A 56,829-nucleotide genomic window follows, 5' to 3' on the forward strand; every position below is an offset into this window, starting at 1 on the left:
CCACCCGACCGCGGTGCCGTCCATGGGCCTCGTCGTGACACCCCGCCCGGGGCTGGCGACCATCCCCGTGTACGGCAGGGCCTACCCGGAGCGGGAGGCCTACCCCGCGGGCATCCCGTACCAGGCGGTGACGCCGCTGCAGTACACGTTCTCGGCGGGACAGAAGTACACGCTGGGCGGTCCGGCGGCCACCGAGTACTACCGGGCGGTCACCTACGACCCGGCCCCGCACACGGTGGTGAAGGGCACGACGCGGTACCTGGAGATCCAGTTCGGACACCGGGTGATGTTCGTCAAGGCCGACGACGTCCAGATCTCGTTCCAGTAATCCGGCGGTCGTTCGGGACCTCGCCCGCTCGGGCGGGGTCCCGTTCGTCTTCCCGCGCGCCTTTCCTGAGCTTCCCGCGCGCCTTCCCGGAGCGTCAGCGCTTGCGGGTGAAGCCCGAGACCGCGCGCCTGGTGCTCTGCAACGCCTCCTGGGAGGTGTCGAACGTGCGCTGCGCCACCCCCACGAACACGCAGTCCACGACGAGCAGCTGGCTGATCCTGCTGGCCAGCGCGCCAGGGCGGAACTCCGTCTCCCGTCCCGCCGAGATCAGCACGTGCTCGGCCAGCCCGGCCAGCGTCGAGCGCGGGTTGTTGGTGATGGCGACGGTCGTGGCCCCCGCCTCACCCGCCGTCCGCAGCGGCTCCAGCACGTCGGGCGTCTCCCCCGAGGTGCTGATCCCGATCGCGACGTCGCCGCGCTTGAGCAGGACCGCGCTGGTCAGGGCGAGGTGGGCGTCCTGGAAGGCGTGGCTGGACAGGCCGATGCGCATGAGCTTCTGCGCCATGTCCTGGGCGACCAGGCCGGACGCGCCCACGCCGTACGAGTCGATCCTGCGGGCGCCCGCGATGGCCTCGACGACCAGGCCGAGCCGTTCGGAGGTGAGCTGGGCGACGGTGTCGTTGATCGCCTCGGACTCCGCGCGGGACACCTTGAGGATGACCTCCGACAGCGGGTCGTCGGGGGCGAGGTCGCCGGGGACCAGGCGGTCCGGCTGCGCGGCGGCGGCCGCGAGGGCGAGCCTGAGCTGCGGATATCCGGCGAACCCCAGCAGCCGCGCGGTGCGGACGATCGTCGCCTCGCTGGTGCCCGAGGCGGCCGAGAGCTCGGTGATGGTGCTGCGCGCGACGGTGGCGGGATCCTCGAGGATCAGCCTGGCCACGGTCTGGGCGGCCGGGGTCAGCGACGGAAGGACGCCGCGGACGGTGGCCACGAGTGTGTCGGCCCTGAGACCGTTCCGGGTGTCTTCCACATACCGATTATGGGGCCTGGAGGGATGCAACGATCGCTGTCGGGCGCCCTTCCCACAAACCGTCAAACCAGGACTTACCTGCGACGTGTTCCGGAAGGCCGTCGGCGGCCCCATCGCGGGGCCCGGGCTCGTCCCCGGGCCCCGCGGTCGTCAGCGGAGCGTGCCGTTGGTCATGCCGACCGGCTCCTCGGGCAGGGCGATGAGGCCCAGCTCCGCAGGCGCGGCCATCAGCGGCTGGCAGGGGACGGCCCTGACCGTGTACCCGAACGCTCCCGTGCTGTCGAGCGGCACCTTCCCCGCGTAGTGGGCCTTGCCGTCGTCGTTCGCCCCCTCCAGCGTCATGGTGAGGTAGCTCGGGTTCAGCAGCTCGTCGTGCGGCCCCACCTTGCCGTACGCCGCCTGGACCAGCAGGTCGGACGGCTCGAGCTCGCCGAGCGCGATCGTCGCCCGCAGGTCGAGGGCCGCGCCGACCTCGGGTGTGTCGCCGACGCCCGAGGACTCCACGTGCTCCACCCTGACCCCCGGCCACGCCTTGGCGACGCGCAGCCGCCAGGCCGCGAACGCCTTGGCGGGCGCGAAGGAGTCGCCCGACAGCGCGCGGGCGGAGGCGGCGGCCGGCGTGTAGAGGTCGACGACGTAGTCACGCAGCATCCGCCCCGCCAGCACCTTGGGCCCGAGCGAGGTGAGCGTGTGGCGCACCATCTCCAGCCACCTGCGGGGCAGGCCGTCGGGCGCCCTGTCGTAGAAGCGGTCGGAGACCTCGTGCTCGATGAGGTCGTAGAGCGCGGCCGCCTCGAGCTCGTCGCGCCTGTCGGGGTCGGCGACGCCGTCGGCGGTGGGGATGGCCCAGCCGTTGGTGCCGTCGTACCACTCGTCCCACCAGCCGTCGCGGATCGACAGGTTGAGCCCGCCGTTCAGCGCCGACTTCATGCCCGAGGTGCCCGAGGCCTCCAGCGGACGCAGCGGGTTGTTCAGCCAGACGTCGCAGCCCTGGACGAGCAGCTGGCCGAGGGCCATGTCGTAGTCGGGCAGGAAGACGATGCGGTGCCGCACGTCCTCCTCGTCGGCGAACCTGACGATCTGCTGGATGAGCTTCTTGCCGCCTTCGTCGGCCGGGTGGGCCTTGCCCGCGATGAGGATCTGCACGGGCTTGTCGGGGTCGAGCAGGAGCTCGCGCAGCCGGACCGGGTCACGCAGCATGAGCGTGAGCCGCTTGTAGGAGGGCACGCGGCGGGCGAACCCGATGGTCAGCACGTCGGGGTCGAGTGCGTCGTCGACCCAGGTCAGCTCGGCGTCCGAGGCGCCGCGATCGCGCCACGAACGGCGCAGCCGCACCCTCGCCGCCTCGACCAGCCGCTCGCGCAGGTGCCCGCGGATCGACCAGATGTCGGAGTCGGAGATCTTCTGGACGCCCTCCCAGCCCTGCGCCTTGTCGATCAGGGACGGCAGCTCCCGGCCGGCCAGCTCCATGATCTCGCGGCCGACCCACGTCGGCGCGTGGACGCCGTTGGTGATCGACCCGATCGGCACCTCGTGCAGGTCGAATCCCGGCCAGAGTTCCTTGAACATCTCCCGGCTGACCTCGCCGTGCAGCTCGGAGACGCCGTTGACGCGCTGGGCCAGGCGCATACCCATGATCGCCATGTTGAAGCGGCCGGGCTCCTGCTCGGCGCCCAGCGCGAGGATGCGCTCGACGGGCACGGTCGGCCATGCGTTGTCGCCGCCGAACTGCCTCTCGATCATGTCGGAGGGGAAGCGGTCGATGCCGGCGGGGACGGGAGTGTGGGTGGTGAAGACCGTGCCGGCGCGGACGGCTTCCAGCGCCTCGTCGAAGGTCAGGCGGGACTCGGTCAGCTCGCGGATGCGCTCCAGTCCGAGGAAGCCCGCGTGGCCCTCGTTGGTGTGGAAGACCTCGGGCTCGGGGTGTCCGGTGATCTGGCAGTAGGCGCGGATCGCCCTGACGCCGCCCACGCCGAGCAGCAGCTCCTGCATGAGCCTGTGGTCGGTGCCGCCGCCGTACAGGCGGTCGGTGACGTCGCGTGCGGCGGCGTCGTTGTCGGCCACGTCGGAGTCGAGCAGCAGCAGCGGCACCCTGCCGACCTGCGCCACCCACACCTGCGCGTGCAGGGCCCGGTGGTCCGGCAGGCCGATCCTGATGTGGACGGCGGTGCCCTCCTCGTCCTTCAGCAGACTGAGGGGCAGGCCGCCGGGGTCGAGGCTGGGATAGTGCTCCAGCTGCCAGCCTTCGGGCGACAGCGACTGGGTGAAGTAGCCGTGGCGGTAGAGCAGCCCCACCGCCAGGATCGGCACGCCCAGGTCGCTGGCCGCCTTCAGATGGTCTCCCGCCAGGATGCCGAGGCCGCCCGAGTACTGCGGGAGGGCCGCGGCGATGCCGTACTCCGGCGAGAAGTAGGCGATCGCGTCGGCGGCCTCGTTCAGCGTCTGGTACCAGCGCGGCGCGGTCATGTACTCGCGCAGGTCGTCGGCGGCGTCGGCGAGGCGGCGAAGGAAACGGCGGTCGCCGGCAAGCTGGCGCAACCTGGCGGGGTCGACGGCGCCGAGCAGCGCGACGGGGTCGTGCCCAACACGTTCCCAGACGGCCGGATCGACCTCGGAGAACAGGTCCGTGGTCTCTGGATGCCACGACCATCTGAGGTTGTGCACGAGCTCGCCGAGGGCGGCCAACTCCGTAGGGAGAACGGTGCGGACGGTGAACCTGCGGATAGCTCTCACGATTCCGACCCTAGGTGGTGAGCGGTGGTGGACAAGGCGTAGTCACGTAGATCGATCACTTCCCTCTCACAACCCTTCCATGAAGAGGCATTAATGGGGACTATTGGGGCACTCCCCACTTTGAGCCCGAAGCACCGTCCCGGGATGGCGTCCTCGGCTTCACGCGTGAAGATGCGAGGATCGTCACAGCGACAGTCGGCCACTCGACCATGAGAACAGGACGCGATGATCGGTCGAATTCCCATCACGGACATCTTCCCAGTTGTCGACTGCGGGCAGTGGCCCGCTAAGGCGGTCGCTGGCGAGACCTTTGACATCGCCGCGACCGTGTTCCGCGAAGGACACGACGCGGTGGGCGCGGGGGTGGTGATCACGTCTCCCGAAGGGAAGCGTGGCCACCTGAAACATATGCGAGAGATCGCCAAGGGCACCGACAGGTGGAGCGTGCGCGTGTCGCTGCCCGACGAGGGCGACTGGCTTTTCAGGGTCGAGGCGTGGAGCGACCCGATCGGCACGTGGCTGCACGACGCGGAGATCAAGATTCCCCGCGGCATGGACGTCGACCTCATGTGCGAGGAGGGGGCGCGGCTGTTCGAGCGCGCCGCTCGTGCCGTACGGCCGTCGGACTGCCCCGCCCCGCACGCGGGCAACGGGACCGCGCGCAACGGCAACGGCACGCTCAAGACGGGCGCCGTCAGGACCACCGCGCTGAAGACGGGCACGGTGAAGGCCGCCGCGCTCAAGGAGGGCGCGGAGCTGAAGCCCGCCGAGGTCTGCGGGCACAGGGCGGCGCTGCTTTCCGTGGCGGCGACGCTGCGTGACGAGGCGCTCGACCCGAGGGCGCGCCTGTCGATCGCCCAGCTGCCCGAGACCGCCGCGCTGCTGGAGGCCCATCCGCTGCGCGACCTGCTGACCAGGAGCAAGCAGCACAAGGTCAGGGTGGAGCGGCGCAGGGCGCTGTTCGGCTCGTGGTACGAGTTCTTCCCCAGGTCGGAGGGGGCGATCCTCCAGGAGGGCGGCGTCTCCAAGTCGGGGAACTTCCAGACCGCCGCCAAGAGGCTGCCCGCCATCGCCCGCATGGGCTTCGACGTGGTCTACCTGCCGCCGATCCATCCGATCGGCACGACGTTCCGCAAGGGGCGCAACAACACGCTCACCCCGAGCCCCGACGACCCCGGCTCACCGTGGGCGATCGGGTCGGAGGACGGCGGGCACGACGCCGTCCATCCCGACCTGGGCACGATCGACGACTTCGACGACTTCGTCGGCAGGACCCGCGAGCTGGGCATGGAGGTGGCGCTCGACTTCGCGCTGCAGTGCTCGCCCGATCACCCGTGGGTCAAGGAGCATCCCGAGTGGTTCACGATCCGCGCGGACGGGACGATCGCCTACGCGGAGAACCCGCCCAAGAAGTACCAGGACATCTACCCGCTCAACTTCGACAAGGACCCCGAGGGGATCTACGCCGAGGTCAAGCGGGTGGTCAGGCACTGGATGGACCACGGGGTGCGGATCTTCAGGGTCGACAACCCGCACACCAAGCCCGTGGGCTTCTGGGAGCGGCTCCTGGCCGACATCAGGACGACCGATCCCGATGTGATCTTCCTGGCGGAGGCGTTCACGCGTCCGGCGATGCTGCAGACGCTCGCCAAAATCGGATTCCACCAGTCATACACGTACTTCACTTGGAAGAACTCAAAATATGACGTGGAGACGTATTTTTCGGAACTGTCGCATGAAACGTCGCACTTCCTGAGGCCGAACCTCTTCGTCAACACGCCCGACATCCTGCACGAGTACCTGCAGCACGGCGGCGTGCCCGCTTTCAAGATCCGGGCTGTGCTGGCCGCGCTCGTGTCCCCCACGTGGGGCGTCTACTCTGGGTATGAACTCTCCGAGAACCTCCCAGTACGTCCGGGTAGCGAGGAATATCTCGACAGCGAGAAATATCAGTACAGACCGCGCGATTGGGCGGATGCGGAGCGTGAGGGCCGTACACTTGCCCCGTTCATCACGCATCTGAATTTGTTCCGAAGAGCGCACCCGGCACTTCAGGAATTGCGTAATCTGACGTTCCACAGGGTCGACCACCCAGACCTGGTCTGCTTCTCCAAGCGGCTTCCCGGCGCCTACGACACGGCCACACGACGGCACGGACTCGGCGACGTGGTCCTGGCGGTCGTGAACCTGGACCCGCACAATACTCATGAGGCGACAGTCGATCTCGACCTGCCGGCCCTCGGTCTCGACTGGAACGCCGAGTTCGTCGTGGACGACGAGATGTCAGGCGAGTCGTACCGGTGGCGGCAGAACAACTACGTACGCCTCGACCCTCACATCAATCCGGCGCACGTCTTCACCGTGCGAGCGGCTCATCGGTAATCAGCGATCGGGGAGTCCAACTTTGTCCGACACCGTGAACTCCGCTGCCATCCCGAACACCTTCGACGAGGACAAGCCCCGCGATCCCCAGTGGTACAAGCGGGCCGTCTTCTACGAGGTGCTCATCAGGGGCTTCGCCGACTCCAACGGCGACGGCACAGGCGACATCAAGGGGCTCACCAGCAGGCTCGACTACCTGCAGTGGCTGGGCGTCGACTGTCTCTGGCTGCTGCCGCTGTACGAGTCACCGCTGCGTGACGGCGGCTACGACATCGCCGACTTCATGAAGATCCTGCCGGACTTCGGCGATCTCGGCGACTTCGTCAAGCTGGTCGACGAGGCGCACAAGCGCGGCATGCGGGTGATCGCGGACCTGGTGATGAACCACACCAGCGACGCTCACCCCTGGTTCCAGGCGTCACGGCACGATCCCGAGGGCCCGTTCGGCGACTTCTACGTCTGGTCCGACAGCGACGAGAAGTACAGGGACGCCCGGATCATCTTCATCGACACCGAGACCTCCAACTGGACCTACGACCCGGTCCGCGGGCAGTACTACTGGCACCGCTTCTTCCACCACCAGCCCGACCTCAACTACGAGAACCCCGCGGTTCAGGAGGCCATGCTGGAGGTGCTGAGGTTCTGGCTCGACCTGGGCATCGACGGGTTCCGCATGGACGCCATCCCCTACCTGTTCGAGGATGACAGCACCAACTGCGAGAACCTGCCCAGGACGCACGCCTACCTCAAGCGGGTCAGGGCGGAGGTCGACAGGCTCTACCCCGACCGCGTGCTGCTCGCCGAGGCCAACCAGTGGCCGTCCGACGTGGTCGAGTACTTCGGCGACCCGGTCAACGGCGGCGACGAGTGCCACATGGCCTTCCACTTCCCGCTCATGCCGCGCATCTTCATGGCCGTGCGCAGGGAGTCCCGCTACCCGATCTCCGAGATCATGGCCCAGACGCCCAAGATCCCCGAGAACTGCCAGTGGGGCATCTTCCTGCGCAACCACGACGAGCTGACGCTTGAGATGGTCACCGACGAAGAGCGCGACTACATGTACTCCGAGTACGCCAAGGACCCGCGCATGCGGGCCAACGTCGGCATCCGCCGCCGCCTGGCCCCGCTGCTGGAGAACGACCGCAACCAGATCGAGCTGTTCACCGCGCTGCTGCTGTCGCTGCCCGGCTCGCCCGTGCTCTACTACGGCGACGAGATCGGCATGGGCGACAACATCTGGCTCGGCGACCGCGACGGCGTCCGCACCCCCATGCAGTGGACCCCCGACCGCAACGCGGGCTTCTCCGACTGCGACCCCGGCCGGCTCTACCTGCCGGTCATCATGGACCCGATCTACGGCTACCAGGCGATCAACGTCGAGGCGCAGCAGAAGAACGCCGGCTCGCTGCTCCACTGGACCAAACGGATGATCGACATCCGAAAGCGGCACCCGGTCTTCGGCCTGGGCGAATTCATCGAACTCAACTCATCCAACCCCAGCGTGCTGGCATTCGTGCGCGAGCTGGGCGATGATCGCATTCTGTGCGTGAACAATCTCTCGCGGTTCCCGCAGCCCGTAGAGCTGGACCTGCGTAGGTTCGTCGGCGTCTCGCCCGTAGAGACGATGGGCGGAGTTCCTTTTCCACCGATTGGCGAACTTCCGTATCTTTTGACGCTCCCTGGGCATGGGTTCTACTGGTTCACCCTTCCGCCCGCCGTACCCCAGGAGGAGTAAGTCGTGCTTGAGGACCTCCTTGCCCGCTGGATCACCCATCAACGCTGGTTCGCGGGCAAGGGGCGCCCTCTGGACGACCTCCGCATCGACTCGCGGACCAGCCTCGGCGCCCTCCAGGAGGCGGAGCTGTGGCACCTGGTCCTGTCAGTACGGCAGGCCGACGCGCTGGACCGCTACCAGCTCCTGCTCGGCCTGCGCGCCGAGTTGCCCGACCGCCTCAAGCACGTCCTGATCGGCATCACGCACGACGGCGTCCACGTCTACGACGCCGCGCACGACTCCTCGCTGACCTGCCTGCTGCTCGAAGGCATGGCCCAGGGACAGGACCACGGGCCCGTCAGGTTCCGCCACGTGCGCGGGGTCGAGATCGACACCACGCAGCGCAGCCTGGTCCTCGGCGCCGAGCAGTCCAACACCTCGCTCGTGTACGGCGACGCCTACATCTGCAAGCTCTTCCGCCGCCTCATCCCAGGGATCAACCCCGAGCTCGAGGTGGTCACCGCGCTGGCCGAGCGCGGCGCGCCGCACATCGCCAGGCCGTACGGGTGGATCGAGACCGACCTCGACGGCAATCCGACCACGCTGGCCTTCACCCAGGAGTACCTGTCCACCAGCAACGACGGCTGGGACCTTGCGCTGGCCAGCGTCCGCGACTTCTACGGGCAGCTCGACGACATCTGCGCGGCCGACGCGGGCGGGGACTTCGCCGCCGAGTCCTTCCGCCTCGGCGCCGCGACCGCCGAGATCCACCGGCAGCTTGCCGCCGCCTTCCCCACCGACGTCGTCGAACCGCACGACGTCAAGCGGATGGTCGAGGGCTTCCGCCGCCGCCTGGCGTGGGCGATCGCCGAAGTGCCCGAGCTGGCCGAGCACGCCGAGATCGTCGAGCGGGCCTTCCACGAGGTGGAGGAACTGACGGCCGAGGTGCGCGTGCAGCGCGTCCACGGCGACTACCACCTGGGCCAGGTCATGCGCACGCCCGCCGGGTGGTTCATCCTCGACTTCGAGGGCGAGCCGGGCCAGCCCCTCGACGAGCGCAGGGCGCTGGCCTCCCCGCTGCGTGACGTGGCCGGGATGCTCCGCTCGTTCGACTACGCCGCCGGGCACCTGCTCGCCGACCATCCCGACGCCGCAGCGCTGCGCGCCAAGGCCGGCGAGTGGGCCGCCCGCAACAGGTCGGCGTTCCTGGAGGGGTACGCCGACGTCGACGACGGGGACGCGGCGCTGCTGCGGGCCCTGGAGTACGACAAGGCGGTCTACGAGGTCGTCTACGAGGCCCGCAACCGCCCTTCCTGGCTGCCGATCCCGCTCGCCGCCTTCCGCTGAGGCAACTCAGGCGTTTTCCCCTCCGGAGCGCATCGAGCGCACTACTCTTCGCATGCATACATAAGCGAAGAGTAAGGGGGCGGCATGCGGCGAGGTCTTGTGTTCGCGGCCGCGGGGCTCGGCACGGCCCTCCTGAGCGGATCGCTCCTGCTGGCCACGGGGGGGAAGGGGCCGGAGGCGGCGCAGGCCGTCCAGGAGTCCCCCGCGCCGGGGGACCCGCTCACGCCTGAGGAGATCGCCCGCGCAGGGGAGATCGCCACGGCGACCACGCACCAGAAGGCGGGGCAGACCGAGCTGCTCTACGTCGAGCGCGACGATGACAAGGACGCCGAGCAGGCGCGGCGGGCGGAGGCCTACCTCTACGACTACGCCGACGACACCGTGATCGTCAGGACCGTCGACCTCGGCGCGAGCAAGGTGGTCGAGGAGACCAAGGGCAAGGGGGTGCAGCCCCCGCCGTCCAAACGGGAGGAACTGCGCGCCGCCGAGCTGCTCCTCGCCCACCCGAGGCTGGGCAGTGGGGTGCGCCAGTCGTTCAGGAAGGCGGCGGGCAGGGAGCTCGCCTCGCCCTCCGACCTGGCGCTGCGGGGGCTGATCTACTCGCCCGAGCGGGGGGCGTGCGCGACGCACCGGTGCCTGCGGCTGTTCGTGCGGCTGCCCAACGGCACGTTCCTGGACACCAGCCGCATCGTCATCGATCTGTCCGCCAAGAAGGTCCACACCCTGGAGTGGTGAGTTGATCCTCCGTCTCATGCTCGCCGGCCTGCTCGTCGCGCCGCTCGCGGCCCTCGGGCCCGCCTCCCTCGCGGACCCCGCCGCCCAGCCGTGCGGCTCGCCGTACCTGGTCGACAAGACGCTGCCGAACGGCGCGCGCTGGCGGCTGTGCTGGGAGATGCGCACGATCGAGGGCCTGACCGTCACCAAGGTCGTCTACACGCCCAAGGGCAACAGGTCCATCAGCGTGCTGCGCAGCGGAGCGCTGGCCCAGATCCACGTGCCGTACGACAGCGGGGAGCCGCGCTACCACGACATCGGCTCGCTCGGCTCGGCCGCGATGACGCTCACGGCGGCCGACTGCCCCGGCGGCCAGCTCGTCAAGAGCAAGGTGTGCGTGACGACCCGCCCGCGCGGCCACGCCTACCTCAAGGACGGCTGGGGCGACGAGACGCAGCGCGAGTCGGCGCAGGGCCAGGAGCTGGTGGTGCTGGCCGCCTACCAGGTCGGCTGGTACACCTACGTCTCCGAGTGGGTCTTCGGCGACGACGGCTCGATCACGCCGCGCGTGGGCGCGACGGGTTCGCTGGCGGGCACGACGACCGCGCCGAAGCACGGCTGGCCGCTCGGGGTGGGGCGTAAGCACTTCGAGGAGTCCCACAGCCACAACGTCTTCTGGCGGATGGACTTCGACATCGAGGGCAAGGCGCGCGACGTCGTCGAGCAGTACGACTTCGCGGGCGAACGCACCGGCAAGCGGTCGATGGTGCGCACCGTGCTCGGCCGCGAGACCAAGGCGCTCAACAGGAGGGCGCGCTGGTGGCGGGTGGTGGATCCGCGGGTGCGCAACGCCGACAGGCATCCGGTGTCCTGGGAGATCAACAACTCCGACAGCGCGGAGTATCGCGGGCCCGGCGACGAGGCGTTCACGCACGCGGACCTGTACGTCACGCAGTACCGCGCCTGCGAGCGGCTGGCGACCGAGAACGTGTCGCCGCGGTGCGGCAAGTCGGTCGACCGGTACGCCAACGGGGAGCGGGTGACCGATCCGGTGCTGTGGGTGAACGTGGGCTTCCACCACGTCGCCAGGGACGAGGACGCGGACCCGATGCCCATCCACTGGCAGGGCTTCCGCATCACCCCGCGCGACGTCACCGCCGCCAACCCCTACTGACACTGCCCGTACGACACGCCCGCGTACCCGGAGCCCAGCCGGTGCGCGGGCGTCGGCATGATGTCCTCCGGGTCGCCGCGGGAGTTCGGAACTTCTGAGGGGTCATGGGTGTGGCGGCGGTCCGATCGGGGAAGCGGTGGTTAGCATGGCCACGACGGCGATCATTGACGTCCGCACGGAGGTGCGGCGCGCGGCGCCCGTCGAGCCGCGCACGTTTCAAGCGATGATCACCGCGGTTAATCCGATTTTTCTGAAATGCCCGACTCCAGATTTCGCATGGTGATGGCGGGCAAGGGCATGGGTTGGAAGGTCGCTGTAGGGCAGGGTAAGGGGCATGCCGATGAGGACAGAGCTCGACCGTCTCGCGGGCGGGGCGCACCACGACCCGCATTCGATTCTCGGAGCGCACCTGGGCCAGGACGGGGTCACGTTCAGGACGCTGCGTCCGCTGGCCGAACAGGTCGAGGTGGTCTTCGACGACGAGGCACGGCCCATGAAGCATGTCGCTCACGGCGTGTTCGAGACGACGGTGACCGGGCTGGACAAGATCCCCGACTACCGGCTGCGAGTGCGCTACAGCGGCGGCGAGCCGTACGAGATGCGCGACCCCTACCGGCACTGGCCCACCCTGGGCGAGGTCGACCTGCACCTGGTCGGCGAGGGCAGGCACGAGCGGCTGTGGGAGGCGCTCGGCGCGCGGCCGATGCGCCACGAGGACGTCGACGGCACCGCGTTCGCCGTCTGGGCGCCCAACGCGCGCGGCATCAGGGTCGTCGGCGACTTCAACCACTGGGACGGCGTGGCCCACCCGATGCGCTCGCTCGGCAGATCCGGCGTATGGGAGCTGTTCGTGCCAGGCGTGGCCGCCGGCGAGCGCTACAAGTTCCAGATCCTCGGCGCCGACGGGCTCTGGCGCGACAAGGCCGACCCGATGGCGCGCAGGACCGAGGTGCCGCCGCAGACCGCGTCGGTCGTCGACCAGTCCGACTACGTGTGGGGCGACTCCGACTGGATGACCGAGCGCGAGACCAAGGCCGCCCAGAAGCAGCCGATGAGCACCTACGAGGTCCACCTCGGCTCGTGGCGGCCGGGACTCGGCTACACCGAGCTGGCGACGCAGCTGGCCGACTACGTGCAGGACATGGGTTTCACGCACGTGGAGTTCCTGCCGGTGGCCGAGCACCCGTTCGGCGGCTCGTGGGGCTACCAGGTGACCTCCTACTACGCGCCGACCGCCCGCTTCGGCACCCCTGACGAGTTCCGCCACCTGGTCGACACGCTGCACCAGCGCGGCATCGGCGTCCTGCTCGACTGGGTGCCCGCGCACTTCCCGATGGACGACTGGGCGCTGGCCCGCTTCGACGGCACCCCGCTCTACGAGCACGCCGACCCCGCTCGCGGCGAGCACCCCGACTGGGGCACCTACGTCTTCGACTTCGGCCGCAACGAGGTGCGCAACTTCCTCGTGGCCAACGCGCTCTACTGGCTGAAGGAGTTCCACATCGACGGGCTGCGGGTGGACGCGGTCGCCTCGATGCTCTACCTCGACTACTCCAGGCGCGACGGCGAGTGGACGCCCAACATCTACGGCGGGCGCGAGAACCTCGACGCCGTGGAGTTCCTGAAGGAGATGAACACCGTCTGCTACAGGGAGGCGCCCGGCATCACGACGATCGCCGAGGAGTCGACCGCGTGGCCCGGCGTCTCGCGCCCCGTGCACCTCGGCGGGCTCGGATTCGGCTTCAAGTGGAACATGGGCTGGATGCACGACACCCTCGCCTACCTGCGCCACGAGCCGATCTTCCGGCAGTACCACCACCATCAGATGACGTTCTCGCTGATGTACGCCTACAGCGAGAACTTCGTCCTCCCGCTCTCCCACGACGAGGTCGTCCACGGGAAGGGCTCGCTGCTGGGCAAGATGCCGGGCGACGAGTGGCAGCGGTTCGCGCAGCTGCGGGCGCTGTTCGCGTTCATGTGGGCGCATCCGGGCAAGCAGCTGCTGTTCATGGGCGGCGAGTTCGGCCAGGGCTCGGAATGGTCGGAGGAGCGCGGGCTCGACTGGTGGGTCCTCGACTTCGACGGGCATCGCGGGGTGCAGAAGCTGGTCCGTGACCTCAACACGATCTACAGGGACACCCCTGCCCTCTGGGAGCAGGACACCACGCCCGACGGTTTCCGGTGGATCGACGCCGACGACGCGCCCGGCAACGTCTTCTCCTTCCTCCGGCTGGGGAGGGACGGGTCCGCGGTGGCCTGCGTGGTCAACTTCAGCGGCAGTCCGCACGAGGAGTTCAGGCTCGGCCTGCCGTACGGCGGGCAGTGGGAGGAGCTGGTCAACACCGACGCGTTCGACTACTGGGGCAGCGGGGTGGGCAACCTCGGTTCGGTGGAGGCGTTCGAGGAGTCGCACCACGGCCAGCCGTACTCGACGACGCTGCGCGTGCCGCCACTGGGCGCGATCTGGCTGAAGTACACGCCGTCCGACCGCTCGGAGCTCGCGTGACGATGAACGTTTTCTGAGAAACCCCTGCACCCTCTGGGCTAAGCGGACAAAGCTCTCTACACTCCGAGATCACCACCCCTCGGAGGACGTGTGCGATTTCGACGCCTGATCGTGTGCTCGGTCCTGCTGGCCTTACTTCCCGCCGCACCCGCCGTCGCCGGTGAACCGCCCGCCACCCCTGCGCCGTCGCCGTCCCCCACGGTCGCCGAGGAGAAGCTCGAAGAGGGCTTAGCCGTCACCGAGGGCACGGCCAGGGTCATCGTCGAGCTCACCGACGCCGCGCAGACCGCGCCCGTCGCCGCGCAGGCCGCGGCCGAGGACGCCCAGGTGGTGCTCCAGCCGTCCACCCAGCCGTTCATCGTCGTCGAGGGCACCGCGCAGGAACTGGCCGCGCTGGCCGAGGACCCGCGCGTCGCCTCCATCCACCGCGACCGTGCCTACCCGCCGGCCGCCATCTCCAGCCTCCCCGTGATCGGCGCGGACAAGGTCCACGCCACCGGCGCGACGGGCGCGGGACAGGCCGTCGCGATCCTCGACACCGGTATCGACCGCGACCACCCCTTCTTCGGCGGCCGGATCGTGGCCGAGGCGTGCTTCTCCTCCACCGAGTACGACGGCGTCGAGTCGCTGTGCCCCAACGGCCAGAGCCAGATGATCGGCACGGGCGCCGCCGACGCCGAATACGCCAAGTGCCTGCTGGGGAGCGAGAACCTCTGCGAGCACGGCACCCATGTCGCGGGCATCGCGGCGGGTGGCGGCGGCGTCGCCCCCGGGGCCGGCATCGTCGCGATCCAGGTGTTCAGCAGGGTCAACGACGAGGACGTGTGCGGCGCGGCGGCCTGCCTGATGGCCTTCGAGTCGTCGCTGCGCCTGGCCATGGACCATGTCGCCTCGCTCGCCCCCGCCACGCCCGTCGCGGCGCTGAACCTCAGCCTCGGCGGGCAGCTGTCCGACACCGCGTGCGACAGCAGCGAGGAGGGCCAGGTCTTCAAGCCGAAGATCGACGACCTGCTGTCCAAGGGTGTCGCGACCGTCGTCGCCGCCGGCAACGAGTACTTCACGGGGACGTCGTTCCCCGCGTGCGTCTCCTCCGCCGTCGCCGTGGGGGCGAGCAACAACAACGACGAGATCGCCGACTTCTCCAACACCGGGCCGCTGCTCGACCTGTTCGCGCCGGGCGTGGACATCGAGTCGTCGGTGCCCGACGACGTCATGGCGACCCACAGCGGCACCTCGATGGCCGCCCCGCACGTGGCGGGGGCGCTGGCCGTGCTGAAGGCGGCCTTCCCCGACCAGGCGATCGGCGCGCTGGTCGACAAGCTGAAGGCGACCGGCAGGCCGTTCTCCTACCGGGTCGACGGCGCCGAGGTGATCACCCCGCGCCTGGATCTCGCCGCCGCCATGACGGGTGCCGCGCCGCAGCCCACCGCCAGCCAGAGCGCCCCCGCTCCCGCTCCCGCTCCCGCTCCCTCGGCGAGCGGCCCCACGCCCGCGCCCTCGGACGAGGACCCGCAGGCCGGCGACTCCGACGATCCCGCCGACACGCCCGATCCGACGCCCATCCCGCTGCCGACCATCACGGTCACGGTGACCGTCACCGTGACGCCTTCGGCCGCGCCGGCCGCCGTGTGCACCCGTGGCACGGCAGGCACCGCGATGACCGCCAAGCAGTGGGCGGTGGAGCTCTACCGGGGGACGGGGCAGCTCTCCGACGAGACCCTGACCTGCTACCTGAAGCTGGCCCACAAGACGAGCAAGGTCTTCCCCGAGCTGACCAAGGCCTCGTCGCTCGGCAAGGCCTACAGGGTGCTGAAGCCGGCCAAGGGCGCCCGTGCCGCTCTCGACCGAGCGCTGCTGACGGCTTGGCTCAACTGGGCGCACGGCGCCACCTCGACGCTGGAGAAGGTCAACGCGGCGGAGAAGGTCAGGCTCGGCTCCACGTCGAGCGCCGCGCTGAAGAAGGCCGCCGCCTCCCTGGGCAAGTAACGGCACGTCATTCGTCAAGGCCGGTCCCGTACGGCGGGCCGGCCTTGCCACGTTACTCAAACGACATATCTACTCTCTTCTGACAACAAATGTCACATCTGTACACTCAGGCCTCACAAATTGGATCACCCCCTCGGAGGCACAGTGAGACTGCGGTCTCTCCTGGCTGCTGCGGCCACCCTCGCCGCCGTTTCTGCCGGGCTCATCCAAGCCCCCGCGCACGCCGCCGCGGACGACCCCATCAAGAAGATCGACCCTGCGGTCCGGATCAGTGGGACGCACCGCGCGATCGTCCAGGTGCAGAGCCCCGCGCAGGCCAAGTCGCTCGCCGCCACCGCCGAGGCGGTCACTCCCCGCGTCGACAACGTCGCCCCGACCCCCGACGCGCTCGCCGGCCGGCTCGACTTCTTCGTCTACGAAGGCACCGTCGACGAGTTCAAGAAGATCGCCGGCCAGGCGGACGTGGTCGCCATCCGCGAGGACCACCTCAACTCGCCGAACCTGGTCAGGAGCACCGCCATCATCGGCGCCGACAAGGCCCACGCCGGCGGCGTGACCGGCGCGGGCAAGGCGGTCGCCGTCCTCGACACCGGCATCGACGGCGACCATCCGTTCTTCGGCGGCCGCATCACCGCCGAGGCGTGCTTCTCCGCCGAGAACGCCGCCGACACCGCCACCTCCCTGTGCCCGAGCGGCGCCCCCTTCCAGATCGGAGCGGGCGCCGCCAACGCCACCACCGACGCGTGCATGAAGGACGTCCCGCCCGCCGACGCGGCCTTCGGGATCTGCGCGCACGGCTCCCACGTCGCCGGCATCGTCGCGGGCAAGTCGCACCCCACGCAGCGGGAGCCCTCCGACGGCGTCGCCCCGGGCGCCACCATCGTGCCCGTGCAGGTGTTCAGCAGGTTCGCCAACACCGAGTACTGCGGCGGCGCCGAGAACACCCCGTGCGTGCTGGCCTACGACTCCTCCATCCTCACCGGGATGGCCTACGTCAACACGATCGCCAAGCAGTACAACATCGTCTCGGTGAACCTCAGCCTCGGCGGCGGCAAGTACGACACCGCCTGCGACACCGGTGACGGCGCCGACTTCAAGGCCCGCGCCGACGAGCTGCTCGCCCAGGGCGTCGCCACCGTCGTCGCGGCGGGCAACGAGGGGCACGAGGCCTCGGTCTCCTGGCCCGCCTGCGTCTCCAACGTCGTGACCGTCGGCTCCACCGACGTCGAGTACCCGCAGGTCGGCACCCACACCGACGACATCTCCTCCTTCAGCAACCGCGGCGAGATGCTCGACCTCTTCGCGCCCGGCTGGCCGATCTTCTCCTCCGTGCCCGACAACAAGTACGCGGGCTTCGGCGGTACCTCGATGGCCGCCCCGCACGTCGCCGGCGCCTTCGCCCTGATGAGGGAGAAGCTGCCCACCGCTTCGGTCGACGAGATCGTCGCCAAGCTCAGGGCGGCGGGCAAGCCCATCACCTACACCAGCGCGGGCAAGCAGGTCACCACTCCGCGCCTGGACGTCTGGAAGGCCCTGCCGCACGTCGAGTGCACCGCCACCTACGCCAACCGCGCCACCTGGCCCGGCGGGTTCCAGGCGAACGTCACCGTCAAGAACACCGGCAGCCTGCCCGCCAAGAGCTGGAAGGTGAGCTGGACCTTCCCCGACGGCCAGAAGGTGCAGACCCTCTGGGAGGGCAAGTACACCCAGAGCGGGGCCGACGTCACCGTCACCAACACGCGGTGGAACGGCAATCTCGCCGTGAACGCGACCACCCGGTTCGGGTTCAACGGGAAGCTGCCGCGCGGCGGGGCCAACAACCCGCCCGCCACGCTGACCTGCACCGCTGCCTGACCCAGCGCACCCGACCCCGGCCACGCCCGCACCCGCGGGCGTGGCCGTTCTGTCGTCGTTCGTCGCCCGTGCGCCGGCGTCCGTACGGCAGGCAGCGGCGCGCCCGTACGCCGGTGTCCGTACGGCAGGCCGGGTCATGCGCCACCGTGGGTGCGGAGCGGGTGTCCGGGACCGCGAGCTGCCGCACTCCAGTCCCGCAGAACCCTGACCGCCGGACCGCGGGAGCGGCGGCTGTCCGAGATGGGTGGGATGGGGGCGCTCGCGGGTGGAGGGTCGTCGCTTAGTGTGACATTTATGGACGCGACCAAGGTGATCGTTGACAGCGTTGACCGGTTCAGGCAGCGGCGCACCGCGCCGCTCGTTCTCGAACTGGACCTCACCGAGGGGCTGAACGAGGGCCCACCCACGGACCCGCTCGCCGCGATCCTCACCATGCGCAAGCCGCGCCTGGCCGACGTGCTGTCCGGCCTCAAGCGCGCCAGGGACGACTCCCGCGTCAAGGCGCTCATCGTCAAGATCGGCGGTGCTCCGCTCGGCCTCGCGATGGTTCAGGAACTGCGCCAGGCCGTCGTCCACTTCCGCTCGTCGGGCAAGCTGACCGTCGCCTTCGGCGAGACGTTCGGCGAGTTCGGACAGGGCACGATCCCCTACTACCTGGCCAGCGGCTTCGAACGCGTCTACCTCCAGCCGAGCGGCGATGTCGGGCTGACCGGCATCGCGCTCGAGCAGCGCTTCCTCAAGGGCACGCTGGACAAGCTCGGCATCGGCTACGAGGTCGGCAAGCGGCACGAGTACAAGACCGCGGCCAACACCTTCACCGAAGACCACATGACCGACGCCCACAAGGAGTCGTACGGCAGGCTCGCCGAGTCGATCATCGAGCAGGTCGTCGCGGGTGTGGCCGAAGGGCGCAGGCTCGACCCCGACAAGGTGCGGGAGCTGATCGACAGGGGCCCGTTCATCGGGAACGAGGCGGTCGAGGCGGGGCTCGTGGACAGGCTCGCCTACCGCGACGAGGTGTACGAGGAGGTCAAGCAGGCCGCGGGAGCCGACGCACACCTGCAGTACGTCGCCAAGTACGCCCGCGCGCTCGCCATGCGCAAGCTGCCGCACCCGACCGCCGACAGTGTCGCGCTCGTCCACGGCCACGGCATGATCAAGCTCGGCCGCAGCGGGCGCAGCCCGCTCGGCGGTGGCGGCGCCATGGGCTCCGACACCGTCAGCGCGGCGATCAGGTCGGCGCGCAGGGACGACCACGTCAAGGCCGTGGTGTTCAGGGTCGACAGCCCCGGCGGCTCCTACGTGGCCTCCGACGCGGTGTGGCGGGAGATCGTGCTCACGCGCAAGGTCAAACCGGTGATCGTGTCGATGGGGGACGTGGCGGCGTCGGGCGGCTACTTCGTCTCGATGGCGGCCGACGTCATCGTCGCCCAGCCCGGCACGCTGACCGGGTCCATCGGCGTGTTCGGCGGCAAGGCGGTCCTCAACGGGCTCCTGCAGAAGGTCGGCGTGACCACCGACCTGATCCAGGAGGGCGCCAAGGCGGCGATGTTCTCCACCGTCCGGCCGTTCTCGCCAGAGGAGTGGGACAGGGTCAACGCCTGGCTCGACCGCATCTACGACGACTTCGTGGGCAAGGTGGCCGAGGGCCGCCACCTGACCAGGGAGCGGGCCCACGAGCTGGCCCGCGGACGGGTGTGGACGGGTGCCGACGCGCGCGAGCACGGCCTCGTGGACGAGCTCGGCGGGCTCGAGGACGCGCTGGGGATGGCGCGCAAGCGCGCGGGCCTGGCGTCGGACGCGCCGGTGCGAACCTACCCCCGCCTGCACCCGCTGGAGCGGCTGCGCGGTCCCGAGTCCAGCGAGGACAAGGCGGCGGCGCTGGCCAGGGTGCGGCTGGAGGCGTGGGGTCCGTTCGCCCGGCTCGCGGGCGAGCTGGGGCTTCCCGCGTACGGCCCGCTGCTGCTGCCGGGGGAGTTCGTCATCCGTTAGCGGCGCGTCCGGTCTACTCCCCCGTGGCGCCGTCGATGCGCTCGCGCAGGAGGTCGGCGTGGCCGTTGTGGCGGGCGTACTCCTCGATCATGTGGATGAGGATGTAGCGGTGCGAGTGGTGGTCGCCTCGGCGGTCGCGCTTGGCGAGGGCCTCGATCGGGGTGCCGGCCGAGACCTTGCGGCACTCCTCCACCTCCGCCCGCCACACGGCCAACGCCTCGTCCGCGGAGGCGCCGGCCACGTCGAACTCCACGTCGTCGACGTCGCTCCAGTAGACGGCGGGCAGGTCGGCGCCCTCCAGGACGCGGCGGAACCAGTAGCGTTCGACGTCCGTCATGTGGCGGACCAGGCCGAGCAGCGACATCGTCGACGGGGAGACCGATCGCTCGCGCAGCTGTTCCTGAGTCAGTCCTGCGCACTTGACGGCCAGGGTCTCCCGCTGCCAGTCGAGGAAGGTGGTCAGCAGCTCACGCTCGTCACCGGCCGCGGGGGGATCGATTCTCGGGTCAGTCATGCGGACATTCTGGTGCACCCCGGCCCGCCGGCCGGTTCAGTCGCCCGAACTGACCGCGAATCCGGTCAGCAGGGCCTCCACGGCGAAGGCGAACCGCTTCTCGTCGTCGGCGCCTTCGCCGGTACGGGCCGCGCGGACCAGCAGCGGATACTCCTGCTCGTCCAGCTCCGCCAGCCAGGCCGCCGACCCTGCCTCCCGCTCCCCTGCCTTCATCCCTGCCTCGGCCGCGGTGTGCCCGAGAACGAACACCGTCAGGGCGTTGACCGCGTCCACCGCCCGCCCGAGCGGGAACCCCGCCGAGACCAGGGCGGCCAGCCCGCGCTCCACCGCCGCGAGCGTGGCAGGAGTCACCGCCGGACGGGCCTGCAGCAACGGCAGTACACAGCAGGGTGGCGCAGCAGAGTGGCCCGCAGCGGGCGTCCTCGGCACGCCGGCTTCCTTCCTCAGCGGGCGTCCACGGCACGCCGGCTGCTCCGCGCCAGGGGTGGCGGCGCTCGGTCGAAGGGGGCGCTTGCGCCGTAGGGCAGAATCGAGGGCGTGAGCGACATTCCTTCGCGGACCGCGGAGACGGCAGCGGGGGGTGCCGTGGACGGCGACCTGGCCCGGGCGCGGGACGGGGACGACATCGCCTTCACCCGCCTCGTCGAGCCGTTGCGCCGGGAGCTGCACGCCCACTGCTACCGCATGCTCGGCTCCACCCACGACGCCGACGACGCCCTGCAGGACGCCCTGCTGAGGGCGTGGAGGGGGCTGGCGCGGTTCGAGGGCCGCAGCTCGTTGCGCTCGTGGCTCTACACCGTGGCCACCCGTACCTGCCTGGACGTCATCGAAGCCCGGGGCAGGCGGGCCCTGCCCATGGATCTCGGCCCGTCCAGCGACCGGGTCGTGGTCGGGGACGTCCCGCTCACCGACGTCGCCTGGCTCGGCCCCTATCCCGACGCCGGGATCGCCGACGGCCCCGCCGGCCCTGACGCGCGCTACGAGCAGCGCGAGGCCGTCGAGCTCGCCTTCGTCGCCGCCCTTCAGCACCTGCCGGGCAACCAGCGGGCGGCGCTGCTGCTCTTCGAGGTGCTGGGCTTCGCCGCCGCCGAGATCGCCACCATGATGGAGACCTCGACCGCGTCGGTGAACAGCGCCCTGCAGCGTGCCCGCTCGATCGTGGCCGAGAAGATCCCCTCCCCCACGCAGCAGCGGACGTTGCGGGAGATCGGCGACGCGCGCCTGCGGGAGATCGTCGCCGAGTACTCCACCGCGCTGGAGCGCGGCGACGCCGACGCGCTGGTCGCGCTGCTCACCGAGGACGTCACCTGGTCGATGCCGCCACTGCCGCACTGGTACCGCGGCCTCGAGGCGGTCACCGACTTCGCCGTACGGGTCCCGCTGACCACGTGCGGCTCCTGGCGGCACCTTCCGACCGCCGCGAACGGCCAGGCCGCGGTGGCCTGCTACCGGTGGAACGACGACGCCGGCGCGCACCTCGGCTGGTCGATCAACGTGTTCGGCCTACGCGGCAGGCGGATCCGCGAGATCACCTCGTTCATCGGGCTCGACCACTTCGCGGCCTTCGGGCTGCCCGCCTCGCTGCCCTGAGCCCGGCGGCCCCGGCCGGTCGAGCCGGAGTCCCGCCGGTCGTGGTCGTCGGCTCCGGGCGCCCGGAGACCACTGACCGCGGGAAGGCGGTCAGGCGGTGGCCCGCGGGGTGAGGAAGAAGGACTTGGCCCTGGTCAGCGCGTCATGGTCGGCCGCGATCTCGCCGGGACGGTTCGCGAATCCCAGCAGGGCGCCGCCCCAGCGCCCCCCGAAGTACTCGGCGCACAACCGCAGCGTCCCCACCATCGGGTCGGCCACCACCATGTCGTCATCGCTGACGGCGCTGATCGCCCACGTCGTCTTGTCGGCCATGCGGCGCCTGAAGTCGACCCCGGGCACGCGCAGCCACCCCGACCAGTAGTCGAGGTAGAGCTTGGTGGTCGCCGAAACGGTGTACCAGTAGAGCGGCGAGGCGATCACCAGGTCCGTGGCGTCGAGCGTGGCATCGAGCAGCACCCGCTCGTTCCCCTCGGGAACGGGGTACACGCCCTCCCCCGCGTGCCTGATGTCGTGGAACGGCGTCAGCGGCAGGTCGTCCAGGTGCAGCCAGCGCTGCTCGGCTCCCTCAGGGAGATGTTCGGCCGCCGCCCTGGCCAGGGTCTCGGTGTTGCCACCCGGCCGCGCACTGCCCATCACGAAGAGGAATCTACGCTCGGTCATCCGCGCCTCCATTCCGAAATCTATGCACGTGCATATTACACGTCCACTTTTCTCGGGACATAGGCATCTACACCGGGCGGTATCGCCCGCGGAGCCGTACGAGAGGAAGCGGGGTGGAGTCGACGTAGTCGACGGCGAGCACCCTGGCCACGAACAGCGTGTGATCACCTGCGGGCACCACCTGCGACGTCTCCACCTCCAGCGCGGCCACCCCGCCGTCGACGATGAGCGCCTCGCTGTGGGGGCCGCGGTGATGCGGAGTCCCGGCGACCAGATGGCGGGCGCTCGGACGGCCCGACGTGGCGAACCTGCTGGCGATGGCCGCCTGGTCCGCCGACAGCAGCGCGGCGGCCCAGCGGTCCTGCCTGAGGAGCACCTCGGTGAGGTAGCCGCGGCTGCCCAGGCTGGCGAGCACGAGCGGCGGGTCGACGGAGACGGACATCAGAGCTGACACGGTGACACCGACGTCGTCCCTGCCATCCCGTACGGTTATCACGGCGACCCCCGCCGCGAGCTGCGCCATCGCCTCGGTGAACTCGCCCACCGGACCACCTTCGCACACATCGATCACGAACCCGGACGCCTCCGGCCAGATCGGCCGGAGGCGTCCATCGGCGTCCGTCTCCCGGTGTCCCGCCAGCCTCCAACGACCGGCCGGCGCCTCCGCCGCGCGCCCTCGGTGAAGGACCGTGCCTTCACCAGGGCTCACGAGGGTTACAGGAGGCCGTTGGTCGTCAGCCAGTCCTTCGCGACCGTCGCGGGGTCGTCCTTGTCCACCGAGATCTTCTGCATCATCTGCGTCAGGTTCTCCGTGGTCAGCTTGGCCGACACCGCGTTCAGCGTGGTCTTGATCGTGTCGTTCGCCGCCGCCTTGTTCACCAGCGGCGTCACGTTCTGGGCGCTGAAGACGTTCTTGGGGTCCTGCAGCGACACCATGCTGTTGATGATGATCTTCGGGTCGGTCGTGAAGACGTTGCCCGCCTGCACGGTCCCGTCCTTGATCGCGTCGGCCGTGGTGTCGCCGGTCGGCTTCCACTCCTTGAACTCCAGGCCGTAGACGTCCTTGAACTGCTGCTCACGACGCTTCTTGAACTCCGGGGGACCGCCGACGGCCATGTCCTTGGACACCTTGGCGAGGTCCTCGATGGTGGTCAGCTTGTACTGGTCGGCCGTCGCCTTGGTGACCGTCAGCGAGTCGTTGTCCTGCGCCGGAGAGGAGTCGAGGATCTCGAGCTCGGCGGGCAGCTTGCTCTTGAGCTCGCCGTTGACCTGCTCCGTCGACGCCGCGGTCGACTTGGGGTCGACGAAGAACAGCAGCGCGCCGTTGTACTCGGGCAGGACCGTCAGCCCGCCGCTCTGGACCTGGCTGTAGATGACCTCGCGGCTGCCGATGTTCGGCTTCTCCGTGACGTTCACGCCCTTGGCCTTGAGCGCCTGGGCGTAGATGGAGCCCAGCAGGACGCTCTCGGGGAAGTTGAACGAGCCCACGACCGCCGTGCCCCCGCCCGCCGCGGGCGCGGACCCCGACGGGGCCGCGCTGGCGGAGGTGGTGTCCAGCGGGTTTCCGCCGCTGCCGCCGCCACCACAGGCGGACAGGGTGAGCATCGCCGAGAGCAGCACCGCCGCGGTGCCGAATATGCGCCTCATGCTTAATTCCCTTCTAAACGGGGGGTATTGGAGAGATTATCGAACCCGCAGTCGCTGGCTCACCCCCGGGGACACCGTCACCCTCTGCGCGAGGGTGAACAGCCCCTGCACTGCCAGGGCGAAGGCGACGATCAGTACCGAACCGCCGACCACGCTCTCGTAGTCCTGTGTCGCCAATCCGTCGATGATGTAACGTCCGAGCCCGCCGAGACCGACGTAAGCGGCCACCGCGGCCGTCGCCACGACCTGGACCGCCGCCAACCGGAGGCCGAGCATGACGAGCGGCAGCGCGACCGGCACGAGCACCTTGAACAGCACCTGCGGGCCGCGCAGCCCCATCCCGTAGGCGGCGTCGCGCAACTCGGGGTCGACGCCCCTGATGCCCTCGAAGGTGTTGACCAGGATCGGCGGTACGGCCAGCGCCACCAGCGGGATCAGCACCGGCCAGATGGAGGCGGTGCCGAGCAGCAGGACGATCAGCACGAGCAGGCCGAGTGTGGGCAGCGCCCTGGCCAGGTTCGCGCTGACGACCACGATCAGCGAGCCGCGTCCCGTGTGCCCGACCAGCAGGCCGAGCGGGATCCCGATGAGGGCGGCGAGGACGAGGGCGGCGACGGAGAAGCCCAGGTGCTCCAGCAGCCGCACGGGGATCGCGCCGGACCCCGACCAGTTGGCCGGGTCGGTGAAGAAGTCGATGATCCAGTTCACGACGCCCTCCTGGCCCGCACCCATGGCGTGAGCAGGCGTTGCGCGGTCAGCACGATCCCGTCGCCGACCAGGGCGAGCAGCACGATGAGCACGATGCCGGCGATGGCGGGAGTGTAGAAGTCACGCTGGAAGGCGTCGGTGAACAGGTTGCCCAGCCCGCCCTGCCCGATGAGCGCGCCGACGCTGACCAGGCTGATGCTGGAGACGGTGACCACGCGCAGGCCTGCGAGCACGACCGGCACCGCGATCGGCAGCTCGACCTGCACCAGGCGGCGGAGCGGCGTGAATCCCATGGCCACCGCCGACTGCCTGACGTGGTCGGGCACCGATCCCATGCCGTCGACGACGGCGGGGACCAGGACGGCGAGCGCGTAGAAGGTCAGCGGGATGATCACGGTCAGCTGGGTGAGCCCCGTCTCGGGGATCAGCAGCATGAACAGCGGTAGCGAGGGCAGCGCGTAGATCACGTTCATGACGCCCGCGGTGGGCTGGTAGAGGAAGCGCCAGCGCACGCACGCGAGCCCGAGCGGTACCGCGACGAGCAGCCCGAGCAGAACGGGCACCAGGGACATCACGACGTGCGCCTGGAGGAGGTTGACGATGCTGTTCGGCGAGTCCGAGTTCCAGTTGCTCTCGACCCAGCTCCACCTGAACAGCGGCTGGCCGTCGTCATCCATCGGCGGCCTCCGCCAGCGCCGCGTCGAGCGCCTCCCTCGTCGCGATGCCCACGACCTTGCCCTCGGGATCGATGGCCACCGCCTGCCCCGACGGCGAGAGCAGGGCGGCGTCGAGCGCCGCGCGCAGGGAGTCCTTGCCGTGGACGTAGGTGCCGAACGGCTCGTCGCTTCCCTGCCAGCCGACCGGCCTGCCGTCCTCGGAGACGACCATCAGCAGGCCGTCGGACGCGGCGGCCGACCCGGACGCGGCGGAGGAGGAGACGACCAGGTCCGTGCGCAGCCGCAGGTGCTCGGTGGAGATGAACGACAGCCGCCTGATGCCGCGGTCCCTGCCGAGGAACTCCCGCACGAAGTCGTCGGCGGGCTCCGACAGCAGCGTCTTGGGCGCGGCGAACTGCGCGAGCTTGCCGCCGACGCGCAGCACGGCCACCTTGTCGCCGAGCTTGATCGCCTCGTCGATGTCGTGGGTGACGAAGACGATGGTCTTGTTCAGCTCCGACTGCAGCCTGAGCAGTTCCTCCTGCAGCGAGGTGCGGACGATGGGGTCCACCGCGCTGAACGGCTCGTCCATCAGCAGCACGGGAGGGTCGGCCGCCAGCGCTCGGGCGACGCCGACACGCTGCTGCTGGCCGCCGGAGAGCTGGAAGGGGTAGCGCTGGGCCATCTTGGGATCGAGCCCGACCCGTTCCAGCAGCTCCATGGCCCGGTCACGGGCCTTCTTCTTGTCCCAGCCCAGCAGGTAAGGCACGGTCGCCACGTTGTCGACGATCTTGCGATGCGGGAACAGGCCCGCCTGCTGGATGACGTAGCCGATGCCGCGCCGCAACGTCGGGGGATCGATCTTCTTGACATCGGCGCCGTCGAGCAGGATCTGCCCCTCGGTGGCGTCGATCATCCGATTGATCATCCGTAGCGTCGTCGTCTTGCCGCATCCGGAGGGGCCGACCAGGACGGTGATCCGCCCTGTCTCCGCTTCGATGGACAGATCGTCGACGGCCACGAAGCCATCGGGGTATCGCTTGGTGACGGAGTCAAATGTGATCATGCGCGACCTCTCGCTCGACCGGCGGGGCCGCGGCCCGCCCCATGATCTCTGGTCGACAGACTACGGCGAGCGATCCTCTTGTGTCCCGTTGCCCCCAAGCTGAAACGCTTCACTGGGCTATCAAATGGGCATCCAAGGGTGCATTCCGCCTCGGCAACCGGCATGATTGCCTGCAACACTCCGACGCCGCCCCCTCATCCCCAGCGTCCACTTTTCTTTCAGAGGAATTCGGCCCCGTGACCCACCCGCTCACCGATCAGCGATCTCGCGAGGATCTGATCGCCGAGCTCTACGACCGTCACGCCGCCGGGCTGTTCGCTTACTGCGCGGACCAGCTCGGCGACCCGGGCTCCGCCTCCGACGCGCTGGATGCCGTCCTTTCCAGCGTGCCTTCCGTGGAGCCGCCGCGTGCCGCGCTGTACGCGCTCGCGCGGCGGGAGATCTTCCGCCGCGACATCGTCTACGCGCCGCCTGTCATCGATCCCCTCATCGACCCGGCCACCGCACTGGTCGAGCGCGTCCTGCGCGATCTTCGCCCGCACCAGCGCGAAGTACTCGTCCTGTCCATCGTCATCGGGTTGACCGACGCCGAGCTGGCCTGGGTGCTCGACGTGGCCAAGGACACCGCCGTCGAGCTGATCCAGAACGCCGCGCTCCGCTTCCGCCAGTCGCTGCTGTCCGCGCTGGCCGCCGCCGGCCCTCGACCGGCTCAGCAGGTGGCCGAGGTGTACGGCGCGCTGGGCGTGGCGCCGCTGCGCGACGTGCTCGGCCGCCTTCCGTGGCGCCCGCCGCCCGCCGCCGTCAGGGAGCGACTGCTCGGCCCGCGCCCTGCCCCGGCGAGCACGGTTCCCGTGCCCAGGACCGGTTCGCTGTTCGTCAAGCCGATGTGGCCGACGACCCCCGTCTGGCCCGTCCCGCTCGGCGACACCGATCCCGCGACCAGCACGGGGCTGTTCCCGACCGAGCTGCTCACGCCGCCGGACTCGTCGCGCGTCCCGCCCCACGAGGCGGCGACGGCGCCGATGCCGAAGCTGCGCGACACGCTCACCGCACGCCCGCCCCTGCTGTCGGCCCCCACTCCGGCCGACGTGCTCGAGGCGCCGCCGACGTGGGACGCCTTCAGCAAGCCAACCCCGGCACCGGACCCCTCACCCGCCGCGGCGCCCAGGGCCCTGGCGGGCGGCGACATCCTGGACGACACGTGGACCGCGGCGCCGCCCCTCGTGGAGGTGGCCGACGACCCTACGGACGTGCCGATGCGCGCCCGCGACCGGTCGGCCCTCGCCGACCTGCTCGTACACAAGGGCGAACCACGCAAGGACGCCACCGACCGGCTCGCGCCCAGGAGCGAGACGGAGAAGAAGCCCGCGGACCTGCTCGTGCACCAGGCGGAGCCGAAGGAGCCCGCGGACCTGTTCGTGCCGCGCAAGCCGGCGAAGGAGCCCGTCTACGTCCTGCCTCCCGCGCCGGAGGAGATCGCTCCCCTCCCTGTGGAGGAGGAGGCGTCGACCGCGGCCGCCGAGCCGGTACGGCCCGCCGTACCGCAGGCCCCGGACAAGCCCGCGGCCAAGAAGCCCGCGAGCACGAAACCCGCGAGCGGCAGGCCCACGAGCAAGAAGCCCGCGAACGGCAAGCCCGAGGCCAAGAAGCCCGCGAGCAAGAAGCCCGCGAGCACGAAGGCCGCCCCGAAGAAGGCGGCTGCGAAGAAGGCCGCGAGCAAGAAGAAGGGCAGGCGGCGCACCCGGCACCACGACTGGGCCTTCGAGCTGATCGGCTTCGTGGTGTGCTTGGCGATCGCGATGCTGGTGTTCTTCTGGATCCCGATGTAGGTCCGTGGCGGCGGCCCGGAGGGGCCGCCGCCGCAGGGCTCAGGTCTCGCCGGTGAGGATCAGCCCGCTGGTCGGCACGCCCGTGCCCGCGGTCACCAGCACGTTCGTCGCGCCCGGCACCTGGTTCACGGAGGTGCCTCTGATCTGGCGGACGGCCTCGGCGATGCCGTTCATCCCGTGGATGTAGGCCTCGCCGAGCTGACCGCCGTGCGGGTTGACCGGCAGGCGCCCGTCGATCTCGATGCCGCCGTCCTTGACGTACTCCTTGGCCTCTCCCCTGCCGCAGAAGCCGAGCTCCTCCAGCTGGTTGAGGACGAAGGGCGTGAAGTGGTCGTAGAGGATCGCGGTCTGGATATCGGCGGGCGTTAGGCCCGACATATCCCACAATTTCGTGCCGACGACTGACATCTCGGGAAGCCCGGTCATGTCGTCGCGGTAGTAGCTGGTCATCATCATCTGGCCCGCTCCGGAGCCCTGCGCCGCCGCGGCGATCACGGCAGGCGAGCGCCGCAGGTCACGCGCCCGCTCGGCCGAGGTGACGACGATCGCCACCGCGCCGTCGCTCTCCTGGCAGCAGTCGAGCAGGTGCAGCGGCTCCACGATCCACCGCGACGCCTGGTGCTCCTCCAGCGTGATCGGCCTGCCGTGGAACCACGCCGCGGGGTTGGTGGCCGCGTGCCTGCGCATCGCCACCGCCACCCTGCCGAAGTCCTCGGAGGTGGCCCCGGAGACGTGCATGTACCTGCGCGCGAACATCGCGACCCACGCCGCGGGGGTCATCAGCCCGTACGGCACGTGCCAGCTCATCTCGAGCCCCTGGGAGGACGGCTCCCCGCCCACCCGGGCGTCGGGCTGGCCGAACCTGCGCCCGGAGCGCTCGTTGAAGGCGCGGTAGCAGACCACGGTCCGCGCCGCGCCCGTCGCGACCGCCATCGCCGCGTGCATGACGGTGCCGCACGCGGCTCCGCCGCCGTAGTGGACGCGGGAGAAATAGGTGAGATCGCCGACGCCGACCTCGCGGGCGACGGCGATCTCCTGGTTGGTGTCCTGGGTGTAGGTGACCATGCCGTCGACGTCGGACGGTGTCAGCCCGGCGTCGTCGAGCGCGGCGAGCACCGCCTCGGCCGCCAGCCGTAACTCCGAACGTCCCGACTCCTTGCTGAACTCCGTGGCACCGATGCCCGCGATCGCCGCGTGGGACCTCACACGCCCTCCCGCGGCCGCGCCGTACCCGAGTCGGGCAGCCGGAAGGCGACGGTGGCGGTGGCGTGGTCGCCGAGGCTCACCTTGCCGCGCACCTCGACCGTGTACTCGCCGTCCTCGACGTCGACGACCGTGCCGGTGAACGACAGCCTGTCGCCCGCGTAGGCGGGAACGCCGAGCTTGACGTTGATGCGCTTGATCACGGCTTCGGGCCCGATCCAGTCGGTGACGTACCGCTCGACCAGCCCCATCGTGGTGAGGATGTTGAGGAAGATGTCCTTGGAGCCCTGCGCGCGGGCCCCCTCGACGTCGTGGTGGACGGGGGTGAAGTCCATCGTCGCCAGCGCCGTGGAGACGATCATCGTGGGAGTGAGGTCGATCGACAGCTCGGGGAGGACCGCACCGAGCTCGGCCTGTCCTTCGGTCAGCGTACGCATCACGGCTCCCGCGGTGCCCACAGAGGAAGGGTCAGTTCATCGTCTATAGAGACGTAGGTCACACGCAACTCCATACCGATACCCACGTCTTCAACCGGACAGTCCACGATGTTGCCCACAATCCTCACCCCTTCCTGCAGCTCCACCACAGCAACCACAAAGGGCGTCTCCCTTCCCGGGACGGGAGGGTGGTGGTGGACGACGAAGCTGTAGACGGTGCCCTCTCCGCTCACCACCACGTGATCGCGGTTGGCAGACCGGCACGACGGGCACAGCGGCCCCGGCGGGTGCCTGAGCTCGCCGCAGTCGCCGCAACGCTGGATGCGCAGCTCGCCCTGCTTCACGCCCTCCCAGAAGAAGGCGGTGTCCTGGTTGATGGCCGGTTTCAGCGGATAGGGCTTCTTCTTGGGCTTGGGGCGGAATTTCAGGACCCTGAAGAGCATCTCGGCGACCGCCTCGCCACCCGAGTACCAGGTCACGTTCCACGTCGCGAAGTAGCCCTCGCCGAGCGCCGTGGTCTTGGGGCCCTTCAGCTCGGCGAAGCGGGTCGTGGCCGTGACGCGCTCGCCCACGCGTAGGTAGCGGTGGTAGGTGTGCTCGCAGTTGGTGGCGACGACACCGGTGTACCCGGCGTCGTTGAGCGCCACCATGATCTCGTCGACCGGGCTCGGCTGCCGGGGGCCGAGCCCCTGCATCGTCCACACCTGCGCCATCGCGGGCGGCGCCACCCCGTCGGCCAGATAGACGGGGTTGGCGTCGCCCATGGCGTCCAGCCAGTGCCTGATCATCGGCTCGTTGACCGGGTCGGGCGCCGGCGCGCCGTCCACCTCGCCGAGCGCGATCTGCTTGCCCGCGAGTTCCATGAGCTCCTCGTGCGCGCTCATCGCGGCGGCCTCGGCAGCGACAGGCCCAGCATGGCGATCAGCTCGCGCTGCACCTCGTTGACGCCGCCGCCGAAGGTGAGCACGACCGCGCCCTTCACGCCGTGGTCCACGCGCTCCATGAGCTGCGCGGTCTCGGGGTCGGCGGGGTCGCCGTACCTGGCCAGGACATCGCAGACGATCCTGCCGATCTCCTGCATCCGCTCCGAGCCGTAGATCTTGGTGGCGGAGGCGTCGGGCGCGCCCAGCCAGCCGAGGTCCATGTTGGCCGCGACCTGCCAGTTGAGCAGCTCGTTCGTGCGGTAGTAGGCGTAGATCCTGGCGACCGCACGCCGCACGTCCTGGACGCCGAGCAGGTCGTTGGCACGGGCCCAGGCCACGAAGCGGTCGTAGGTCTGCGCCAGGTTGCCGGCGGGCCCGAGCGTGACGCGCTCGTGGTTGAGCTGGTTGACGATCAGGTCCCAGCCCTTGTCCACCTCGCCGACGACCATGTCCTCGGAGACCTTCACGTCCTGGTAGTAGGTGGCGTTGGTGTGGTGGCGGCCGTCCATGGTGACGATCGGCGTCCAGGAGAAGCCGGGGTCGGCGCAGTCCACGATCATCATCGTGATGCCCTTGTGCTTCTTGGCGTCGGGGTTGGTGCGCGCGGCCATCCAGATGTACTGGGCGTAGTGCGCGCCGCTGGTGAAGACCTTCTGGCCGTTGACGACGTAGTGGTCGCCGTCCTTCACCGCGGTCGTGCGCAGCGAGGCCAGGTCGGTGCCCGCCTCGGGCTCGCTGTAACCGATGGCGAAGTGGCACTCGCCCGCCAGGATGCGCGGGAGGAAGAAGTCCTTCTGCTTGGGCGTGCCGTACTGCATGAGGGTCGGGCCGACGGTCTGCAGCGTGATGATCGGGTACGGCACGCCCGCCCTGGCGATCTCGTTGGCGAAGATCTGCTGCTCCAGAGGACCGTATCCGGCTCCGCCGTACTCCTTGGGCCAGCCGAGCCCCAGCTTGCCGTCCCTGCCGAGCCTGCGGCAGTGGTCCATGTACGCGTGGCCGAAGGGATCCTCCGCGATCTTCTTGCGGTCCTCGGCGCTGAGGCAGGCGTGGAAGTACTCGCGCAGCTCGTCGCGGAGCCTGCGCTGCTCAGGGGTCAGGTCGATCAGCATCAGAGGTGCGCTCCGATCAGGTCGAGCTGGGCGTCGGCGCCGCCGAGCAGGTGGGAGAGGTGCTTGGCGTGCCCGAAGTAGCGGTGCAGGGGGTAGGTGACGTCGAGGCCGAGGCCGCCGTGCAGGTGCTGGCAGGTGAACAGCGCCTTGAACGCCTCGGAGACGTGGAAGCCCGCGATGGCCGCGTCGTCGCCGTCCATGCCCCACGCGGCCGACCACATCGCGACGTCGAGCGCGCGGGAGGCGATGTACACGTCGGCGATCTGCATGGTGACGGCCTGGAACTCGGCCAGCGGGCGGCCGAACTGCCTGCGGGTCTTGATGTAGTCGGTGGTGAGCTTCAGCGCTCCGGCGAGCACGCCGCCGGCCTGGGCGGCCACCGCGACGGTGACGATCTTCCGCAGGCCGTGGCCGGGGTCGGCGAGCTTCTCGCTGCGGCCGGGTGTGATCGTGCCCGAGGGCTCCCCCGTGGCGGTGAACTCCGGGGTGAGCGTGAAGTCGTCGGTGAGGAACAGGCCCTCGTCGGTGGTGTAGAGGACGTGCGTGGCCTGCTGGGCGTAGGGAGCGCTCATGCCCTTGACGGCGACGGTGGGCAGGCCGTCGACCTGCCTGCCGTACGCGGCCAAGGCGAGGGTGGCGGCGAGAACGGGCAGCGCGGGCACGTCGGCCGCCGCCATGCCCACCTCGCGCAGGACGACGGCCATCTCCACCGCGCCCAGCCCCTCTTCGGGGGTGCAGATGGCGGCCAGGCCCGCCTGCTCCATGGCGGGCCAGGTGGGATCCTTGGCCAGGAGGTCGGCGGTGAGGGTGCGCAGGTCCTGTTGGGTCTCGTCCAGGGTGAAATCCACTCAGCTCTCCAGTGGGTGCGGGCGGCCGTGCCGGGCGAACTCGTCCTCGATCACGCTGATGTCCTCCTCGGTCAAGATCCTGAAACCCGTCGCGTCCCGCGTGGGAGGACGCCACCACACGGGGTCGGCGGTGCGCCAGGCCTCCTTCACCAGGACCCGCTTGACGACCTTGTGGGACGGCGTCTGCGGCAGTTCCTCGCAGAGGCGGACGTAGCGGGGCACGGCCTTGGCGCCGAGGCGCGCGGTGAACGCCGCGAAGGCGGCGGGGTCGAACGGCCCGTCGAGTACGAGCGCGGCCATCACCTGGTCGCCGGCCGCCGGGTCGGGCACCGGGTACACCGCGGCCTCCACCACGCCGCCGAACTCGCGCAGGGCCGCCTCGATCGGGGCGACGGCCAGGTTCTCGCCGTCCACGCGCAGCCGGTCGGTTCCCCTGCCGGCGAAGTACACGTACCCCGCGGCGTCGGCGTAGGCCAGGTCGCCCGACCAGTAGGCGCCCTGCCTGATCCGCTCGGCGTCGGCGGCCTCGTCGTTGTAGTAGCCGTCGAACAGGCCGAGGCCCGCCACGTTGACCAGTTCGCCGATCGCCTCGTCGGGGTTGGCGAGCCTGCCGTCCGCCATGACCGCGGGGACACAGCGCTCGCCGGTGGCGGGGTTCCTGATCTCGATGCCGTCGGGGAGCCTGCCGAGCGCGCCGGCCGGTCCCGAGGGGTCGGGAGTGATCGACACGGCGCTCTCCGTGGAGCCGAACGCGTCGATCACGTGGCAGCCGAACCGCTCGCCGAAGCGCCGGGTGGCGCTCGCGCTGCCCTCGTTGCCGAAGGCGATCCGGAGCGGGTTGTCGGCGTCGTCCTGTCGTGGCGGCGTGGCGAGGACGTAGGAGAGCGCCTTGCCGACGTAGTGCAGGTAGGTGCAGCCGTGGCGGCGGATGTCGGGCAGCAGGTTCGAGGCGGAGAACCGTCGGCGTACGGCCAGCGCCGCCCCCGAGGCCACCGCGGGGGCCAGGGCGGCCATGAGCGCGCCGGAGTGGAAGAGCGGCATCGAGCAGTAGACGACGTCATCGGGGGTGAGCATCGCGCCGAGACTGAGACCGGGGATCGCGATCTTCCGCTGCGTGATCCGCACGGCTCTGGGCGTGCCCGAGGTGCCCGAGGTGAAGATCAGCATCACCAGCTCGCCGGGGGCGCGGTCGCCGCTCGCACGCCCTCGCTCGTCGCGGCTCTCCGGCGGCGTGGCATGCGGCAGGCCGGCGCTCGGCAGAGTGGCGAGCGTCGGCGTGGCGAGCGGCAGAGTGGCGAGCGGCAGGGTGGGCAGGCCGACGGACGCGGCGGCCGGGCCGTACGGAGGGTCCCAGAGGAGGAGGTCGACGTCGGTGGCGCGGGCGTCTCTGGCCAGTTCCTCCCTCGACCTCGTGGTGTTGAGCGCGACGACCACGGGCCCGCCCAGCGCCGCGGCGCCGATGAGGAAGACCAGCTCGGGGACGTTGTCGCACAGGACGCCCACGTGCCCGACCCCCGCCAGCGCCGCCGCCCGCTCGCGACAGGCCGCGACGACCTCGCGCCACGTCCACGTGGCGTCCTCGAACAGCAGGCCGGGACGGTCGTCGGCGGCCCTGCGTTCGAGTAAGCAGGCGAGCGTGTCCGCGGTCATCGCGCCTCCCAGCAAGCGCTCGGTCAGCCGTTCCGCAAACTAGAACAGATTCTAGTACCTGTCCAGTGCCCGCTCACGGGGCGAACGACGGAATCTTCGCGCGATGCTGGAGACATGCGCTTCCTTGTGACCCGCGAGTAACAAGCGGGGCGCGATGGACATCGGATAACGTGTTCTCATGCGCCCTCCGCATGTGACTCTCCCCACACCTCCCGGCAAGGAGGACCAGCCCACCACCGGCGTCCGCACCAGGAGCCAGCACCAGCGCCGCAAGCGCATCGTCCAGGCCGCGGCCGCCCTCGCCTCGCGCGGCGGCGTCGAGGCCATGCAGATGCGCACGGTGGCCGAGCGCGCTGGGGTCGCCCTCGGCACCCTCTATCGCTACTTCCCCTCCAAGATGGACCTGGTCGTCGCGGTGGTCGGCGAGGAGATCGACCTGCTGGAGAACAGCATCGAGCGGCGCCCGCCGAGCGCGACCACGGCCCCGGGGCGGGCGGTCGACGTGCTCATGAGGGCGACGCGCGGGCTGATGCGCGAGCCCGAGCTCGCCGACGCGCTCATCCGGTCGCTGATCATGGCCGAGGTCGAGACGCCGTTCGGCGACAGGATGGCGGGGCTGCTGCTGCGGGTGGCCGGCGGCGAGCACACCTCCGAGGACGACCTGGTCCTGACCGGGCTGCTGTCCAGCGTGTGGGTGCAGGAACTGCTGGAGATGCTGCGCGGACGGCGCACGCACGAGCAGATCCAGCGCCGCATCGAGATCGCCGCCACCCGCCTGCTGTCCGACTTCTGAACGCCGCGAGCCGGGCGGACGCTCAGCCGCGCGGGGTCTCGGAGCGGAAGCTGTGGCCGAGCTCGTCGCCGAGCCCGAAGTAGTGGCGGAAGTTGTAGATCAGCGGGCTCCACAGGGCGGGGTCGACGTACTGCGTGCCGGGCACGACGATGCGCGGATCGGCATGGACCCTGAGCACGCGGGCCTCCACGATGAGGAAGTCGTCCGACACGTCGAGCCTGACCCGCGCGGCCCTGGCCTCCAACTGGATCGGGCATCCGGCGACCCTGGGCGGGCGGACCAGCTCGGACGGCTCGGGCCGCAGTCCCGCGGCCGCGAACTTGTCGGGCTCGTGGCGGAAGGCGCCCCGCTTGTCCGGGGGCACAGGGTCACTCCCGGTCAGCGGCGCGAGCCGCTCCACTGCGGCCCACTGTCGCGGCTCCGGCAGGTTGATCACGAGGTCGGGCCTGGCCGCCAGGTTGCCGCCCGTGTGGCCCTCGGCCCCGAGGCCCATGACGACCACCTGGCCGAGCGCCCAGGCGGAGGAGATCGGGGCCAGGTTGGCCGAGCCGTCCTCGTTCTCGGTCGACAGCAGCACGACCGGCGTCCCGAAGTACAGGATGCTCGGCGTGATCGTCACATGTCCGGCGGCGATGTCCGTGGTGTGCATGATGTCGACCGTAGGAGCAGGTCACTTCGGCGGCGGCCGAAGCGATCACGGGCGTCCCGCGCCCACCGCTCCCGAGAAGGTCCTGCGGTAGGTGTGCGGCGAGACGCCGCACACCGCGTGCAGGTGCTGGCGCAGGGAGGCGGCGGTGCCGAAGCCCGCACGCTCGGCCACCCTGTCGACCGGCAGGTCGCTGGACTCCAGCAGGTGCCTCGCCAGCTCCACCCGCTGCGCGATCAGCCACTGGCCAGGGCTCATGCCGACCTCCTCCCTGAACCGCCTGGTGAAGGTGCGCCTGCTCATCTGCGCCTGCGCGGCCAGGTCGTCGAGCTGCAGCGGCTCGTGCAGCCTGGCCAGCGCCCACTGCCTGGCCTCGGCCGTGCCCGAGGACGACGGCGCGGGGACGGGACGCTCGATGTACTGCGCCTGGCCGCCGTCGCGCCACGGCGGCACCACGCAGCGCCGCGCCACCTGATTGGCCACCTCGCTGCCGTGGTCGCGTCTGATGAGGTGGAGGATCAGGTCGATCCCGGCCGCCGCGCCGGCCGAGGTGAGCACGTCGCCGTCGTCCACGAACAGCACCTCCGGCGCGACCGCCACCGCAGGGAAGCGCCGTCTGAAGTCCTCGGCGTGGGCCCAGTGCGTGGTGGCGGGCCGGCCGTCCAGGAGGCCGAGGGCGGCCAGGACGGACGCGGCCAGGCAGATCGAGACGACGCGGGTGCCGGGCCGTACCGTGGACAGGGCCTCGACCAGCGCGGCAGGCAGGTCGGCCGGCTCCCTGACGTCGCCGAACCATTCGGCGGCGGGGATGACGACCGTGTCGGCGGTGGCGAGCACGCCGGCGCCGTGCTCGACCGCGATGGAGTAGTCAGCGTGCGTCCGCACGTGGGCGCCGTCCAGCGTGCAGGTGATGACCTCGTAGCGGTCGCCCGCCGCGCCGAAGATCCGCGCGGCGAGGCTGAGCTCGAAGGGGATGACGCCGTCCAGCGCCAGGACAACCACACGATGCATGGCCCGATCCTTACATATCTTGGCCATCGGGCCACTTGGCCCCCTGTTCGGGGGCGCGACAGGCTGGAGCCCATGAGAGCAATCAGTCAGGACGTTCTGGGCGGGCCGGAGGTCCTCAAGGAGATCGAGGTCCCCGTGCCGACGCCGGGGCCGACCGAGGTGCTGGTCAGGGTGCACGCGGCGGGGCTCAACCCGACCGACTGGAAGCACAGGGCGGGGGGCGGCATGCTCGGGCGGCCGCCGTTCGTGCTCGGCTGGGACGTCTCCGGCGTGGTCGAGGCGGTCGGCATCGGCGCCTCCCTCTACCAGCCGGGCGACGAGGTCTTCGGCATGCTGCGCTACCCGTTCGCGCACGGCGCGTTCGCCGAGTACGTCACCGCGCCCTCGAGGACCTTCGCCCGCAAGCCCGCCAACGTCGACCACGTCCAGGCGGGCGCGCTGCCGCTGGCCGCGCTGACGGCCTGGCAGGCGCTGGTCGACGCCGCGGGCCTGCGGTCCGGCCACCGGGTGCTCGTGCACGCCGCCGCCGGCGGCGTCGGCCACCTGGCCGTCCAGATCGCCAAGGCACGCGGCGCCCATGTCATCGGTACGGCCAGCGAGCCCAAGCACGACCTCCTCCGCTCGCTGGGCGCCGACGAGCTGATCGACTACCGCACCGTGGACTTCGCCACCGCGGTGAAGGACGTCGACATCGTCCTCGACACGATCGGCGGCGACTACGGGCAGCGCTCGCTGGAGACGCTCAGGCCGGGCGGCACACTCGTCTCGATCGTGCTGTCGCGCCTGGACGAGCAGCTCGCCGCGCGAGCCGACGAGCTGGGTGTGCGGGCGGTGAACGTGCTCGTCGAACCCGACCACGCCGCGATGAAGGCCATCGCGGCGCTGGTCGAGGCAGGGAAGCTGCGCGCGGAGATCGCGGCCGTGCTGCCCATGGAGGAGGCGGCCGAGGCCCACAGACTCGGTGAGACCGGCAGGACCACCGGGAAGATCGTCCTGGAAATCGGGCCTTCCGCGAAAAAGTAGAACGCGTTACAGTCTGCCTCTAGAGCATCATTCTGGAGGCAGCTGTGAGCGCACCGGTGATCGTCGAGGCCGTCAGGACGCCGATCGGCAAACGGAACGGATGGCTGTCGGAGCTCAAACCCCAGCAGGTGCTCGCGACCGCGCTCAACGGGCTCCTCGACCGGGCGGGACTCGACGCGCGCCTGGTCGAGCAGGTGTTCGCCGGGTGCGTCACGCAGGCGGGCGAGCAGGGCGGCCACGTCGGGCGGTACTCCTGGCTGTACGCGGGCCTGCCGTACCAGACGGGGGTCACCACCGTCGACGCGCAGTGCGGGTCGTCGCAGCAGGCCGTGCACCTGGTGGCCGCGCTGATCCAGGCGGGGGTGATCGAGGTCGGCGTGGCCTGCGGGGTCGAGGTGATGAGCAGGGCCCCGCTCGGCAGCAACGTGGCGCCCGCCAGGCCCAGGCCCGACGACTGGGCGATCGACCTGCCCGACCAGTTCACGGCGGCGGAACGGATCGCGCGCAGGAGAGGGCTGACCAGGGAGCGGCTCGACTGGTTCGGCGCCAGGTCGCAGCAACTGGCGGCCAAGGCGTGGGCGGACGGAAGGTTCGCGAGGGAGATCACCCCCGTGGGCGAGGTCTCCAGGGACCAGGGGCTCAGGGAGACCACCGCGGAGAGTCTCGCGGCGCTGAAGCCGGTGCTCGGCGAGAACGGGTTCCACACCGCGGGCACCTCCTCGCAGATCTCCGACGGGGCGGCGGCGGTGCTGCTCATGAGCGAGTCGGCGGCCAGGCGGCACGGGATGAGACCCCGAGCCCGCATCCTCGCGCAGACGCTGGTGGGCGCCGAGCCGTACTACCACCTGGACGGTCCCGTCGACGCGACCGCGGCGGTGCTGGACAGGACGGGCATGACGATCGGCGACATCGACAGGTTCGAGGTGAACGAGGCCTTCGCGTCGGTCGTGCTGTCATGGGCCTCGGTGCACGAGCCCGACATGGACCGGGTGAACGTCAACGGCGGCGCGATCGCGCTCGGGCACCCTGTCGGCGCGACCGGCGCCAGGCTGGTGACCTCGGCCCTGCACGAGCTGGAGCGCGCCAACCTGTCGACGGCGCTGGTGACCATGTGCGCGGGCGGCGCGCTGTCCACGGCCACCATCCTGGAACGCGTCGCGTGACGCCGGCCCTGGCGCGTACGGTGGCACGGGGGACGCCGAGCGAAACGGGGCCAGCCGCATGACCAGAACGCGCCGCAGGCCGTACGCCGACCAGCGACCCCGCGATCTCGGCGGCGGGGTGAGCAGCGTGCCCGTCCCCATCCCCGGCAATCCACTCGGCTACACGCTGGTCTACGCGATCGACTCCCCCGCCGGCCCCGTGCTGGTGGACGCGGGCTGGAACCACCATGACGCGTGGCAGGCGCTGCGCACGGGGCTGGCGGCCGTGGGCGTCGACGTGCGCGACGTGCGCGGCGTGGTCGTCACCCACTTCCACCCCGACCACGCGGGGCTCGCCGGACGGGTGCGCGAGGAGTCGGGCGCGTGGATCGCGATGCACGAGGCGGACGCACAGCTGGTCAAGCTCATGCGCGGCCTCGGCCAGGGCGAGCACCACGACTTCCAGTCGGAGATGCTGCGGCGGGCGGGCGCGGGAGCGCACGAGCTGCCCTCCATCGCGGACGCACGGCCGGACCCGCCCGCCCAGCCCGACAGGGAGCTGCGCGACGGCGACCTGATCGACGTGCCGGGCCGGGTCCTGCGCGCCGTCCACACCCCCGGCCACACGCCAGGCCACCTGTGCCTTCATCTGGAGGACGCCGCCCGGCTGTTCACCGGCGACCACATCCTGCCCGACATCACCCCCCATATCGGCATTTATCCCTACGATCGGGACGATGTTGATCCATTGGCGGACTTTCTAGCCTCGCTGGACCGGGTCGCCGCGCTGGGCCTCACCGAGGCGCTCCCCGCCCACGAGTGGACCCTCCCCGACGCCGCCGCGCGCGCCGCCGAGATCCGCGCCCACCACGAGGACAAGCTCGAACGGCTGGCCGCCCTGGTCACCGAGCCTCTCACCATCTGGGAGATCGCCGCCCGCATGACGTGGAACCGCCCGTGGGCGGACCTCTCCCCCATACTCCGCGGCATGGCGGCGGGCGAAGCGGCCGCCCACCTCCGCGCACTGGAGGCCCGCGGCCTGATCCGGCGGCTCCCAGAGGTCGATCCTGTCCGCTTCGTGGCCTTACACTCCTAGACATCCGATGTCTAGGGGGAAACACGTGGCGGTCACCGACGCGGCGATCGACAAGATCAAGCACATGATCCTCTCGGGCGAGCTCTCCCCGGGCGACAGGCTGCCCAAGGAGGCCGACCTGGCCGAACGCCTCGGCCTGTCCCGCAACTCGCTGCGCGAAGCCGTACGGGCCCTGGCGCTCATCAACGTCCTCGACGTACGGCAGGGCGACGGCACCTACGTCACCAGCCTCGAACCACGGCTCCTGCTCGACACGATGTCGTTCGTCCTCGACCTGCACCGCGACGACACCGTGATCCAGTTCTTCGAGGTACGCCGCATCCTCGAACCCGCCGCCACCGCGATGGCCGCGGTCACGATGACCGACGACGACATCGCCGAACTGAAGGCGGTCCTCGATTCGCTGCCCCCCGAGCCGACGATCGAGGAACTGGTAGCCAACGACCTCACCTTCCACCAGCGGATCGCCCAGGGGTCGGGCAACGCGGTCCTGTGCTCGTTCATCGAGAGCCTCTCGGGGCCGACGACGAGGGCCCGCATCTGGCGCGGACTGACGCAGGAGGGGGCGCTGGAGAAGACGCAGGAACAGCACATCGCGATCTACGAGGCGATCGCCTCACGGCAGGCCGAGGTGGCACGCTCGTGGGCGATCGTGCACGTGGCCGGGGTGGAATCCTGGCTCAAGAAGGCCCTCTGACGGCATCGAGCTTCCCCTTGGTCGGGCGCGGCTCGGGCAGGTCTTCCTGCGGGTCGAGCCCCCCTGAGCCCCCAGCCGGGGCGCGCCTCCGGACAACGCCTGCCTTCTCCGGGAGGACTTCCAAAGATTGAGCCCTGACGCTCTCGTCTTCGTCGTGCCTCTCGGTCTGGTTCGGCACGGGGTTGCCGGTGTCCGTGTCTCGCGGCCGCGTGACAGGCCGACCCGCCGGCGTACGTGTCTCGCGGCCGCGTGACAGGCCGACCCGCCGGCGGCCGTTGATCGCCTGTGGGCACCGCCCCGTCGGCCTCATCCTCGGCACAGGGGCGATGTCGCCTGACCTGCTCGTCCAGGCCTCATGGGGATGGGAGCAGGGCCGGGTGGATGGCGGCGAGCCGTTCGAGCACGGGCTCGCGCGTCTCCGCGGCGAAGGCGGCCTCGACGGCGGCGGCGGCAGGCCCGCCGGTGAGCCAGGTCAGGAGCTGCCGGTAGGCGGCGCTGCGGCGGTCCCAGAAGGCGTTGGTCAGGCGTTGACCCGACAGGCCGGTCTGGACGAAGTCGTACAGATGGTTGATGGCGGCGTCGGTGTCGAGCCTGCTCCAGGCCTGCAGACAGGGCGCGAGGTCCATGCCGGTGGCTGCCAGGGCGCACACCACCGTGTCCATCGAGGGGTGGACAGGATGACGGCGCAGCGTCTCGTGCCACCACTCGCTCAGGAATCCCGTGACGGCGTCGCGCTCCTCGTCCGGCCAGGTCCGCCATTCAGCGGAGGCGAGCTTGCCGAAGACGATCTCGGGATCGGGGTAGACGAAGGCGTCCGCGGCCGCGCACTCGAGCAGGCGCGGCAGAAAGTAGCGGAACTCGGCGACACCGCCCCAGGTGTTGAGGGCTTTGGCGGCGTAGCGAGCCAGTGCGGCGGCCTCGATCGATCCGACCGGTCCTGCCAGGAGGGGCCGCTCCGGGCCCGGCTCGACACAGTGGAGGCAGCCGTCCATGCGTTCGGGTCTGGTGACGTGCCCGAAGACGTCGTACATCCGCCGCACAGCCGCTTCCCATCCGGACATCGACCCATTATCGGGGCGGGTACCGCTTGGACGGAGCGGCCCCTGCCTCCCGGCGCCCCGCGACACCGGCATGTTCGCGACACCGAGGTGTTCGCGACACTGGGGGTTCGCGACACCGGGGGTTCGCGACACCGGCCTGTCCAGGACACCGGGGAGTTCGCAACACCGGGGAGTTCGATACCGGGGAGTTCGATACCGGGGTGTTCGCAACACCTGGTTGTTCGCGACACCGGCCTGTCCACGACGCCGAGGGTTCGCGACGCCGGGGTGTGCGCGAACCAGGTCTTCCGGCCGATCGCGAGCACGAGGCCCCTGGCGTCGCGTCCGTCGGCGGAAAGGGCTCACGCGCGTCTCGGGACCCCCGGAACTGTCAGTGGCCGGAGGTAGCGTCACGCTGGTCACCTCAAGAACGGGGGCTTGCGGCCATGGCCACCTTTGTTTTGATCCACGGCGCGGCGGACGTCGGCTGGTACTGGCACCTGGTGGAGGCCGAGCTGCGTGCGCGCGGACACGACGTGGTCGCTCCCGACCTGCCGTGCGACGACGACTCCGCCGGGCTGACCGAATACGCGGACACCGTGGTCGAGGCCGTCGGCGACCGGGAGGGCCTGGTCGTGGTGGGCCAGTCGTTCGGCGGTTTCACCGCGCCGCTCGTCGCGGCTCGGCTTCCCACCGAGGTGCTGGTACTGCTGGCCGGGATGGTCCCCTCCCCCGGGGAGGCACCGGGAGACTGGTGGGACAACACCGGCTACGCCGACGCCGTACGGGAACAGGCGGCACGAGACGGCGGCAAGACCGGCAGCGACGACCCGTTCGTCAGCTTTCTCCATGATGTCCCCCGGCCGCTGGCCGAGGAGGCGCTGCGCAGGGGGCGCGACCAGTCGGCGACGCCGATGGGTTCGCCGTGGCCGCTCGACAAGTGGCCCGATGTGCCGACGAGGTTCGTGCTGTGCAGGGACGACCGCTTCTTCCCCGCCGACCTCTTCCGCAGGATCGTCCCCGAACGCCTCGGCATCACCCCTGACGAGATCCCGGGCAGCCACTGTGTCGCGCTCAGCCGCCCGAAACAGGTGGCGGACCTCCTGGTGAGTTACACGACCGGCTAGGGCGCGGTCGCTCCTTCGCGCGTCCGCCCGCCGCTGGGGGTCGTGGCGCGGTCAAGGAGCGTGCACGGCCTACCGGCGCTGCTTGGCCTCGGGCAGCTCGACGGGGATGGGCTCGGTGGCCTCCAGGAAGACCCAGCGCTTGTAGGACCAGAACCGGAACAGCGTGCCGAGACCGACGCCGACGATGTTGGCGATGTTCACGCTGAGCGGGTCGGTCAGCTTGAGCGTGTACGTGGTGAAGCCGATCACCAGGAGGCCGAACAGCAGGGCGACGCCGTTGAGCAGGAAGAACAGGAAGTACTCCCGGCCGAGCCCGCTCTGCTCGCGGTGGCGGAAGGTCCAGAAGCGGTTGCCGGCGTAGGCGAAGGAGATCGAGACCGCCGCCGTCAGCACCTTGGACGTCAGCGGGCCCATGCCGAGGACCAGGTTGAGCAGGTTGAACATGCCCGTGTCCAGCACGAAGGCGAGAGCGCCGACGATGCCGAACTTTGTCAGCTCATGGATCATGGTGGCGAACCACCGGTAGAGGCGTTTCACGAACGTCACGTCTCGCCCTCAGTTCCTTTCGGCAATGGCTCACATCGGGCACGCCCTCGAACGGCTGCCCGGAGCATCACCCATCACACCACCCACGCGATGGTGCCCGAGCCGGTTTCGCCGATCGCGACCGTGTTGACGCTACCGGGTTGGCACGACGGCCCGCCCCCACCTGGGGTCGGCGCGCCACCACGACCGGGTCCACACATCGTCGTTGTGACGGAGTCAGCGCACGGTCGTCATGACCGCGACCAGCGCACCGTCGTCATGACCGGGTCGGCGCGCCGCACCGCGAGCCGGCCGGTGCCGCGGGAGGGCGGACCAGACCGTCGCCGCCAGAGGTATCCAGCCGAGGCGGCGGGCCAGACCGTCGCCGCCAGAGGTATCGGGGCGGGGCGGGGAAGCACACGGCTGGTCGACCGTCGGCGGCCCGGGAAGAGACGGGCGGACCGGGAAGAGACGGTGGGCGGCCCGGTAGGAGACGTGGGCGGGCAAGGGAGGGGCGGCCACCGCTGGGCGGTAGCTGGCGAGGTCGCCGAGGAGCGGGGGCGGCCAGGACCTCGCAGGAAGTGCTGAGGATGGAGGCAGCCAGGACCTCGCGGAAGGTACCGAGGTTGGAAGCAGCCAGGACCTCGCGGGAGGTGCTGAGGTTGGAAGCAGCCAGGACCTCGTAGGAGGTACCGAGGATGGAGGCAGCCAGGTCCCTCGCAGGAGGGGCTGAGGCTGGAAGCCGCCAGACCTTCGAGAGGTGCGGGGGTCGTCCTGCCGGTGGGTACCGCGACGGCGATGGAGGCCATGGAGGTGTCCTCCTCGGTGCCGGCTGGTGCGACTCAGCGGGAGGTGCGGGGCCTGCTGGCGGGCTGGAACCTGAAGGAGATGGCCTCCATGAGGTTCTGCCGCTTGGTCTTCTGGATGGCGGCGATGCGCCACTGGCCGTCCTGCTGACGGACCACGGTGTAGGTCTGCACCTTGCCGAGCTTCTTGGGCTTGGTCTTGTAGACGTCGCCGTGGCTGACGACGACGGCGGTGTCGGGGCCGTAGAAGCGGATGTCGACGATCTTCATGGCCAGACGGGTGCCCTTGAGGAAGCTGTCGAACAGGACCTGGTGGGCTCGGCCGATCTCCTCTCCGCCGTGGTAGACGGTGCCGACGAAGGTCACGTCGGTGGCGTCGGCGGTGAACGACTCGCCGTAGGCCGCGCCGTCGCCGCGTCCCCAGGCTTCACAGGTCCGCTCCAGCAGGGCGCGAACGGCGGCGGTGTCGGCCTCGATGGTGCTGTTGTGGTTCATGTCACTACCCTTTCGGCAATTAGCTTCTTTGGAGAAGAATCTGCTTTGGATATTTATCTTCTCTAGGGAAGAGATTACCGCAGGGCAGCATGATGTCAAGCCCGCCTGGCAGGCGAAGGTGAGCCCTGGCCTGGTGGCGACGCAAGGCGTGGAGGCGTGGAGGCGTGACGCTCGAAACGGCACCCGCCGCTCGTCTGACGAGGGATCCGCGATGGGATCGCTCGTCACGCGAGCGGCGCGCTCCTGGGTGTCGAAGGGAACATCCCGTTCGTGACCCATCCGGCGATCAGGCCGCCCAGCAGGGCGGGTCCGTGAAGGTCGGGCACGGCCGCCAGCGCGAGCCCGACGACCAGAGGGGCGGCGGCGAGGGCCGAGGCGGGGACGCGGTCACGGTGGACGACGAGTAGGACGGCGGCCGCGCAGCCGGCGACCATGACGATGGCGCCCAGGGTGGAGCCGGCGAAGGCCGAGAAGCCGACCATGACCGCGTAACGGGCGCCCACCGAGCGTTCGAGCGCGGACAACGCCAGCGCGCCCCCGCCCGCCAGGCCGCAGACGGCGATGGAGTTCCCCGCGCCCGGATCGTTGAGCAGGTAGCCGGTCACCTCCCCGGCCGCCGCGCCCGCCGCGTACAGAACGACCCATCGGGCCGGTCCGAGCGCGCGCTCGGCGACATAGCCGACCACGGCCAGCGTGGCGAGGTTGAACACGTTCCGAGAAGGCCGCCGTCCTGCACCACCAGGGCTGTCACCATCCGCCACCACTGGCCGTCGGCGATGGCGGCACTATCGCGCATGAGGCTGGGTTCCAGGTCAGGCAGGACGAACTGGAGCAAGCTCGGCAGCCCGGTGAGGACGAGGGCGCTCGCGGTGGCGAAGGGGGAGTCTGGCCACGTCGAGGTGACCGACGTGCCGCGCGAGGACGAGAGGACGGCCTGCAGGGCGGCGGCACGGACGAAGGTCCCGTGCGCTGGTGACGGGCCTGAGCCTTTCCTTCTGGTGCGAGTCCCGTGTACGTGGGGATGAGTAGGGGCGTACTCAGGCGCGATCCCCATGTCGTCACGGAAACTCCCATCAGACGACATCTCGAGGAGATGGTGGGAGATGGACATCCATCTGGCGCGTGCCGACGCGCGGCGAGCAAAGGCGCTGGCGAACACCGAGTCGCCGTACACGATCGAGGTCCGCTTCCTCGGCGGGCTGAGCGAGACGCAGAAGGCGGCGTTCGCCGCCGCGGCCGATCGCTGGGCGCGGGTCATCGTGGGCGACCTCCCCGACGTACGGATCCCGGACCTGGAGGGCCTGCCGGAGGGCATCGTGGCGGGCGAGCGGATCGACGACCTCGTGATCCTCGCGGAGGGAGCGAAGATCGACGGTCCTGGGAACGAGCAGGGCAACGTTCTGGGGCAGGCGGGGCCGCTGCTGATCAGGAACGGCAGTTCGCTCCCCGCGGTCGGCGTGATGCGGTTCGACACCTTCGACCTGGACCGGATGGAGCAGACGGGGCTGCTGCACGACGTGATCGTGCACGAGATGGGCCACGCGCTGGGCTTCGGCACGATCTGGGAGTCGCTCGGGCTGGTGACGGGGCTCGGCGGAACCGACCCGATCTTCGTGGGGCCCGCGGCGGGCAGGGAGTTCGGCGTGCTGCTGGGGGCGGCGGAGGCGCATCCCGTGCCGGTGGAGAACGTCGGCGGTCCCGGCAGCGTCGGCGGGCACTGGCGCGAGTCGGTGTTCGGGGTCGAGCTGATGACCAGCAGGGTGTCGCACCTGGGCAACCCGATCAGCAGGACCTCGGTGGCGGCCCTGGAGGACATGGGCTACCAGGTGGACATGGCGGCGGCGGAGCCGTACGTGCTGCCGACCCAGCTGTTCATGGCCGAGGTCAGGGCGATGCGGGCGGAAGACGCCCCCACGTGCACGGTCAGGCCCCCGGAGCCGATCGCGTCCATCTGAACCGGACAGCAGGTCACGCGTGGCGGTCCTCGGAGCGGAGGGGCTTCGAGGACCGCCCTGGACGACCGCGCGAACGCGACCGGCCCTCGGGTCGGAGGGCCTCGAGGGCTGCGCGGGCGGACCCGGCCGAGCAGGGCGCGGGCTGGGATACTCAGCGGATGCGCATGGATGATCTCAAGCCCGACAAGACCCTCCTGGACCTGCAGCACGCCGCCTACGCCGTGGAAGCGGCCCTCATCGGCGACGACCGCATCCCACCCCTGCGCGAGTCGCTCGACGAACTCCTCGCCGCCCCTCTCGCGTGGCGGGGCGCGTTCGACGACGACGGCACGCTGGTCGGCGCGGTGGCGTGGACGGAGACCGAGGACCTGGTCGACATCGACCGCCTCGTCGTCGACCCTCGCGCGCATCGGCGGGGCATCGGGCGGGCGCTGGTCGGCGAGCTGCTCGGCAGAGCCGGTGGGAGGACGACCGTCGTGTCCACCGGCCGCGACAACGTGCCCGCGCGGACCCTGTACGAGCGGCTCGGCTTCACCCGGGTCGAGGATGTCGAGGTGATTCCCGGCCTGTGGATCACCAGGTACGAACGTAACGGGTAGTACCACCTCGTGGCCGACAAGCTGGAGCAGTATCGCGGCAAGAGAGACCCGTCGAAGACGCCTGAGCCGGTGCCCGGCGAGGCGCCCGAGCCGGGGGGCGACGACACGTTCGTCATCCAGGAGCATCATGCCCGGTCGCTGCACTGGGACCTGCGGCTGGAGCGCGACGGCGTGCTCGCCTCGTGGGCGATACCGAAAGGCCTGCCGGAGGATCCGGCGACCAACCATCTGGCGGTCCGCACCGAGGACCATCCGATGGAGTACCTGACGTTCGAGGGTGAGATCCCGCGCGGCGAGTACGGCGGCGGCACGATGACCGTCTGGGACCGGGGCGCCTACGAGACGGAGAAGTGGTCGGACCGCGAGGTCAAGGTGGTGCTGCGCGGCGAGCGGGCGCAGGGCAGGTACGTGCTGTTCCAGACGCGCGGGAAGAACTGGATGATCCATCGCATGGATCCGCCGTTGAGGGATCCGCTGCCCGAACTCGTCCCGATGCTCCCGGTGCGACGCGCCAAGCCGCCGAGGAACGCCGGGGAGTACGCGTTCGAGTTCGCGTGGGGCGGGCGGAGGACGCCGGCGCTTATCGAGGGAGGGCGCACGAGCGTGCCGCTGCTCAGACCGCTGGCCGGGCGGTTCGGCAGCCGTACGGCGGTGCTCGACGGCGAGATCGTCACTCTGGCGGGCGAGGAGGAGGTGTACATCGCCTACGACCTGCTCTACGACGACGGCCGCTCGCTGGTCGCCGAGCCGTACAGGAAGCGGAGGGTGGCGCTGGAGGCACTGGAGATCGCGGGGGCCAGATGGCAGACCGCGCCGGCGTGGCCCGGCGCGCCCGAGGCGGTCGGGAGGGCCGCTCGTGAGCAGGGCCTGCCCGGCGTGGTGGCCAAGCGCCTCGACTCGCCCTACGAGCACGGCGAGTCGAAGGCGTGGATCTTCGTGCCGACCGGCGCGTGACCGCTCACGTGCCCGGGGCCTGGACGGCGTGCTCGGCCGCGCGGCTGACCTGCTCCCACGCGCCCCAGGTGGCCATCCGCTGCTGGGAGATGCCGAAGGCTAGGTCGTACACCATGCTGCCGAGCAGGAGCCGCAGCGGCGGCTCTTCGCTGTCGACGAGCTTCAGCACCGCCTCGGCGGCCAGGCGAGGCTCGCTGTCGATCGAGCCCTCCGCCCACCGCTTCTCCAGCTCCGCCCGCAGGGGCGCGTAGGGCGGCAGCAGCGTGGTCGCGGTCATGCTGGTGTAGAGGTCGGTCCAGTAGCCGCCTGGCTGCACGATCGTGAGCTTGACGCCGAAGTTCGCGGCCTCCATGGCCAGCGCCTCACTCATGCCTTCCAGCGCGAACTTGCTCGCGCTGTACAGCCCGGTCGTGGGGAACCCGCCGAGCCCGGCGATGCTGGAGATCTGCACGATGTGCCCCGCGCCCTGCTCGCGCAGGTACGGCATGGCGGCCTGGCTGACCCAGAGGGCGCCGAAGAAGTTGACCTCCAGCTGGGCGCGGGCCTCCTCTTCGGTGAACTCCTCGATCATGCCGGAGGACATGGTGCCCGCGTTGTTGACGACGATGTCGAGCCTGCCGAAGTGGTCGCGGGCGGCGGACACCGTGGCGAGCACCGCGACGCGGTCGGTGACGTCGAGTGGCATCACGAGCAGGGTGTCCTCATAGGCGGCGATGAGCTCGCGCAACGGCTCGACGTTCCTGGCCACGGCGACCACCTGGTCGCCACGCTCCAGCGCGGCCTCGGCGAACGCGCGGCCAAGACCGCGGCTGGCGCCGGTGATGAACCAGGTCCTGACGGTTCGCGGGGTACGCATGGGTACGGCTCCGATCGCTATGTGAGTCGAGACGGTTCGTCTCGCTTCGTGAGGGCAACTATGACCTCCGGCGGTCGCGATGTCAAGACGGTCCGTCTCGTCTCATGTAGGGTGTGCCCCGTGACAGCGAACCCGGCCCGGCGGAGCGAGACCTCTCGGCAGGCCATCCTCACCGCCGCCTTCGACCTCGTGGGCGAGGTCGGCTACGCCAAGCTCAGCATCGAGGGCATCGCCGCGCGCGCGGGCGTCGGCAAGCAGACGATCTACCGCTGGTGGCCGTCCAAGGGCGCGGTGCTCTTCGACGCCTTCCTCGCGCTCATGGGCGGAGGGCCGGGCGACGACGCGGCCCTGCCCGACACCGGCGACCTGGCCGCCGACCTGAAGACGGTCCTGTCCGCCACGGTGGACGAGCTCAACGACCCCCGCTTCGACGAGCCGATGCGCGCGCTCAACACCGAGATCGTCCATGACGCCGAACTGGCCGCCGCCTACGCCGAGCGGCTCGACCTGCCGATGCGGGAGCTCAAGAGGAAACGGCTGCGGGCGGCCAAGGAGGCGGGACAGCTCGCCGCCGACCTCGATCTGGACCTGGCGATCGACCTGCTGTGGGGGCCGCTGCTCAACCGCTGGATGCAGCGCGGAGGGCCGCTCACCCACGAGTACGTGAACGCCCTCGTGGACACGGCGCTCAACGGGATGCGCCAGGGCGCGCCCGGCTGACCCGGGCGCGCGACACCTCATCCTCCGTGGCGGAACACCCGGCGGCCGGGTCCTTCACCGCCCCGGCCGCTAACCGAGCTCTTCCCACAGCTCCTCGGGCACCGGCCGCTCGGCGAGCGCGGCGTTCCTGCGCACCTCGTCCGCGTTCCTGGCGCCCAGGACGATCGAGGCCACCGCGGGATGCCGCAGCGGGAACGCGATCGCCGCCTGCGGCAGCGTCACACCGTGCCGCGCGCAGACCGCGGCGATCTTCGCCGCCCTTTCCACCAGCTCGGCGGGCGCGGGCGTGTAGTTGAACGTGGCGCCCGGCTCGTCGGTGGCGAGCAGGCCGCTGTTGAACACTCCCGCGGCGATCACCCGCACGCCGCGCGCCGCGCACTCCTCCAGCAGCGGCAGGCCCGTCTGATCGAGGAGCGTGTACCGTCCCGCGAGCATGACCACGTCGATGTCGGTCTCCTGGACGAAGCGCAGCGGCAGCCGCCACTGGTTCATCCCGAGGCCGATCGCCTTGACCAGGCCCTCGTCGCGCATGGCGGCCAGCTCGGGGTAGGCCTCCGAGAGCGCCTGCTCGGCGTGGTCGTCGGGGTCGTGGATGAGCGCGAGGTCGATCGAGGGCAGGCCGAGCCGTACCAGGGACTCCTCGATCGACCTGCGGACGCCGGACGCGGAGAAGTCCCACCGCCTGCGCAGACCGGCGGTGACGGCGAAGCCGTCGGTGTCGGGCGCGGGCTCGGCGGGCACCAGCAGCCGGCCGACCTTGGTGGACAGGACGTAGCCCGCGCGCCCGGCCAGCGCCGCGCCGAGACGGCGCTCCGACAGGCCGAGGCCGTAGTGGGGCGCGGTGTCGAACAGGCGCGTCCCGGTGTCCCATGCGGCCTCGACGGCAGCGCGCGCGTCCTCGTCGGTGACCTCCGCGTAGAGGTTGCCGATCGGCGCGCCACCGAAGCCGAACGCCGGCAGCGTGAGCGTCATCGCATCTCCCAGACCAGTTTGAGCCCGCAGGAGTCTTTGTCGAAGTCGCCGTCGAGCAGGCGGTTCATCCTGGCCTGCCATGCCTGGTCGGCGGCGTTGTCCTTCAGCGCCTCCTGGAGCGCGGCGTAGTCCTCGACCTCGACGAAGTGGAACAGGTCGAGGCCGTCGCGCCAGATCCGCCACGAGTAGACGCCGTGCTCCCTCATGGCCTCTTCGAGCTCGGCGGGAATGGTGGCGTGCTCCCTGTCGTAGAGCTCCTCGCACCCCGCCTTGAGCCTGGCCCTCAGCGCCAGTCGCTGCATCAGTCCTGTGCCTTTCCTCCGGCCACCCGGCTGATCATCAGAGCCACCAGGATGATCACTCCGTAGACGAGCTGCTTCCACTCGCCCGGCACGCCCTTGAGCGTGAGGATGTTCTCCACCAGGCCGATCACGAGGACGCCGGTGAGGGCGCCGAAGATCGTGCCCTTGCCGCCGTCCATGCTGACGCCGCCGATGACCGCGGCCGCGAAGACCATGAAGATCCAGCCGACGCCCTGGTTGGCGCTGATGCCGCCGAGGCGGCCCGTCTCCAGGATTCCCGCCAGCGCGGCGAGCGCGCCGCCGATGATGAACACGCTCCACAGCACCCGCTCGACCCTGATGCCCGCGGCCCTGGCGGCGTCGGCGTTGCCGCCGATGGCGTAGAGGGCACGGCCGAGGCGGAAGTAGCCGAGCGCGACGATGCCGATCGCGAACAGCACGCCGGCGATCCAGATGGCGGCGGGCAGGCCGAGCCAGGTGGCGCTGCCCAGGTACAGCAGCGAGTCGGGCAGCTCGAACAGGCTCTTGCCGCCGGTCAGCCCCAGGTGCAGGCCGTGCACGACGATCAGCATGGCCAGCGTCACGACGAACGCCGACAGCTGGAACTTCAGGATCAGGAACCCGTTGAACGCGCCGATCGCCGCGCCGATGAGCAGGCAGATCGGGATGGCCAGCAGCCCCATGCCGCCGGAGGCCGCGGGGATCATCAGCACCGTGATCGCCGGCGCCATGCCGACCGTCGACTCCAGCGACAGGTCGAACTTGCCCGCGATCAGGATCAGCGCCTCGGCCAGCACGACCAGCGCGAGCGCCGACTGCTGCTGCAGGACGTTGATCAGGTTGCCGGGACTGAGGAACACCGGGTCCACGAACGCGCCCACGACCAGCAGGAGCACGATCACCGGCACCAACGTCAGGTCGCGGAATCTCGCGATCTTGAGGCGGGGGGCGGGTGCGGTCATCGTCGTCACTGTTCGATACCTTCCATCACGGCCACGAGCTCGTGGTCACTCCAGCCACGCGGCACGTCCTTCACGATTCTGCCGTGGAACATCACCAGCACCCTGTCGCAGACGCGCAGGTCGTCGAGCTCGTCGGAGACCAGGACGGCGCCCGCGCCTCGCGCGACGGCGTCCTCGACCGCGCCGAGCAGCGACTGCTTTGCCTTGACGTCGACGCCCGCCGTCGGGTTGATCACCACGACCGCCCGGGGATCGTCCGCCAGCGCCCTGGCGAGCACGACCTTCTGGGCGTTCCCGCCTGACAGGTCGCCGACCGGCTGGTCCGGCCCCTCGGTCTTGATGTCCAGCTCGTCGATCATCTGTACGCCACGGGCCCGCCGAGCAGCGGGCGACACGTAGCCGAACCTCCCGAGCTTGTGAGCGATGGGAATGGTGACGTTCTCCGCGATCGACAGCAGCGGGACGAAGCCTTCGTGGTGCCGGTCCTGGGGCACGAACCCGAGCCCCGCCCTGAGCGCCGACGGCACGTCCCTGATCGGGGTGCCGTTGACGCTCACCACGCCCGCGTCGGCCCTGCGCAGGCCCACCAGGGTCTCGGCCAGCCCGACCTTGCCGCTGCTGCCCGAGCCCGCGAGCCCGACGATCTCGCCGGAGCGCACCCGCAGGTCGACGTCCTCGTAGCGGCCCCGCAGCGCCAGACCCTCCGCGGCGATCACCACGTCGTCGCCCGCCGTACGGGAGCGGTACTCGTAGGCGGCGCTGGCCTCGCCGGTCATGGCCGCGACCAGCTCGTCGTGCGGCAGATCGGCGACCGGGCTGGTCATGATGTGCCGGGCGTCGCGGAAGACCGAGACGCTCTGGCAGATCTCGTACACCTCGTCGAGGTGATGGGAGATGAACATCATGGTGACGCCCTGCTCGCGCAGCGAGCGCATGCGCTCGAAGAGCCGCTCGATGGCGGGCCCGTCGAGCTGGGCGGTCGGCTCGTCGAGGATGATGAACGTCGCCCCGAACGACAGCGCGCGGGCGATCTCGACGAGCTGGCGCTGCTCGACGCCGAGGTCTCCGGCGAGCACATCGGCGTCGATGTCGACCTGGTAGGTCTCCAGCACCTCGCGGGCCCTGGCGCGCAGGCCCCTCCACCTGATCATCCCGCCGTCCGTCTGCCTGTTGAGGAAGAGGTTCTCCGCGACCGACAGCTGCGGGATGATCGTCGACTTCTGGTAGACGCAGGCGACCCGCCGCCGCCAGGCGTCCCTGTCGGCGAGGGCGGGCGCGGCCTGTCCCGAGAACAGCACCTCGCCCTCGTCTGGGCGCTGGAGCCCGGTCAGGATCGACACCAGGGTGGACTTCCCCGCGCCGTTCCTGCCGACAAGGGCGTGGGTCTCGCCCTCTTTGATGGTGATGCCGGCCCCGTTCAACGCGACGGTCGGACCGAAGCGCTTCACGATGTTCCGGGCTTCAACGTGATTGTTCATTACTTGACCTGGTTACCCCAGAGGTTGGGGTCGTCGACGTTCTCCTTGGTCACGAGCGGAGCGGGAAGCTGGTCCTCGAGCCCGTTCGGGAGCTCGATGATGGTCGAGTCGTGGTCGGTCGGCCCCGCCTTGAACGTCTTGCCCTCCGCCGCGGCCTTGGCGTAGAAGAGCGCGTACTTCGCGTACAGGTCGGCCGGCTGGGAGACGGTCGCGTCGATCTCGCCCTTGCGGATCGCCTCGAACTCCTGCGGGATGCCGTCGTTCGACACCACGAACACGTGCTTGGGGTCCTCGGGGGCGACCAGCAGTCCCTTGGCCTTCAGCACCTGCAGCGTCGGGGCCAGGTGGACGCCGCCCGCGTGCATGTAGATGCCCTTGACGTCGGGGTTCTGCTCCAGGCGGGTCTGCAGCATCGAGGCCGCCTTGCCGCCGTCCCACTCGGTGGGCTCCTCGAAGACCGTGATCCCGGGGAACTTGCTCTTCATGCATTCGCGGAACGCCTCGGCGCGGTCGCGGCCGTTGACCGACGACAGCGCGCCCATCAGCTCGACGACCTTGCCCTTGCCGCCCAGCTTCTCGCCGAGGAACTCGCAGGCCTTGGTGCCGTAGGCGCGGTTGTCGGCGCGCACGACCATGAAGACCTTGCCCTTGTCGGGACGGGTGTCCACGGTCACGACCGGGATCTTCTTGTTCTCCAGCTGCTGGAGGGTGGAGGCGATCGCGCCGGTGTCCTGCGGCGCCATGACCATGACCTTGGCGCCCTGGCTGACCAGCGCCTGCGTGTTGGCGACCAGCTTGGCGACGTCGTTCTGCGAGTTGGTCGGGTTCATCAGGTCGACCTTGAGCTCGGCCGCCATCTTCGGGACGTACTTGATGTAGGAGTTCCAGAAGTCGGAGTCGGCCCGCGGGTGGTCGATGCCGATCTTCTCACCCGCGCCGCCGCCCGCGGCGGCACTCGGGCTGGTGCCGCTCTCGGTGGAGCCGCACGCGGTGATGAGAGCCAATAGGGCCGCGCTCGCGACCACGGGGCCGAACTTCATGATTTCGCCTCTTCTTGGGGGGTGTGTACTTCGTTGCTCGGGCGTAGACGGAGGCCCTGCATGCCGCCGTCCACAGCGAGCGAGGTGCCGGTGGTCGCGCCCGCTTCCGGGCCGGCCAGGTAGGTGATGGCCGCGGCCACCTCCCTTGCGGAGACCATGCGACCCATCGGCTGGCGGGCGTTGAGCGCGGCCCGCTCGGCCTCCGGATCGTCGGCGGCGTCCAGCAGCCTGCCGACCCACGGAGTGTCGGCGGTGCCGGGGTTGACACAGTTGACCCTGATCCCCTCCCGCACGTGGTCAGCCGCCATGGCCAGCGTCAGCGACAGCACGGCGCCCTTGGTCGCGCTGTAGAGGGCCCTGTTCGGCAGTCCCGCCGTGGCGGCGATGGAGCAGGTGTTCACGATCGAGGCGTGGCCCGACTCCCTCAAGTACGGCAGCGCCGCCCTGGACACCCTCACCATGCCGAGGACGTTGACGTCGAAGACCCGCTGCCACTCGGCGTCGGGGTTGTCCTCGATCGTGCCCTGCGCGCCGATGCCCGCGTTGTTCACCAGGACGTCCAGACCGCCCATGCGCTCGGCGGCCTCGGCGACGGCCGCACGGACCTGGTCGTCGTCGGTGACATCGGCCTTGACCGCGATGAACGGGTCGCCCGGCGGGTTGAGGTCCAGGCAGGCGACCTGCCAGCCACGCGCGGCGAACGCCTCGGCGGTGGCGAGGCCGATGCCCGACCCGCCGCCGGTGACGAGAGCTCTGATGTCTGTCACTGATTCCTCCAGACCTCGCCGTCGGGGAAGGAGTGGGCGGCGATCGACTCGCGGCGCATCTCGGAGCTGAAGCCGGGCCGCGTCGGTGCCGTGTAGCGACCGTGCTCGATCACCACAGGGTCCTCGAAGTGCTCGTGCAGGTGGTCGACGTACTCGATGACCCGTCCTTCCATGGTGCCCGTGACCGCGACGTAGTCGAACATCGACAGGTGCTGGACCAGCTCGCACAGCCCGACGCCGCCCGCGTGGGGGCAGACGGGCACGCCGAACCTGGCGGCCAGCAGCAGGATCGCGATGTTCTCGTTGACGCCCCCGACCCTGGCCGAGTCGAGCTGGAGGAAGGACAGCGAGCCCGCCTGCAGCATCTGCTTGAAGATCATCCGGTTCTGGACGTGCTCGCCGGTGGCGACCCTGATCGGGGCGATGGCCCTGGCGATCGTGGCGTGGCCGAGCACGTCGTCGGGGCTGGTCGGCTCCTCCACCCAGTGAGGGGCGAACTCGGCGAGCGCGTTGACCCAGCGGATGGCGGCGCCGACGTCCCACCGCTGGTTGGCGTCGATCGCGATGGGGAAGTCGGGCCCGCAGACCTCGCGGGCGACCTTGAAGCGGCGGATGTCGTCGTCGAGGTCGGCGCCGACCTTCAGCTTGATCTGCTCGAAGCCGTCGTCGAGCGCCTCCTTGCACAGGCGGCGAAGCTTGTCGTCGCCGTAGCCGAGCCAGCCCGGCGAGGTCGTGTAGGCCGGGTAGCCGTGCTCCTTCAGGTGCGCGATCCGCTCGGCCTTGCCTTCCGCGCCCTTGCGCAGGATCCGCAGCGCGTCCTCGCGGGTCATCGCGTCGCTCAGGTAGCGGAAGTCGACCAGGTCCACGATCTGCTCGGGCGTCATCTCGCCCAGCAGCAGCCAGAGCGGCTTGCCCTCGCGCTTGGCCTTGAGGTCCCACAGGGCGTTGACCACGGCGGAGATCGCCATGTGCATGACGCCCTTCTCGGGGCCGAGCCAGCGCAGCTGGGAGTCCCAGACCATCTCCTTGTACAGCCCGCCGAGGTCCTCGGCGTCCCTGCCGATCACGTACGGCTCCAGCGCCTTGATCGCGGTGGTCTGCACGTCGTTGCCGCGCCCGATCGTGAACGCGAACCCGTGTCCTTCGAAGCCGTCGTCGGTCTTGAGCACGACGTAGGCGGCCGAGTAGTCCGGGTCGGGGTTCATCGCGTCGGAGCCGTCCAGCTCCAGCGAGGTGGGGAAGCGGATGTCGTGGGTCTCCATGCCCACGATGCGATAGGC

Annotated in this window: 53 protein-coding genes (2 of these 53 running past the window's edge); 23 read left to right on the top strand and 30 right to left on the bottom strand. The window is 70.2% G+C overall.

Going from position 1 to position 56,829, the window contains the following annotated elements; translation table 11 throughout:
• A protein-coding gene (locus tag ACFSKW_RS31885) for an N-acetylmuramoyl-L-alanine amidase (RefSeq protein ID WP_379576176.1) crosses the window boundary here: on the top strand, nt 1–328 show its 3' end. Its footprint begins 1,583 nt before the window's first position; 328 of the gene's 1,911 nt are visible here — the last part of the coding sequence; its start codon lies off the left edge, out of view; it ends in the stop codon at nt 326–328.
• Between the two features lie 94 nt (nt 329–422).
• Here ACFSKW_RS31885 and ACFSKW_RS31890 read toward each other — a convergent pair whose 3' ends face one another.
• Both ACFSKW_RS31890 and glgP read right to left on the bottom strand, forming a co-directional pair.
• The gene (locus ACFSKW_RS31890; protein WP_379576177.1) at nt 423–1,298 is read right to left on the bottom strand and encodes a MurR/RpiR family transcriptional regulator; all 876 of its coding nucleotides are present in this window, start codon (nt 1,296–1,298) and stop codon (nt 423–425) included.
• Between the two features lie 150 nt (nt 1,299–1,448).
• Nucleotides 1,449–4,031 carry an alpha-glucan family phosphorylase gene (gene glgP, locus ACFSKW_RS31895; protein ID WP_379576178.1) on the bottom strand — a complete coding sequence of 861 codons (2,583 nt, stop codon included), beginning with the start codon at nt 4,029–4,031 and terminating at the stop codon, nt 1,449–1,451.
• A 225-nt stretch (nt 4,032–4,256) separates the two neighbouring features.
• On the opposite strand from glgP, the gene ACFSKW_RS31900 reads away from it, so the two are divergent.
• From ACFSKW_RS31900 to sppA, 10 genes are all read left to right on the top strand, one after another.
• On the top strand, nt 4,257–6,413 hold the full coding sequence (locus ACFSKW_RS31900; protein WP_379576179.1) for an alpha-1,4-glucan--maltose-1-phosphate maltosyltransferase: 2,157 nt from the start codon (nt 4,257–4,259) through the stop codon (nt 6,411–6,413).
• Between the two features lie 22 nt (nt 6,414–6,435).
• Entirely contained in the window at nt 6,436–8,148 is a 1,713-nt protein-coding gene (gene treS, locus ACFSKW_RS31905; protein WP_379576180.1) for a maltose alpha-D-glucosyltransferase, read from the top strand.
• A 3-nt stretch (nt 8,149–8,151) separates the two neighbouring features.
• A complete protein-coding gene (locus ACFSKW_RS31910; protein ID WP_379576181.1) occupies nt 8,152–9,474 on the top strand; it encodes a maltokinase N-terminal cap-like domain-containing protein in 1,323 nt (440 codons plus the stop codon).
• Nucleotides 9,475–9,558: 84 nt separating this feature from the next.
• The gene (locus ACFSKW_RS31915; protein WP_379576182.1) at nt 9,559–10,209 is read left to right on the top strand and encodes a hypothetical protein; all 651 of its coding nucleotides are present in this window, start codon (nt 9,559–9,561) and stop codon (nt 10,207–10,209) included.
• 1 nt (nt 10,210) lies between these two features.
• Nucleotides 10,211–11,362: a copper amine oxidase gene (locus tag ACFSKW_RS31920; RefSeq protein ID WP_379576183.1), complete on the top strand. Its 1,152-nt coding sequence runs from the start codon at nt 10,211–10,213 to the stop codon at nt 11,360–11,362.
• 145 nt (nt 11,363–11,507) lie between these two features.
• Nucleotides 11,508–11,645, top strand: a complete 138-nt coding sequence (locus ACFSKW_RS31925; protein WP_379576184.1) for a hypothetical protein — start codon at nt 11,508–11,510, stop codon at nt 11,643–11,645.
• 57 nt (nt 11,646–11,702) lie between these two features.
• A complete protein-coding gene (gene glgB / locus ACFSKW_RS31930; RefSeq protein WP_379576185.1) occupies nt 11,703–13,868 on the top strand; it encodes a 1,4-alpha-glucan branching protein GlgB in 2,166 nt (721 codons plus the stop codon).
• Nucleotides 13,869–13,958: 90 nt separating this feature from the next.
• Nucleotides 13,959–15,854 (top strand): S8 family peptidase, encoded by a 1,896-nt coding sequence (locus ACFSKW_RS31935; protein ID WP_379576186.1) that lies wholly within the window; start codon nt 13,959–13,961, stop codon nt 15,852–15,854.
• Nucleotides 15,855–15,998: 144 nt separating this feature from the next.
• On the top strand, nt 15,999–17,708 hold the full coding sequence (locus ACFSKW_RS31940) for a S8 family peptidase (RefSeq protein ID WP_379576187.1): 1,710 nt from the start codon (nt 15,999–16,001) through the stop codon (nt 17,706–17,708).
• Between the two features lie 294 nt (nt 17,709–18,002).
• Nucleotides 18,003–19,700, top strand: a complete 1,698-nt coding sequence (sppA, locus tag ACFSKW_RS31945) for a signal peptide peptidase SppA (protein WP_379576188.1) — start codon at nt 18,003–18,005, stop codon at nt 19,698–19,700.
• A 13-nt stretch (nt 19,701–19,713) separates the two neighbouring features.
• On the opposite strand, the gene ACFSKW_RS31950 is transcribed toward sppA, so the two are convergent.
• Nucleotides 19,714–20,214 carry a DinB family protein gene (locus ACFSKW_RS31950; RefSeq protein WP_379576189.1) on the bottom strand — a complete coding sequence of 167 codons (501 nt, stop codon included), beginning with the start codon at nt 20,212–20,214 and terminating at the stop codon, nt 19,714–19,716.
• A 36-nt stretch (nt 20,215–20,250) separates the two neighbouring features.
• Nucleotides 20,251–20,643: a TetR/AcrR family transcriptional regulator C-terminal domain-containing protein gene (locus tag ACFSKW_RS31955; protein ID WP_379576190.1), complete on the bottom strand. Its 393-nt coding sequence runs from the start codon at nt 20,641–20,643 to the stop codon at nt 20,251–20,253.
• 108 nt (nt 20,644–20,751) lie between these two features.
• Here ACFSKW_RS31955 and ACFSKW_RS31960 point away from each other — a divergent pair, with 108 nt between their 5' ends.
• On the top strand, nt 20,752–21,804 hold the full coding sequence (locus ACFSKW_RS31960; RefSeq protein WP_379576191.1) for a sigma-70 family RNA polymerase sigma factor: 1,053 nt from the start codon (nt 20,752–20,754) through the stop codon (nt 21,802–21,804).
• A 90-nt stretch (nt 21,805–21,894) separates the two neighbouring features.
• Here the strand turns inward: ACFSKW_RS31960 and ACFSKW_RS31965 are convergent, their stop codons facing one another.
• The 6 genes from ACFSKW_RS31965 to ACFSKW_RS31990 form a co-directional block, all read right to left on the bottom strand.
• Nucleotides 21,895–22,464 (bottom strand): flavodoxin family protein, encoded by a 570-nt coding sequence (locus ACFSKW_RS31965; protein ID WP_379576192.1) that lies wholly within the window; start codon nt 22,462–22,464, stop codon nt 21,895–21,897.
• 67 nt (nt 22,465–22,531) lie between these two features.
• Nucleotides 22,532–23,008 (bottom strand): flavin reductase family protein, encoded by a 477-nt coding sequence (locus ACFSKW_RS31970; RefSeq protein WP_379576193.1) that lies wholly within the window; start codon nt 23,006–23,008, stop codon nt 22,532–22,534.
• Between the two features lie 170 nt (nt 23,009–23,178).
• Entirely contained in the window at nt 23,179–24,111 is a 933-nt protein-coding gene (locus ACFSKW_RS31975; protein WP_379576194.1) for an ABC transporter substrate-binding protein, read from the bottom strand.
• 36 nt (nt 24,112–24,147) lie between these two features.
• Entirely contained in the window at nt 24,148–24,843 is a 696-nt protein-coding gene (locus tag ACFSKW_RS31980; RefSeq protein ID WP_379576195.1) for an ABC transporter permease, read from the bottom strand.
• A complete protein-coding gene (locus ACFSKW_RS31985) occupies nt 24,816–25,496 on the bottom strand; it encodes an ABC transporter permease (RefSeq protein ID WP_379576196.1) in 681 nt (226 codons plus the stop codon). The genes ACFSKW_RS31980 and ACFSKW_RS31985 overlap by 28 nt, the downstream gene beginning before the upstream one ends.
• Entirely contained in the window at nt 25,489–26,541 is a 1,053-nt protein-coding gene (locus tag ACFSKW_RS31990) for an ABC transporter ATP-binding protein (RefSeq protein ID WP_379576197.1), read from the bottom strand. Before ACFSKW_RS31990 ends, ACFSKW_RS31985 begins: the two co-directional genes overlap by 8 nt.
• Before the next feature lie 236 nt (nt 26,542–26,777).
• Here ACFSKW_RS31990 and ACFSKW_RS31995 point away from each other — a divergent pair, with 236 nt between their 5' ends.
• Entirely contained in the window at nt 26,778–28,370 is a 1,593-nt protein-coding gene (locus tag ACFSKW_RS31995; RefSeq protein WP_379576198.1) for an RNA polymerase sigma factor, read from the top strand.
• A 39-nt stretch (nt 28,371–28,409) separates the two neighbouring features.
• Here ACFSKW_RS31995 and ACFSKW_RS32000 read toward each other — a convergent pair whose 3' ends face one another.
• The 6 genes from ACFSKW_RS32000 to ACFSKW_RS32025 are packed head-to-tail and all read right to left on the bottom strand — an operon-like array spanning nt 28,410 to nt 34,543.
• Entirely contained in the window at nt 28,410–29,576 is a 1,167-nt protein-coding gene (locus ACFSKW_RS32000; RefSeq protein WP_379576199.1) for a lipid-transfer protein, read from the bottom strand.
• Complete coding sequence (locus ACFSKW_RS32005; RefSeq protein WP_379576200.1) at nt 29,573–30,010, bottom strand: MaoC family dehydratase; 438 nt, start codon at nt 30,008–30,010, stop codon at nt 29,573–29,575. Before ACFSKW_RS32005 ends, ACFSKW_RS32000 begins: the two co-directional genes overlap by 4 nt.
• Nucleotides 30,010–30,894, bottom strand: a complete 885-nt coding sequence (locus ACFSKW_RS32010; protein ID WP_379576201.1) for a bifunctional MaoC family dehydratase N-terminal/OB-fold nucleic acid binding domain-containing protein — start codon at nt 30,892–30,894, stop codon at nt 30,010–30,012. Before ACFSKW_RS32010 ends, ACFSKW_RS32005 begins: the two co-directional genes overlap by 1 nt.
• Nucleotides 30,891–32,045 carry an acyl-CoA dehydrogenase family protein gene (locus ACFSKW_RS32015; protein WP_379576202.1) on the bottom strand — a complete coding sequence of 385 codons (1,155 nt, stop codon included), beginning with the start codon at nt 32,043–32,045 and terminating at the stop codon, nt 30,891–30,893. Before ACFSKW_RS32015 ends, ACFSKW_RS32010 begins: the two co-directional genes overlap by 4 nt.
• Nucleotides 32,045–32,893, bottom strand: a complete 849-nt coding sequence (locus tag ACFSKW_RS32020; RefSeq protein WP_379576203.1) for an acyl-CoA dehydrogenase family protein — start codon at nt 32,891–32,893, stop codon at nt 32,045–32,047. The genes ACFSKW_RS32015 and ACFSKW_RS32020 overlap by 1 nt, the downstream gene beginning before the upstream one ends.
• Complete coding sequence (locus tag ACFSKW_RS32025) at nt 32,894–34,543, bottom strand: AMP-binding protein (RefSeq protein ID WP_379576204.1); 1,650 nt, start codon at nt 34,541–34,543, stop codon at nt 32,894–32,896.
• Nucleotides 34,544–34,721: 178 nt separating this feature from the next.
• On the opposite strand from ACFSKW_RS32025, the gene ACFSKW_RS32030 reads away from it, so the two are divergent.
• Nucleotides 34,722–35,336 carry a TetR family transcriptional regulator gene (locus ACFSKW_RS32030; RefSeq protein ID WP_379576205.1) on the top strand — a complete coding sequence of 205 codons (615 nt, stop codon included), beginning with the start codon at nt 34,722–34,724 and terminating at the stop codon, nt 35,334–35,336.
• A 22-nt stretch (nt 35,337–35,358) separates the two neighbouring features.
• On the opposite strand, the gene ACFSKW_RS32035 is transcribed toward ACFSKW_RS32030, so the two are convergent.
• Together ACFSKW_RS32035 and ACFSKW_RS32040 are read right to left on the bottom strand one after the other, a co-directional pair.
• Nucleotides 35,359–35,985 carry a flavin reductase family protein gene (locus ACFSKW_RS32035; protein ID WP_379576206.1) on the bottom strand — a complete coding sequence of 209 codons (627 nt, stop codon included), beginning with the start codon at nt 35,983–35,985 and terminating at the stop codon, nt 35,359–35,361.
• Between the two features lie 45 nt (nt 35,986–36,030).
• Nucleotides 36,031–36,993 carry a GlxA family transcriptional regulator gene (locus ACFSKW_RS32040; RefSeq protein ID WP_379576207.1) on the bottom strand — a complete coding sequence of 321 codons (963 nt, stop codon included), beginning with the start codon at nt 36,991–36,993 and terminating at the stop codon, nt 36,031–36,033.
• A 72-nt stretch (nt 36,994–37,065) separates the two neighbouring features.
• On the opposite strand from ACFSKW_RS32040, the gene ACFSKW_RS32045 reads away from it, so the two are divergent.
• From ACFSKW_RS32045 to ACFSKW_RS32060, 4 genes are read left to right on the top strand one after another with little or no spacing between them, the layout of a single operon-like run.
• The gene (locus tag ACFSKW_RS32045) at nt 37,066–38,016 is read left to right on the top strand and encodes an NADP-dependent oxidoreductase (RefSeq protein WP_379576208.1); all 951 of its coding nucleotides are present in this window, start codon (nt 37,066–37,068) and stop codon (nt 38,014–38,016) included.
• Nucleotides 38,017–38,060: 44 nt separating this feature from the next.
• The gene (locus tag ACFSKW_RS32050; RefSeq protein WP_379576209.1) at nt 38,061–39,179 is read left to right on the top strand and encodes a steroid 3-ketoacyl-CoA thiolase; all 1,119 of its coding nucleotides are present in this window, start codon (nt 38,061–38,063) and stop codon (nt 39,177–39,179) included.
• A gap of 58 nt (nt 39,180–39,237) precedes the next feature.
• A complete protein-coding gene (locus ACFSKW_RS32055) occupies nt 39,238–40,254 on the top strand; it encodes an MBL fold metallo-hydrolase (protein WP_379576210.1) in 1,017 nt (338 codons plus the stop codon).
• Nucleotides 40,255–40,279: 25 nt separating this feature from the next.
• The gene (locus ACFSKW_RS32060) at nt 40,280–40,951 is read left to right on the top strand and encodes a FadR/GntR family transcriptional regulator (RefSeq protein ID WP_379576211.1); all 672 of its coding nucleotides are present in this window, start codon (nt 40,280–40,282) and stop codon (nt 40,949–40,951) included.
• A 353-nt stretch (nt 40,952–41,304) separates the two neighbouring features.
• Here ACFSKW_RS32060 and ACFSKW_RS32065 read toward each other — a convergent pair whose 3' ends face one another.
• Nucleotides 41,305–42,012 (bottom strand): hypothetical protein, encoded by a 708-nt coding sequence (locus ACFSKW_RS32065; protein ID WP_379576212.1) that lies wholly within the window; start codon nt 42,010–42,012, stop codon nt 41,305–41,307.
• A gap of 425 nt (nt 42,013–42,437) precedes the next feature.
• Between ACFSKW_RS32065 and ACFSKW_RS32070 the strand changes: the two genes are divergently transcribed.
• On the top strand, nt 42,438–43,118 hold the full coding sequence (locus tag ACFSKW_RS32070; protein WP_379576213.1) for an alpha/beta fold hydrolase: 681 nt from the start codon (nt 42,438–42,440) through the stop codon (nt 43,116–43,118).
• A gap of 69 nt (nt 43,119–43,187) precedes the next feature.
• Here ACFSKW_RS32070 and ACFSKW_RS32075 read toward each other — a convergent pair whose 3' ends face one another.
• The 3 genes from ACFSKW_RS32075 to ACFSKW_RS32085 all read right to left on the bottom strand — a co-directional run bounded on the left by ACFSKW_RS32075 (nt 43,188) and on the right by ACFSKW_RS32085 (nt 45,654).
• Complete coding sequence (locus ACFSKW_RS32075) at nt 43,188–43,664, bottom strand: GtrA family protein (RefSeq protein WP_379576214.1); 477 nt, start codon at nt 43,662–43,664, stop codon at nt 43,188–43,190.
• A gap of 821 nt (nt 43,665–44,485) precedes the next feature.
• The gene (locus tag ACFSKW_RS32080) at nt 44,486–44,944 is read right to left on the bottom strand and encodes an SgcJ/EcaC family oxidoreductase (RefSeq protein ID WP_379576215.1); all 459 of its coding nucleotides are present in this window, start codon (nt 44,942–44,944) and stop codon (nt 44,486–44,488) included.
• Between the two features lie 224 nt (nt 44,945–45,168).
• Entirely contained in the window at nt 45,169–45,654 is a 486-nt protein-coding gene (locus tag ACFSKW_RS32085) for a rhomboid family intramembrane serine protease (RefSeq protein ID WP_379576216.1), read from the bottom strand.
• 393 nt (nt 45,655–46,047) lie between these two features.
• Between ACFSKW_RS32085 and ACFSKW_RS32090 the strand changes: the two genes are divergently transcribed.
• From ACFSKW_RS32090 to ACFSKW_RS32100, 3 genes are all read left to right on the top strand, one after another.
• Nucleotides 46,048–46,899, top strand: coding sequence for a leishmanolysin-related zinc metalloendopeptidase (locus tag ACFSKW_RS32090; RefSeq protein ID WP_379576217.1), 852 nt, complete (start codon nt 46,048–46,050; stop codon nt 46,897–46,899).
• Nucleotides 46,900–47,057: 158 nt separating this feature from the next.
• On the top strand, nt 47,058–47,498 hold the full coding sequence (locus ACFSKW_RS32095; RefSeq protein WP_379576218.1) for a GNAT family N-acetyltransferase: 441 nt from the start codon (nt 47,058–47,060) through the stop codon (nt 47,496–47,498).
• A gap of 9 nt (nt 47,499–47,507) precedes the next feature.
• Nucleotides 47,508–48,452, top strand: a complete 945-nt coding sequence (locus ACFSKW_RS32100) for a DNA polymerase ligase N-terminal domain-containing protein (RefSeq protein ID WP_379576219.1) — start codon at nt 47,508–47,510, stop codon at nt 48,450–48,452.
• 4 nt (nt 48,453–48,456) lie between these two features.
• Here the strand turns inward: ACFSKW_RS32100 and ACFSKW_RS32105 are convergent, their stop codons facing one another.
• The gene (locus tag ACFSKW_RS32105) at nt 48,457–49,308 is read right to left on the bottom strand and encodes an SDR family oxidoreductase (protein ID WP_379576220.1); all 852 of its coding nucleotides are present in this window, start codon (nt 49,306–49,308) and stop codon (nt 48,457–48,459) included.
• A gap of 120 nt (nt 49,309–49,428) precedes the next feature.
• On the opposite strand from ACFSKW_RS32105, the gene ACFSKW_RS32110 reads away from it, so the two are divergent.
• The gene (locus ACFSKW_RS32110; protein ID WP_379576221.1) at nt 49,429–50,028 is read left to right on the top strand and encodes a TetR/AcrR family transcriptional regulator; all 600 of its coding nucleotides are present in this window, start codon (nt 49,429–49,431) and stop codon (nt 50,026–50,028) included.
• Between the two features lie 69 nt (nt 50,029–50,097).
• Here ACFSKW_RS32110 and ACFSKW_RS32115 read toward each other — a convergent pair whose 3' ends face one another.
• The 7 genes in view from ACFSKW_RS32115 to ACFSKW_RS32145 are tightly spaced (at most 29 nt apart) and all read right to left on the bottom strand, a layout consistent with a single transcriptional unit that may run on beyond the window.
• Complete coding sequence (locus ACFSKW_RS32115) at nt 50,098–51,000, bottom strand: aldo/keto reductase (RefSeq protein ID WP_379576222.1); 903 nt, start codon at nt 50,998–51,000, stop codon at nt 50,098–50,100.
• A complete protein-coding gene (locus ACFSKW_RS32120) occupies nt 50,997–51,302 on the bottom strand; it encodes an L-rhamnose mutarotase (protein ID WP_379576223.1) in 306 nt (101 codons plus the stop codon). Before ACFSKW_RS32120 ends, ACFSKW_RS32115 begins: the two co-directional genes overlap by 4 nt.
• On the bottom strand, nt 51,302–52,264 hold the full coding sequence (locus tag ACFSKW_RS32125; protein ID WP_379576224.1) for an ABC transporter permease: 963 nt from the start codon (nt 52,262–52,264) through the stop codon (nt 51,302–51,304). The genes ACFSKW_RS32120 and ACFSKW_RS32125 overlap by 1 nt, the downstream gene beginning before the upstream one ends.
• Before the next feature lie 5 nt (nt 52,265–52,269).
• Nucleotides 52,270–53,712, bottom strand: coding sequence for a sugar ABC transporter ATP-binding protein (locus tag ACFSKW_RS32130; RefSeq protein ID WP_379576225.1), 1,443 nt, complete (start codon nt 53,710–53,712; stop codon nt 52,270–52,272).
• 29 nt (nt 53,713–53,741) lie between these two features.
• Nucleotides 53,742–54,782, bottom strand: coding sequence for a sugar ABC transporter substrate-binding protein (locus ACFSKW_RS32135; protein ID WP_379576226.1), 1,041 nt, complete (start codon nt 54,780–54,782; stop codon nt 53,742–53,744).
• Nucleotides 54,779–55,549, bottom strand: coding sequence for an SDR family NAD(P)-dependent oxidoreductase (locus tag ACFSKW_RS32140; protein ID WP_379576227.1), 771 nt, complete (start codon nt 55,547–55,549; stop codon nt 54,779–54,781). The genes ACFSKW_RS32135 and ACFSKW_RS32140 overlap by 4 nt, the downstream gene beginning before the upstream one ends.
• Nucleotides 55,546–56,829: the 3' portion of an L-fuconate dehydratase gene (locus ACFSKW_RS32145; protein WP_379576228.1), read on the bottom strand. Its footprint extends 6 nt past the window's final position; 1,284 of the gene's 1,290 nt are visible here — the last part of the coding sequence; its start codon lies beyond the right edge, outside the window; the stop codon is at nt 55,546–55,548. The genes ACFSKW_RS32140 and ACFSKW_RS32145 overlap by 4 nt, the downstream gene beginning before the upstream one ends.

The sequence above is a fragment of the Nonomuraea mangrovi genome, assembly GCF_042681425.1.
GTDB lineage: Bacteria > Actinomycetota > Actinomycetes > Streptosporangiales > Streptosporangiaceae > Nonomuraea > Nonomuraea mangrovi.

Bases quoted from the DNA above. Each gene is read 5' to 3' on its own strand.
- ACFSKW_RS31900 (WP_379576179.1), top strand. From the start codon at position 4,257: ATGATCGGTCGAATTCCCATCACGGACATCTTCCCAGTTGTCGACTGC.
- ACFSKW_RS31915 (WP_379576182.1), top strand. From the start codon at position 9,559: ATGCGGCGAGGTCTTGTGTTCGCGGCCGCGGGGCTCGGCACGGCCCTC.
- ACFSKW_RS31925 (WP_379576184.1), top strand. From the start codon at position 11,508: ATGGCCACGACGGCGATCATTGACGTCCGCACGGAGGTGCGGCGCGCG.
- glgB (WP_379576185.1), top strand. From the start codon at position 11,703: ATGAGGACAGAGCTCGACCGTCTCGCGGGCGGGGCGCACCACGACCCG.
- sppA (WP_379576188.1), top strand. From the start codon at position 18,003: ATGGACGCGACCAAGGTGATCGTTGACAGCGTTGACCGGTTCAGGCAG.
- ACFSKW_RS31950 (WP_379576189.1), bottom strand. From the start codon at position 20,214: ATGACTGACCCGAGAATCGATCCCCCCGCGGCCGGTGACGAGCGTGAG.
- ACFSKW_RS31965 (WP_379576192.1), bottom strand. From the start codon at position 22,464: ATGACCGAGCGTAGATTCCTCTTCGTGATGGGCAGTGCGCGGCCGGGT.
- ACFSKW_RS31975 (WP_379576194.1), bottom strand. From the start codon at position 24,111: ATGAGGCGCATATTCGGCACCGCGGCGGTGCTGCTCTCGGCGATGCTC.
- ACFSKW_RS31980 (WP_379576195.1), bottom strand. From the start codon at position 24,843: ATGGGTGCGGGCCAGGAGGGCGTCGTGAACTGGATCATCGACTTCTTC.
- ACFSKW_RS31985 (WP_379576196.1), bottom strand. From the start codon at position 25,496: ATGGATGACGACGGCCAGCCGCTGTTCAGGTGGAGCTGGGTCGAGAGC.
- ACFSKW_RS31990 (WP_379576197.1), bottom strand. From the start codon at position 26,541: ATGATCACATTTGACTCCGTCACCAAGCGATACCCCGATGGCTTCGTG.
- ACFSKW_RS32005 (WP_379576200.1), bottom strand. From the start codon at position 30,010: ATGCGTACGCTGACCGAAGGACAGGCCGAGCTCGGTGCGGTCCTCCCC.
- ACFSKW_RS32010 (WP_379576201.1), bottom strand. From the start codon at position 30,894: ATGAGCGCGCACGAGGAGCTCATGGAACTCGCGGGCAAGCAGATCGCG.
- ACFSKW_RS32015 (WP_379576202.1), bottom strand. From the start codon at position 32,045: ATGCTGATCGACCTGACCCCTGAGCAGCGCAGGCTCCGCGACGAGCTG.
- ACFSKW_RS32025 (WP_379576204.1), bottom strand. From the start codon at position 34,543: ATGACCGCGGACACGCTCGCCTGCTTACTCGAACGCAGGGCCGCCGAC.
- ACFSKW_RS32030 (WP_379576205.1), top strand. From the start codon at position 34,722: ATGCGCCCTCCGCATGTGACTCTCCCCACACCTCCCGGCAAGGAGGAC.
- ACFSKW_RS32035 (WP_379576206.1), bottom strand. From the start codon at position 35,985: ATGCACACCACGGACATCGCCGCCGGACATGTGACGATCACGCCGAGC.
- ACFSKW_RS32040 (WP_379576207.1), bottom strand. From the start codon at position 36,993: ATGCATCGTGTGGTTGTCCTGGCGCTGGACGGCGTCATCCCCTTCGAG.
- ACFSKW_RS32045 (WP_379576208.1), top strand. From the start codon at position 37,066: ATGAGAGCAATCAGTCAGGACGTTCTGGGCGGGCCGGAGGTCCTCAAG.
- ACFSKW_RS32055 (WP_379576210.1), top strand. From the start codon at position 39,238: ATGACCAGAACGCGCCGCAGGCCGTACGCCGACCAGCGACCCCGCGAT.
- ACFSKW_RS32065 (WP_379576212.1), bottom strand. From the start codon at position 42,012: ATGTCCGGATGGGAAGCGGCTGTGCGGCGGATGTACGACGTCTTCGGG.
- ACFSKW_RS32070 (WP_379576213.1), top strand. From the start codon at position 42,438: ATGGCCACCTTTGTTTTGATCCACGGCGCGGCGGACGTCGGCTGGTAC.
- ACFSKW_RS32080 (WP_379576215.1), bottom strand. From the start codon at position 44,944: ATGAACCACAACAGCACCATCGAGGCCGACACCGCCGCCGTTCGCGCC.
- ACFSKW_RS32090 (WP_379576217.1), top strand. From the start codon at position 46,048: ATGGACATCCATCTGGCGCGTGCCGACGCGCGGCGAGCAAAGGCGCTG.
- ACFSKW_RS32095 (WP_379576218.1), top strand. From the start codon at position 47,058: ATGCGCATGGATGATCTCAAGCCCGACAAGACCCTCCTGGACCTGCAG.
- ACFSKW_RS32105 (WP_379576220.1), bottom strand. From the start codon at position 49,308: ATGCGTACCCCGCGAACCGTCAGGACCTGGTTCATCACCGGCGCCAGC.
- ACFSKW_RS32115 (WP_379576222.1), bottom strand. From the start codon at position 51,000: ATGACGCTCACGCTGCCGGCGTTCGGCTTCGGTGGCGCGCCGATCGGC.
- ACFSKW_RS32120 (WP_379576223.1), bottom strand. From the start codon at position 51,302: ATGCAGCGACTGGCGCTGAGGGCCAGGCTCAAGGCGGGGTGCGAGGAG.
- ACFSKW_RS32125 (WP_379576224.1), bottom strand. From the start codon at position 52,264: ATGACCGCACCCGCCCCCCGCCTCAAGATCGCGAGATTCCGCGACCTG.
- ACFSKW_RS32135 (WP_379576226.1), bottom strand. From the start codon at position 54,782: ATGAAGTTCGGCCCCGTGGTCGCGAGCGCGGCCCTATTGGCTCTCATC.